Source organism: Ensifer aridi (assembly GCF_002078505.1).
Taxonomy (GTDB): domain Bacteria; phylum Pseudomonadota; class Alphaproteobacteria; order Rhizobiales; family Rhizobiaceae; genus Sinorhizobium; species Sinorhizobium aridi.
The window spans coordinates 2,402-57,926 of record NZ_LUAV01000014.1 but is presented as its reverse complement, the minus strand read 5'-3'; the positions used below and the strand labels follow the sequence as shown (position 1 = coordinate 57,926).

The 55,525-nt window shown below is 62.8% G+C and carries 53 protein-coding genes and 1 tRNA gene; 29 read left to right on the top strand and 25 right to left on the bottom strand.

The features are described from left to right. Positions 1-64 precede the first annotated feature (64 nt). Positions 65-1,171: a histidinol-phosphate transaminase gene (gene hisC / locus AYK65_RS13520; protein ID WP_081158875.1), complete on the top strand. Its 1,107-nt coding sequence runs from the start codon at positions 65-67 to the stop codon at positions 1,169-1,171. Continuing rightward, entirely contained in the window at positions 1,168-2,091 is a 924-nt protein-coding gene (locus AYK65_RS13515; protein WP_026616323.1) for a prephenate/arogenate dehydrogenase family protein, read from the top strand. Before hisC ends, AYK65_RS13515 begins: the two co-directional genes overlap by 4 nt. 24 nt (positions 2,092-2,115) lie before the next feature. On the opposite strand, the gene AYK65_RS13510 is transcribed toward AYK65_RS13515, so the two are convergent. Beyond that, positions 2,116-3,129 (bottom strand): DUF2125 domain-containing protein, encoded by a 1,014-nt coding sequence (locus AYK65_RS13510; RefSeq protein ID WP_046116446.1) that lies wholly within the window; start codon positions 3,127-3,129, stop codon positions 2,116-2,118. Positions 3,130-3,381: 252 nt separating this feature from the next. On the opposite strand from AYK65_RS13510, the gene AYK65_RS13505 reads away from it, so the two are divergent. Continuing rightward, positions 3,382-3,945: a gamma-glutamylcyclotransferase gene (locus tag AYK65_RS13505; protein WP_046116445.1), complete on the top strand. Its 564-nt coding sequence runs from the start codon at positions 3,382-3,384 to the stop codon at positions 3,943-3,945. 52 nt (positions 3,946-3,997) lie between these two features. Here AYK65_RS13505 and AYK65_RS13500 read toward each other — a convergent pair whose 3' ends face one another. From AYK65_RS13500 to ftsE, 4 genes are all read right to left on the bottom strand, one after another. Next, a complete protein-coding gene (locus tag AYK65_RS13500) occupies positions 3,998-4,786 on the bottom strand; it encodes a lysophospholipid acyltransferase family protein (protein WP_046116444.1) in 789 nt (262 codons plus the stop codon). Between the two features lie 162 nt (positions 4,787-4,948). Beyond that, the gene (locus AYK65_RS13495; RefSeq protein ID WP_046116613.1) at positions 4,949-5,647 is read right to left on the bottom strand and encodes a YdcF family protein; all 699 of its coding nucleotides are present in this window, start codon (positions 5,645-5,647) and stop codon (positions 4,949-4,951) included. A gap of 119 nt (positions 5,648-5,766) precedes the next feature. Then, positions 5,767-6,777: a cell division protein FtsX gene (locus AYK65_RS13490; protein ID WP_046116443.1), complete on the bottom strand. Its 1,011-nt coding sequence runs from the start codon at positions 6,775-6,777 to the stop codon at positions 5,767-5,769. Then, positions 6,770-7,393 carry a cell division ATP-binding protein FtsE gene (gene ftsE / locus AYK65_RS13485; RefSeq protein ID WP_234706515.1) on the bottom strand — a complete coding sequence of 208 codons (624 nt, stop codon included), beginning with the start codon at positions 7,391-7,393 and terminating at the stop codon, positions 6,770-6,772. Before ftsE ends, AYK65_RS13490 begins: the two co-directional genes overlap by 8 nt. A gap of 447 nt (positions 7,394-7,840) precedes the next feature. On the opposite strand from ftsE, the gene AYK65_RS13480 reads away from it, so the two are divergent. The 3 genes from AYK65_RS13480 to AYK65_RS13470 all read left to right on the top strand — a co-directional run bounded on the left by AYK65_RS13480 (position 7,841) and on the right by AYK65_RS13470 (position 9,758). Next, a complete protein-coding gene (locus tag AYK65_RS13480) occupies positions 7,841-8,497 on the top strand; it encodes a hypothetical protein (RefSeq protein ID WP_081158738.1) in 657 nt (218 codons plus the stop codon). Between the two features lie 103 nt (positions 8,498-8,600). Further along, on the top strand, positions 8,601-9,146 hold the full coding sequence (hpt, locus tag AYK65_RS13475; protein WP_026616315.1) for a hypoxanthine phosphoribosyltransferase: 546 nt from the start codon (positions 8,601-8,603) through the stop codon (positions 9,144-9,146). A gap of 252 nt (positions 9,147-9,398) precedes the next feature. Then, entirely contained in the window at positions 9,399-9,758 is a 360-nt protein-coding gene (locus AYK65_RS13470) for a response regulator (protein WP_046116441.1), read from the top strand. Positions 9,759-9,968: 210 nt separating this feature from the next. Here AYK65_RS13470 and AYK65_RS13465 read toward each other — a convergent pair whose 3' ends face one another. The 4 genes from AYK65_RS13465 to argH all read right to left on the bottom strand — a co-directional run bounded on the left by AYK65_RS13465 (position 9,969) and on the right by argH (position 15,835). Next, positions 9,969-12,578 carry a TIGR02302 family protein gene (locus AYK65_RS13465; RefSeq protein WP_081158736.1) on the bottom strand — a complete coding sequence of 870 codons (2,610 nt, stop codon included), beginning with the start codon at positions 12,576-12,578 and terminating at the stop codon, positions 9,969-9,971. A gap of 225 nt (positions 12,579-12,803) precedes the next feature. Then, positions 12,804-14,072, bottom strand: a complete 1,269-nt coding sequence (gene lysA, locus AYK65_RS13460) for a diaminopimelate decarboxylase (RefSeq protein WP_081158734.1) — start codon at positions 14,070-14,072, stop codon at positions 12,804-12,806. Between the two features lie 9 nt (positions 14,073-14,081). Continuing rightward, positions 14,082-14,276, bottom strand: a complete 195-nt coding sequence (gene lptM / locus AYK65_RS13455) for an LPS translocon maturation chaperone LptM (protein ID WP_081158873.1) — start codon at positions 14,274-14,276, stop codon at positions 14,082-14,084. Between the two features lie 155 nt (positions 14,277-14,431). Further along, positions 14,432-15,835: an argininosuccinate lyase gene (gene argH, locus AYK65_RS13450; RefSeq protein WP_081158732.1), complete on the bottom strand. Its 1,404-nt coding sequence runs from the start codon at positions 15,833-15,835 to the stop codon at positions 14,432-14,434. 25 nt (positions 15,836-15,860) lie between these two features. On the opposite strand from argH, the gene tlpA reads away from it, so the two are divergent. After that, positions 15,861-16,535, top strand: a complete 675-nt coding sequence (tlpA, locus tag AYK65_RS13445) for a thiol:disulfide interchange protein TlpA (RefSeq protein ID WP_081158872.1) — start codon at positions 15,861-15,863, stop codon at positions 16,533-16,535. A gap of 20 nt (positions 16,536-16,555) precedes the next feature. Here the strand turns inward: tlpA and AYK65_RS13440 are convergent, their stop codons facing one another. The 7 genes from AYK65_RS13440 to AYK65_RS13410 all read right to left on the bottom strand — a co-directional run bounded on the left by AYK65_RS13440 (position 16,556) and on the right by AYK65_RS13410 (position 22,056). Beyond that, complete coding sequence (locus tag AYK65_RS13440; RefSeq protein ID WP_026616308.1) at positions 16,556-17,428, bottom strand: 3-hydroxybutyryl-CoA dehydrogenase; 873 nt, start codon at positions 17,426-17,428, stop codon at positions 16,556-16,558. A 145-nt stretch (positions 17,429-17,573) separates the two neighbouring features. Further along, a complete protein-coding gene (locus AYK65_RS13435; RefSeq protein WP_026616307.1) occupies positions 17,574-18,503 on the bottom strand; it encodes an electron transfer flavoprotein subunit alpha/FixB family protein in 930 nt (309 codons plus the stop codon). 25 nt (positions 18,504-18,528) lie between these two features. Next, complete coding sequence (locus AYK65_RS13430) at positions 18,529-19,278, bottom strand: electron transfer flavoprotein subunit beta/FixA family protein (protein WP_046116438.1); 750 nt, start codon at positions 19,276-19,278, stop codon at positions 18,529-18,531. A gap of 303 nt (positions 19,279-19,581) precedes the next feature. Next, a complete protein-coding gene (locus tag AYK65_RS13425; protein ID WP_026616305.1) occupies positions 19,582-20,373 on the bottom strand; it encodes a rhomboid family intramembrane serine protease in 792 nt (263 codons plus the stop codon). A 27-nt stretch (positions 20,374-20,400) separates the two neighbouring features. Then, positions 20,401-20,979, bottom strand: a complete 579-nt coding sequence (locus AYK65_RS13420; protein WP_026616304.1) for a cob(I)yrinic acid a,c-diamide adenosyltransferase — start codon at positions 20,977-20,979, stop codon at positions 20,401-20,403. A gap of 16 nt (positions 20,980-20,995) precedes the next feature. After that, a complete protein-coding gene (locus AYK65_RS13415; protein WP_026616303.1) occupies positions 20,996-21,199 on the bottom strand; it encodes a twin transmembrane helix small protein in 204 nt (67 codons plus the stop codon). A 23-nt stretch (positions 21,200-21,222) separates the two neighbouring features. Next, on the bottom strand, positions 21,223-22,056 hold the full coding sequence (locus AYK65_RS13410) for an SDR family oxidoreductase (RefSeq protein WP_026616302.1): 834 nt from the start codon (positions 22,054-22,056) through the stop codon (positions 21,223-21,225). A gap of 169 nt (positions 22,057-22,225) precedes the next feature. Between AYK65_RS13410 and AYK65_RS13405 the strand changes: the two genes are divergently transcribed. Next, positions 22,226-23,101, top strand: coding sequence for a YihY/virulence factor BrkB family protein (locus AYK65_RS13405; protein WP_026616301.1), 876 nt, complete (start codon positions 22,226-22,228; stop codon positions 23,099-23,101). 37 nt (positions 23,102-23,138) lie between these two features. On the opposite strand, the gene gluQRS is transcribed toward AYK65_RS13405, so the two are convergent. After that, a complete protein-coding gene (gluQRS, locus tag AYK65_RS13400) occupies positions 23,139-24,023 on the bottom strand; it encodes a tRNA glutamyl-Q(34) synthetase GluQRS (RefSeq protein WP_026616300.1) in 885 nt (294 codons plus the stop codon). 145 nt (positions 24,024-24,168) lie between these two features. Here gluQRS and AYK65_RS13395 point away from each other — a divergent pair, with 145 nt between their 5' ends. Next, complete coding sequence (locus AYK65_RS13395; protein ID WP_046116436.1) at positions 24,169-24,816, top strand: DNA-3-methyladenine glycosylase family protein; 648 nt, start codon at positions 24,169-24,171, stop codon at positions 24,814-24,816. A 106-nt stretch (positions 24,817-24,922) separates the two neighbouring features. Beyond that, the gene (locus AYK65_RS13390; protein ID WP_026616298.1) at positions 24,923-25,480 is read left to right on the top strand and encodes an HNH endonuclease; all 558 of its coding nucleotides are present in this window, start codon (positions 24,923-24,925) and stop codon (positions 25,478-25,480) included. Positions 25,481-25,527: 47 nt separating this feature from the next. Here AYK65_RS13390 and AYK65_RS13385 read toward each other — a convergent pair whose 3' ends face one another. Beyond that, a complete protein-coding gene (locus AYK65_RS13385; RefSeq protein ID WP_026616297.1) occupies positions 25,528-26,037 on the bottom strand; it encodes a disulfide bond formation protein B in 510 nt (169 codons plus the stop codon). 213 nt (positions 26,038-26,250) lie between these two features. On the opposite strand from AYK65_RS13385, the gene AYK65_RS13380 reads away from it, so the two are divergent. Then, positions 26,251-26,336, top strand: a tRNA-Leu gene (locus AYK65_RS13380). A gap of 159 nt (positions 26,337-26,495) precedes the next feature. Here the strand turns inward: AYK65_RS13380 and AYK65_RS13375 are convergent. After that, a complete protein-coding gene (locus AYK65_RS13375; protein WP_046116435.1) occupies positions 26,496-27,209 on the bottom strand; it encodes a DUF1236 domain-containing protein in 714 nt (237 codons plus the stop codon). Positions 27,210-27,421: 212 nt separating this feature from the next. On the opposite strand from AYK65_RS13375, the gene AYK65_RS13370 reads away from it, so the two are divergent. Beyond that, the gene (locus AYK65_RS13370; RefSeq protein ID WP_046116434.1) at positions 27,422-29,071 is read left to right on the top strand and encodes an AMP-binding protein; all 1,650 of its coding nucleotides are present in this window, start codon (positions 27,422-27,424) and stop codon (positions 29,069-29,071) included. A gap of 12 nt (positions 29,072-29,083) precedes the next feature. On the opposite strand, the gene AYK65_RS13365 is transcribed toward AYK65_RS13370, so the two are convergent. From AYK65_RS13365 to secA, 3 genes are all read right to left on the bottom strand, one after another. Beyond that, positions 29,084-30,358 carry a GNAT family N-acetyltransferase gene (locus AYK65_RS13365; protein ID WP_081158730.1) on the bottom strand — a complete coding sequence of 425 codons (1,275 nt, stop codon included), beginning with the start codon at positions 30,356-30,358 and terminating at the stop codon, positions 29,084-29,086. Between the two features lie 3 nt (positions 30,359-30,361). After that, entirely contained in the window at positions 30,362-31,750 is a 1,389-nt protein-coding gene (locus AYK65_RS13360) for a lipopolysaccharide biosynthesis protein (RefSeq protein WP_026616293.1), read from the bottom strand. Positions 31,751-32,016: 266 nt separating this feature from the next. Beyond that, positions 32,017-34,725 (bottom strand): preprotein translocase subunit SecA, encoded by a 2,709-nt coding sequence (gene secA, locus AYK65_RS13355; RefSeq protein WP_081158728.1) that lies wholly within the window; start codon positions 34,723-34,725, stop codon positions 32,017-32,019. A gap of 245 nt (positions 34,726-34,970) precedes the next feature. Between secA and AYK65_RS13350 the strand changes: the two genes are divergently transcribed. From AYK65_RS13350 to AYK65_RS13325, 6 genes are all read left to right on the top strand, one after another. Then, positions 34,971-35,828, top strand: coding sequence for a peptidylprolyl isomerase (locus AYK65_RS13350; protein ID WP_026616291.1), 858 nt, complete (start codon positions 34,971-34,973; stop codon positions 35,826-35,828). 169 nt (positions 35,829-35,997) lie between these two features. Next, positions 35,998-37,239, top strand: coding sequence for a bifunctional glutamate N-acetyltransferase/amino-acid acetyltransferase ArgJ (argJ, locus tag AYK65_RS13345; protein WP_046116432.1), 1,242 nt, complete (start codon positions 35,998-36,000; stop codon positions 37,237-37,239). A gap of 81 nt (positions 37,240-37,320) precedes the next feature. Next, entirely contained in the window at positions 37,321-38,139 is an 819-nt protein-coding gene (locus AYK65_RS13340) for a GNAT family N-acetyltransferase (RefSeq protein ID WP_026616289.1), read from the top strand. Further along, complete coding sequence (gene mutT / locus AYK65_RS13335; protein WP_026616288.1) at positions 38,139-38,552, top strand: 8-oxo-dGTP diphosphatase MutT; 414 nt, start codon at positions 38,139-38,141, stop codon at positions 38,550-38,552. Before AYK65_RS13340 ends, mutT begins: the two co-directional genes overlap by 1 nt. A 277-nt stretch (positions 38,553-38,829) precedes the next feature. Continuing rightward, positions 38,830-39,150 carry a hypothetical protein gene (locus tag AYK65_RS13330; protein ID WP_026616287.1) on the top strand — a complete coding sequence of 107 codons (321 nt, stop codon included), beginning with the start codon at positions 38,830-38,832 and terminating at the stop codon, positions 39,148-39,150. Positions 39,151-39,191: 41 nt separating this feature from the next. Then, on the top strand, positions 39,192-39,365 hold the full coding sequence (locus AYK65_RS13325; RefSeq protein ID WP_026616286.1) for a Flp family type IVb pilin: 174 nt from the start codon (positions 39,192-39,194) through the stop codon (positions 39,363-39,365). A gap of 67 nt (positions 39,366-39,432) precedes the next feature. On the opposite strand, the gene AYK65_RS13320 is transcribed toward AYK65_RS13325, so the two are convergent. Then, positions 39,433-40,332, bottom strand: coding sequence for a methyltransferase domain-containing protein (locus AYK65_RS13320; RefSeq protein ID WP_081158726.1), 900 nt, complete (start codon positions 40,330-40,332; stop codon positions 39,433-39,435). Positions 40,333-40,391: 59 nt separating this feature from the next. On the opposite strand from AYK65_RS13320, the gene AYK65_RS13315 reads away from it, so the two are divergent. From AYK65_RS13315 to AYK65_RS13300, 4 genes are all read left to right on the top strand, one after another. Further along, on the top strand, positions 40,392-41,168 hold the full coding sequence (locus AYK65_RS13315) for a ComF family protein (RefSeq protein WP_052728197.1): 777 nt from the start codon (positions 40,392-40,394) through the stop codon (positions 41,166-41,168). 20 nt (positions 41,169-41,188) lie between these two features. Beyond that, positions 41,189-41,473 carry a glutaredoxin 3 gene (gene grxC, locus AYK65_RS13310; protein ID WP_172401996.1) on the top strand — a complete coding sequence of 95 codons (285 nt, stop codon included), beginning with the start codon at positions 41,189-41,191 and terminating at the stop codon, positions 41,471-41,473. 110 nt (positions 41,474-41,583) lie between these two features. Beyond that, complete coding sequence (locus AYK65_RS13305; RefSeq protein ID WP_046116426.1) at positions 41,584-42,441, top strand: carbon-nitrogen hydrolase family protein; 858 nt, start codon at positions 41,584-41,586, stop codon at positions 42,439-42,441. Then, positions 42,438-42,866, top strand: coding sequence for a DUF1178 family protein (locus AYK65_RS13300; protein WP_046116425.1), 429 nt, complete (start codon positions 42,438-42,440; stop codon positions 42,864-42,866). Before AYK65_RS13305 ends, AYK65_RS13300 begins: the two co-directional genes overlap by 4 nt. 25 nt (positions 42,867-42,891) lie before the next feature. On the opposite strand, the gene ubiG is transcribed toward AYK65_RS13300, so the two are convergent. Both ubiG and AYK65_RS13290 read right to left on the bottom strand, forming a co-directional pair. After that, positions 42,892-43,638 (bottom strand): bifunctional 2-polyprenyl-6-hydroxyphenol methylase/3-demethylubiquinol 3-O-methyltransferase UbiG, encoded by a 747-nt coding sequence (gene ubiG, locus AYK65_RS13295; RefSeq protein ID WP_081158724.1) that lies wholly within the window; start codon positions 43,636-43,638, stop codon positions 42,892-42,894. 121 nt (positions 43,639-43,759) lie between these two features. Then, positions 43,760-44,305: a dihydrofolate reductase family protein gene (locus AYK65_RS13290; RefSeq protein ID WP_081158722.1), complete on the bottom strand. Its 546-nt coding sequence runs from the start codon at positions 44,303-44,305 to the stop codon at positions 43,760-43,762. A gap of 212 nt (positions 44,306-44,517) precedes the next feature. On the opposite strand from AYK65_RS13290, the gene AYK65_RS13285 reads away from it, so the two are divergent. The 7 genes from AYK65_RS13285 (at position 44,518) to clpB (ending at position 55,379) form a co-directional block, all read left to right on the top strand. Further along, positions 44,518-45,534 carry a methyltransferase gene (locus AYK65_RS13285; protein ID WP_081158720.1) on the top strand — a complete coding sequence of 339 codons (1,017 nt, stop codon included), beginning with the start codon at positions 44,518-44,520 and terminating at the stop codon, positions 45,532-45,534. Positions 45,535-45,725: 191 nt separating this feature from the next. Next, positions 45,726-47,000, top strand: coding sequence for an aspartate kinase (locus AYK65_RS13280; RefSeq protein WP_026616277.1), 1,275 nt, complete (start codon positions 45,726-45,728; stop codon positions 46,998-47,000). A gap of 94 nt (positions 47,001-47,094) precedes the next feature. Beyond that, entirely contained in the window at positions 47,095-49,362 is a 2,268-nt protein-coding gene (gene ptsP / locus AYK65_RS13275; RefSeq protein WP_046116423.1) for a phosphoenolpyruvate--protein phosphotransferase, read from the top strand. Between the two features lie 70 nt (positions 49,363-49,432). Continuing rightward, entirely contained in the window at positions 49,433-50,515 is a 1,083-nt protein-coding gene (gene prfA, locus AYK65_RS13270; RefSeq protein WP_026616275.1) for a peptide chain release factor 1, read from the top strand. A gap of 6 nt (positions 50,516-50,521) precedes the next feature. Further along, positions 50,522-51,403: a peptide chain release factor N(5)-glutamine methyltransferase gene (gene prmC, locus AYK65_RS13265; RefSeq protein WP_026616274.1), complete on the top strand. Its 882-nt coding sequence runs from the start codon at positions 50,522-50,524 to the stop codon at positions 51,401-51,403. Between the two features lie 332 nt (positions 51,404-51,735). Next, positions 51,736-52,371, top strand: a complete 636-nt coding sequence (locus tag AYK65_RS13255) for a DUF4167 domain-containing protein (RefSeq protein WP_026616273.1) — start codon at positions 51,736-51,738, stop codon at positions 52,369-52,371. A 401-nt stretch (positions 52,372-52,772) separates the two neighbouring features. Further along, entirely contained in the window at positions 52,773-55,379 is a 2,607-nt protein-coding gene (gene clpB, locus AYK65_RS13250) for an ATP-dependent chaperone ClpB (RefSeq protein WP_081158718.1), read from the top strand. Positions 55,380-55,525 lie beyond the last annotated feature (146 nt).

Genomic DNA, 55,525 nt, shown 5'->3' with positions numbered 1-55,525 from the left:
ACTCGACAAATATCGCCGGCCCCGGTATTGGCTGGACCGCATTCCTCCCGCGAAAGCTGAGCCGATGAACCTTGTCTCGAAGAGCCCTGAGCCGCGTCCCGGCATATTGGATATCGCCGCCTATGTGCCGGGCAAGGAACATGCGCCGGGCGTCGCCAACGTGCACAAGCTGTCGTCGAACGAAACGCCGCTCGGGCCGAGCCCGCGCGCGATCGACGCGTTCCAGCAAGCCGTGTTCACTCTCGAGCGCTATCCGGACGGCCAGGCGCATGCGTTGAAGGACGCGATCGCCGCCGTTCACGGCTTGAACCCCGCCAATATCCTCTGCGGCAATGGTTCCGACGAGTTGCTCGGCCTTCTTTGCCACACTTATCTCGCACCCGGCGACGAGGGAATCGTCACCGAGCACGGCTTCCTTGTCTACAAGATTCAGATCATGGCGGCCGGCGGCACGCCCGTGACGGTCAAGGAGCGGGATCAGCGCATCGATGTCGATGCGATCCTCGCGGCCGTGACGGAGCGGACGAAGATCGTATTCATCGCCAATCCGGCGAACCCGACGGGCACCTATATTCCGCTGGACGAGGTCCGTCGCCTGCATGCGGGGCTTCCGGCCGGCGTGCTGCTGGTGCTTGATGCGGCTTACGCGGAATATGTCCGGCGCAACGACTACGAAGCCGGGCTTGAACTTGTGTCCGGCAATCGTAACGTCGTAATGACGCGAACCTTCTCGAAGATCTACGGGCTTGCAGGCTTGCGTATCGGCTGGATGTATACGCCGCGCCACGTGGTGGAGGCGGTGGATCGTGTGCGCGGCCCCTTCAATCTCAACGCGCCGGCGATCGCGGCCGGTGCGGCGGCGATCCGCGACCAGGCCTTCGTCGCCGCGGCCGTCGATCACAATCTCACCTGGCTCGCAAGGGTCAGCGAGGCGCTTACGGCGGTCGGTCTTCGCGTCACCCCGTCGGTGACCAACTTCGTGCTGGTCCACTTCCCTGATGAAGCGGATAAGTCGGCCGAGGAGGCTGATGCGTTCCTGACGAGCCGCGGCTTCATCCTGCGTGCGGTCGGCGCTTACGGCTTTCCCAATGCGCTGCGCATGACCATCGGCTCGCAGGAGGCGAACGAAGGCGTGATCGCGGCGCTCAAAGAATTCATGGGACGTAAATGATGGCTCAGCAATTCGAAACCATCGCCCTTATCGGCATCGGCCTGATCGGTTCGTCGATCGCCCGGGAAATCCGCGAGAAGCAGCTTGCCGGAACGATCGTCGTCTCGACGCGCAGCGAAGCAACGCTGAAGCGCGCTGGCGAGCTCGGCCTCGGCGACCGCTACACGCTTTCGGCTGCCGAGGCGGTGAAGGACGCGGATCTCGTCATCGTCTCCGTGCCCGTCGGGGCCTCGGGCGCCGTGGCGGCGGACATCGCCGCGCATCTGAAACCCGGAGCGATCGTCACCGACGTCGGCTCGACGAAGGGTTCGGTCATCGCTCAGATGGCGCCGCACCTGCCCAAGAGCGTCCATTTCGTGCCCGGCCACCCGATCGCCGGCACGGAGCATTCCGGACCGGACGCCGGCTTCGTCGGGCTGTTCCGCGGACGCTGGTGCATCCTGACGCCGCCGCCCGGCACTGACGAGGAGGCGGTCGCCAGGCTGCGGCTCTTCTGGGAAACGCTCGGCTCGATGGTCGACGAGATGGATCCCGAACATCACGACAAGGTGCTGGCGATTGTTTCGCACCTTCCGCACATCATCGCCTACAACATCGTCGGGACGGCCGACGATCTGGAGACGGTAACCGAGTCGGAGGTGATCAAATATTCGGCGTCGGGCTTCCGCGACTTCACTCGTTTGGCGGCTTCGGACCCGACCATGTGGCGCGACGTCTGCCTGCACAACAAGGACGCGATCCTGGAAATGCTCGCCCGCTTCTCGGAGGATCTGGCTTCCCTGCAGCGCGCGATCCGCTGGGGCGACGGCGACAAGCTGTTCGACCTCTTCACCCGCACGCGAGCGATCCGCCGGTCGATCATCCAGGCCGGCCAGGATACGGCCATGCCGGACTTCGGCCGGCACGCCATGGACCAATAATAGGACCGCTTCATCAGTTGCCGCTCACAGCGCCGGCAGTACGCCCACCGGAATGAAGGCGAGAAAAGCGGTGCCGTCGCGCACGTTGAGCTTGACTGTCGCCTCGTTCCTGCCGCCTGCAAGCGCGTTCAGCATGTTGGCGATGTTGTTGACGAGATCGGTCTCGTCGGGAGCAATCTTAACGAGGTTTTCCCGCCAGGCATCGATATTCGCGATGGTCAGCGAAAACTCCCCGGAGATCAGCCCCTGATCGTCGACCGAGAAGGGTCCGGAGAGCTTGGCGGTCATTCCCGAGCCGGCGTCGAGCGTCAATTGACGCAGTTCCCCGCTGGCGCCGCGAAGCATATCAGACGAAAAGGCGCCGGCCTGCAGCCACTCGGCCTTGCCGGCGACCGTCAGATCCATCGCGATATCGGCGGGCGGGGCGAGGCTCGGTCCCTGGTCCGGGCGCAGGTCGAGCTTGTCGATGCTGAGTGCCGCGTCGAGATCGCCACCGTTCTGGCGCAGATGCACCTCGCCGTGGCTTGCGCCGAAGCCGAGGCCTTTGCCTGTCAGGGGCGAACGCGCGGTGCCCGTCAGGTTGTCATAGGCAAGCGAAGTTCGGTCGATACCCGAAAGGGTCGCCGCAAGGCTTGCGTGCAGCAGCGTCCAGTCGGCCGACACCGTTACGCCCGGCGAGACGCGGATTTCGGCGGGGCCGTCGAGTTCGATGACGGCCCGCCCGGGCTGGTAGACCTGCGCAGCCGATCTCAGGGCGCCGAAGGATGCGGAGGCGCCGCGGCGCGTATCGTCGAGGCGCACCTCGTTGCAGAAGAGACCGATGCGGAACGGAAATCCCCGTACCTCCATGTCTGTGCATTCGCCGCCGAGGCCGCTCGCCGGCCTTTCGGTAAGATAGGCCGTCAACCGTTTCTCGATTTGGTCCGCGGCAAGGAACCAGCCGGCGGAATAGAGGCCGCCGACGAGCACGACGCCCGCCGTGAGCCAGAGAAACTTCCTGGCGACGGGCGAGCGGTTGGCGACTGCGGTTAGCGTCATGATATCGACTACTCCATTTATAGTCGGGAGCGGCCTTTCGGGTGGCCGGTCCCGATGCGGCGAACTAGCGTAGGTCGCGTTCGTGACTTGGACTGCTTCAGCCAGAGCCATAAACGGGGTCGCTGTAGCACCTTGAATCGCTAAATGTTTTTTCCTTAAATCGGGTCGATTTAAGGAAACATGCAGTAGAAAATTCGGCTGAGCCGCAGGAGGCCGACACGTGATTCGGCGCCCGACAGGCAGCAAGGTTAGATGGCAGCGGATATGGACGAATTTTGGGTCTTTGGCTACGGGTCGTTGATGTGGAATCCGGGGTTTCGCTTCGAGGAGAAGTGGACGGCGCGCGCCTTCGGCTACCGCCGTTCGCTTTGCGTGCATTCCTGGGTGCATCGGGGAACGGAGCGCCGCCCGGGCCTCGTGCTCGGGCTCGACCATGGCGGCTCCTGTATCGGCACGGCTTTCCGCGTGGCATCCGCGGAAAAGGCTGACGTGCTCGATTATCTGCGCGAGCGCGAACTGGTCACACGCGTCTACAAGGAACGGACGATGCCGGTACAGCTTGCCAACGGACGTCGCGTGCCGGCGCTTGCCTATGTGATTGACCGCAACCACGTCCAGTACGCCGGCGCGCTGACGGCTGCGGAAGCGGCGGCGACGGTCGCGGTCGCGGTAGGCAAGTCCGGTCCGAATAGTGAGTATGTCCTCAACACGCTCGCGCATCTCAGGGAAATGGGCATCCGCGACCACTGGCTCGAGGAAGTCGCGACGAGCCTGAACGCCGGCGCGGCCGCTTCGGCACAGGTCCAGATCCGCTGATCCCGGCCGAAGCACGGCCGAAGGATCACAAACGATCGGCACCCTTTCCCTGTTATTCCGCTTTGGCTCTAAGTTCGCGCAGCCGTTGTTCCGCGCTAGGCGGCAGCGGCAGGTGCGGATTAGCGTTTACGGTTTCGATCAGAAGTTCATCGCTTGCGGCCTCGGTCACCTCCACCAGCTTCGCGAGAAATTCGTCCGGGTCCATGCCGGCCTCGATCGGCGGCAGGATACGCACCCTGAAATGGCCCGGGAAGCGCAGGAACTTGCGCCGCGGCCAGAACAATCCCGGATGCATGGCAACAGGGACGACCCGCACCTCCAGGTCTCGATAGAGCCGGGCAATGCCGTATTTATATTCCGGCGGCGCGCCGGGCGGCCGACGCGTGCCCTCCGGATAGATAATTAATTGCCGCCCCGCCGCCATTTCCCGCTTGGTGCGCTCCATCACCTCAGTCATCGCCTTGCCACGGGCGGCACGGTTCACCGGCACCATGCGCTGCTTGATAATGTACCAGCCGAACAGCGGTATCCAGGTGAGCTCGCGCTTGAGAATATAGAAGGGGTCTTCGAGCCAGGGCAGAAGTGCGTAGGCGTCCCAGAAGGACTGATGCTTGGGCGCGAAAATATAGGAGCCCCTCGGAATGTTCTCGACGCCTTCGACCTCGAAGGTCGTGCCGACGATCTTGGCGAGCAGCCAGTGATTGCTTCGCACCCAGTTCTTTGGCACGAACCAGGCCGCCTTGCGCGGCAGCAGGAAGTAGATCGGCGTCAGCACGATCATCTGGACGATCAGGTTGGCATAGAAGACCAGATTAAAGAGGATCGAACGCAGGATGATCATCTGGCAGGCTCTCGATGGGGTGCGAAAACTTCGGCCGATCAGCCGATTGCTTCGCTGCCTACACGAATATGCGATCGAGGAAAACAGTCTCGCGCCAGAGCGCATGAGAAGAGTGGGAGCTTCGCTCATCGGCCACGCCGATCGCCTTCTCCCGCGGAACCATTACTCTTCGGCGGGAGTCACCCGCGAGGGCTCGGTCCTGAGCCCGTTCGCCGAACGCCCGCCCACCATCTCGCGAATGGAGGCGATCGAGTATTTGCCGTATTCGAGCAGAATGGCCTTCAGCACGAGCGGATTGCGCAGCCAATTGGTCGTCTTGAGATCGGAATTGACGACGGGATAGGCGATGAACTTCGCTTCCGGTCTCGCGCGACGCAATTCGAGCAGGCTGCGCGGCATATGATAGTTGTTGGTGACGACGAGGATGGTCCTGTAGCCCCGGTCATGAATCCACTGCGAAGCTTCGGTTGCATTGCCGATCGTATCGACCGCTTCGTGGCCGATGTCGACGCAGCATTTGAAGAGGTCGGCCGAGCTCTGGGTATTGCGGCGGATCTGGCTTCTGGTCGTCGTCGGATGTACCCCGGAGATCAGCAGCCGCTCGCCGGCTCCGGCCTTGAGCAGGTCCACCGCCTGGTTGATCCGCTGAAAACCGCCTGTGAGGACGACGATGGCATCCGCCTTGGGGGTGGCCGGCGGCTGCAGCGAGGCAACCGTGTCGGCGAACTGCAGGAAGCCGGCAGTGAAAATGGCGAGGAAGGCGAGAAGCACGAAAAAGCCGCGGCGGAGAATCTTGCGCAGGAGGCTGCGGGACCGACGGCGGCGCGCGGCCCGCTCCAGCCATTTGCCCCTTTCGATCATTCCGCTCTCGCGTAGCTCTTGCGCCATCATGATTCTCTTCACATAGCCGCAGATTGCGGCAGGGAATAGATCGATTGCGGGCGATTCATGGCATTAGGCCTTCCCGGTCATGAAAGGCCCTAGCCCTGATAAGTATCCGTTCGGCCCGGGTCCGACCGGATGAGGTCGATCTCGTAGATGGTCCGCATGACGGTCAGGCGCGCCGTCAACGTCGTCAGCAGCGCGATGACGACGATGATCGCGAGAATGCCGAGATACCCCGTATAGCCGATGGCAAAGGTGCCGAACAGCGCCGTCGCCTGGTCGGTTTCCGGGGTCGCGAGCGTTTGCGATTGCCAGAAGCTGGCCATGGCAAAGCACAAGGCTGCAAGAAGCCCGCCGGCGCCGGCGCCCTTCAAGCTGATTCGGAGGAAATGCTTTTGAAATTCGGAAGCGACGAAGCCCGCCTCCGCGCCGACGAAGTGCAGCACCTCGACGATGTGACGGTTGCCGGAGAGCGCGCCGCGGGTCGCGAAGACGACCGTGAGCACCATGGCGGAGAAGACCAGCACCAGGACGCCGGTTCCGATCATCGTGGTCGTGTCCGCCATTGCGACCAGGCGATCGACCCAGGTGCGGTGGTCGTCGAGAAAAGCCTGCGGAATGGTCTCCGTCAGCGCTTGGCGCATCGCCACGAAATCGGGAGGGTTGTTCTCGTCGATCGTTATGACGACAAGTCGCGGCACGGGCAGTTCGTTGAGGTCCAATCCACCCCCGAGCCAAGGTTCCAGGAGGCGCGCCGTCGCCGCGCGGTCGATGATGGTGCCGCCCGTCGTGCCGCTGAAGGTCAGCGCCAGGTCGCGCGCATCCGCGAGCGCCTTCTCCATATCGAGGTTGTCGTCGGGCTTGATCTGGATGGTGATCTCCCGCGAGATCTGCGACTGCCAGCTTTGCGCCGTCGCCCGCACCATGCTGACGCCGCCGAGCGTCAGGCAAGCGAGGAAGGACATGATGGCGATGACGCACATCAGTGCGTTGCCGGACACGTTGGCCGACGGCACGATCGGCCCGGTCGGGCGTACGCGCATCTCGGTGCGGCGCTGCTGCGGCGGCGGGGCAGGGTCGCGGCGGGGGACGCGATTCTCATTCATAGATGTCAAGCCGCCCCTGTGACAGGATCATCCGGCGCGCCTCGACCTGATCCATGAGCGACAGGTCGTGTGTGGCGATCACCACGGCTGTTCCAAGCCGGTTCAATTCCAGGAAAAGATTGAGAAGGCGGCGCGCCATCGGCGGGTCGACGTTGCCAGTAGGCTCGTCGGCAAGCAGAATTTCCGGCCGGTCGATGAGCGCCCGCGCGATTGCGGCGCGCTGCTTTTCTCCGCCCGACAGGACCGGCGGGAGCACGTTGATGCGCTCGCCGAGCCCGACCCACTTCAGAAGTTCGAGCACATCCGAGCGATAGCTCGCCTCTTCCTTGCCACGGACCCGAAGCGGCAGCGCGACGTTTTCATAGGTCGTCAGATGGTCGAGTAGGCGGAAGTCCTGGAAGACGATGCCGACGCGGCGGCGCAGCATCGGGAATTCCTCGCGCGGGATGGAGGAAATGTTGCGATCGAACATTCGGATCAGTCCGCGTGTCGGCCTGAGCGACAGGAAAAGCAGCCTCAGCAGTGTCGTCTTGCCGGCGCCCGACGGACCGGTGAGGAACTGGAAGGAACGCCGCGGGATGTCGAACGTCAGGTCCCGGAGGATTTCCGGTCCCATGCCATAGCGCAATCCGACATTCTCAAAGTGGATCAATGGGACAGCCCTAGTCTCTCGTCACGCCCTCGACATCTGCCGCAAGCCGATCACCGCATACAGCGCCGCGTTCTTATCAGACGCGCAAAGATCGCTGCAGCACTTGGAGCCGCTGCGCGCTCTTATCCTTAAATCGGCGCCGATTTAAGGATACATGCAGTAGGGCAGCGCGCTTGCCAATGCAAAGCCGCGCGGCACTATGGTTAAGCAAGGGTTAATTTTCAATGAAAAGACGCCGCTTTCGCGGCCCCTTTCCGAAACATTAACCATTTTGGTTTACGTGTCGTCAGGATTTGATGCAATGCCCTGTTTCTTGCAGGGGTGGGGCGCGGCATTGCAGGAAAGCAGAAGTGCCATGGCGAGCTTGCATGTGGGCAAAAGAACTCGCACGGCCGCGACGGGAGACCGCCCATGCAGGCTTTTCGCGCAAGAACCAGGGGCATCGACCTCATTCCGCCGGAGCGGCGGCCGCGTTCCAACGCCGCCGCGGTTAGACCTCTCGACTATATCGACGTCGAGTTCGAGACCATCGCCGCTACTGTCCGCCGCAGCCCTTATCCGGTCTTCAACGACAATCGGCGATCCGCCGGCAGGCCAGTCCTGCGCCCCACGACGGTGCGCGGGAACGAGGGCGTGGCCGAGCGGGTCCTCGCGGCAGTCGAGGCGAGACTCAGCGTCATGCCGTCGCGGCGTTTCGCCGGTTTGGTCGCGGGCCTTGCGCTCTCCGCCTTCCCACTCGTCGCCGGATTCAGCGGTGAGGGGCAGGCCGACATGCATCCGCTCGCGATCGAAGGCATCAGCGCGTCGATGGATTATTCCGGCGGGATGCGGGTTCTCGCCGTCTACGGCAGGATCGACAACCGTTCAGCGACCGACCAACGTCTGCCGCCGGTCGTCGTCGACGTGACCAGCAATGGACGCAAGGTGACATCGACGCGGTTGACGCTTGAGGGGGCGCCGATCGCGCCCGGCGAGAGCCGCCATTTCGTGACGCGGCTTCCTTATGCGGGTGGAAAAGAGCCGGACGCAGCGGTTTCCTTCGCCGAAAACAGTGTTTCCGATCACTGATTGTGCTACTGCATGATTTTATTCCTGAATCGGTTCTGATCGAAGGAATCGTGCAGTGCGAAGGGAGGGCCGGCGTTCTTCCTGGCGAGATGGAGAAACCCGCATGCCTGTCGTCCGCGGCAAGAATATCGAAGTCCTTTACAGCGCCGAAACGATCGCTGCGCGAAATCGGAAAATGGCCGAGGAGATCGTTCGTGGGCCGCACAAGGACCTTCTCGTCATCTCGATCCTGAAAGGCTCCTTCATCTTCGCAGCCGATCTGATCCGCGCCATGCATGCGGCGGGACTGGCACCGGAGGTCGAGTTCATCACCCTGTCGAGCTACGGCAAGGGCACCGAATCCATGGGCGTCAGGATTACCAAGGATATCGATAGCGACGTGCACGATCGCGACGTGCTGCTGATCGACGACATTCTCGAATCCGGCCGGACGCTGCGCTTTGCCAAGGATCTGCTCCTGGAACGCGGCGCGCGACACGTCACGATCGCGGTGTTGCTCGACAAGCGAGAAAAGCGCCGTGTCGATCTGGAAGCGGACTATGTCGGCTTCGAATGCCCGGACCATTTCGTCGTGGGCTACGGGATGGATGTCGCCTATGCCTTCCGGGAACTGCCGTTCGTGGGTGTGGTGACGGGCGACGCGGAATAGCGCCTCTCGGCGGTCGTCCCGATCTGCGCAAGTCAGCCGTAACGACCCGCCCTGTGCGGGCATCCTCTGTCGAATACAACTCCATCCGTAAAATGCTTCCGATCGTGTTTACCGAAAGCAAACGAAAAGCTGTTTGTTTGAAGAGGCATCGCGACCAGGTAGATCATTGGTCCGGCGCTTAGGTTCAATGAAGGAGCGTCCTTGATATGCAGGGACGCTAGCGCTCCGTGAGAGCGAGCACGGGAGGCCATCATGGCGAGAATCCTGATTACTGAGGATGAGGATGCCCTGCGCTCATTTGTGGCGCGGGCGTTGCGACTCGATGGGCATGAAACCGTGGAAGCCGGCGATGGAGCTGACGGGCTCGCCTGCCTTCGCGATCAGTCGTTCGATCTGCTATTGTCCGATATTCGCATGCCGGTCATGGACGGCATCGAGCTTGTGCATCAGGCATCGGCCGCATTTCCGGCGTTGAAGATCCTGCTGATGACCGGCTATGCCGAGCAGCGCGAGCGTGCCGACGACCTCTCCGGCAAAGTTGTCGACGTGATCGCCAAACCCTTTTCGCTGCCGGACATCCGCAAGGCCGTTGCCTTGGCGCTCGCCGCCTGACGGCGCTTTCGCGCGAATTTAACGCGCAAAGCGGCGCTTTGCCCTCACTCTAACTTCCCGCACGCGGGGAGAGGGGGACTAGGCGGCGCCACGGTTCTCGCGGCGCCACGGTTCTCCTCGTCCCGTTTTGGGGGGAAGGTGGCCGGCAGGCCGGATGAGGGGCGCTTCACCAACGGAAGGCGCATCCCCAACTCGCATCCGCCAAGGTCATCACCGCATGTCGAGCAATCGTTCGAGATATTGCCGCTCCGCCTCCGGCGACAGGTTGTCGCCGAGCTTGCGGCGGATCTGTTCGAGGATCTGACGCGCCCGTTGCGTGTCGATCTCGTCCGGCACTTTCACACTCTGTCCGAAGTCGGGGCCGATATTCTGCTGGCGCCGTCCGAGCGGGTCGCGCCCGTTCTGGCCGTATTGCGGAACACCTTGCCCGGGGCCCTGTCCCTGCTGCGCCTGCATCTGGTTCATCATCTCCTGCGCGCCTTCGCGCAGTGCCTGCAGTGCGCGGCCCTGGTTGCCGACGGCCTGCTCGCCCTGGCCCTTGCCGAGAGCATCGGCTGCGCCTTCCATTTCGCGCTGAGCCTGGCCGAAGCCCTTGCCGGGCTGAACGCCGAACTCCTGAAGGCCCTTTTGCAACTCGCCCAATTGCTTGCCGAGTGCCTCCTGCTGCTGCTTGAGCTGCTTCAAGGCTTCCTTCAACTGTTCGGCGGTCATGTCGTCGAGCGGGTTGGGCTCGCCGTTTGGATCGCCCTGCTGTCCGGGGTCCTGAGGCATGTCCTGGCCGAAGAGCTCGTTGTCCTCGCCGTCGAGCGGGTCGCCGCGCTGCATCCGATCGCGCAGTGCCTGGTCCAGTTTGAAGGTCTCGTCCATGAGCTGCTGTTGCTGCTGCATCAGCTGGCCGAGCTTATCCATCTGCTGGCGCATGGCGCTGTTCTGCTCACCCATCTGCTGCATGCGGCCGGCCTGGAGATTGTTCATCATCCGCTGCAGCTCGGAGAGCATTTGCCGCGCCTGGTCGCGCGCGCCGGAGCGTGCGAGATTCTCGATCTGGTCCATCATCTTTTCCAGATCCTGCTGGCGCAGCACATTGTTCATATCGGGATTCGCGGCCATCGCGGGGTTTTTCGCAGCCTGTTCCGCGAGTGCCTGCATGTATTCCTGCATGGCCTGGCGCAGTTCCTGCATCAGTTTCGCGATTTCCTCATCCGAGGCATTGCGCTCGAGAGCGTCGGAGAGCGCCTGCTGCGCATCGCGCAACCGGCGTTCGGCGAGCGACAGGTCGCCATCCTCGATGCCGAGCGCGATCTCCCACAGATGGTCGGCGGCATCGCGCAGCATGTCGTCGTTGTGGGCGAGCTGCATGCGCGAGCGGGCCGATTTCAGCAAAAGGAAATGCGTGAGGTTGGGGATGGTCTGCTCGGGATAGAGCGTCAACGCGTCATTGAGGTCGATCGCGTGTGGCAACTGGTTGGCATCGAGCGAGAAGACCTGCCGCTCCTCGGCAACGGCGGCGGCGAGCGGTTCGAAGAACCGGCGCGCCGGAAGGGCCATTTCCTGCGGCACGCTTCGGCCTTCCTGCCCGGCGGCATCGCGGGCGACGAGCGTGATGCGCACGCGCTTTCCGGAAAGCGGATGCTCGCTCAAATTCCGGCTCGTCGTGGCCTTGGCTTCGCGGGCGTTGCGGCGCGGAAGATCGAGGCGGTATTCGGGAGGGGCATAGAGCGGCCGTGCATTCTTCGCCGGCTCTTCGAGCGGCTTGATCTCGGCCCAGGCCTGGGCGATGCCGTAATCGTCCTGGGCGAGGAAACTGATCTCAAGCGAGGAATTGGCTGTAGGCCGCGGTGCACCGTCGAAGGCGATCGCCGGGACGCTGTCCGGGGTGATCTTGAAGGTCCAGCTCTGGCCGCCGACGGAGAGCGTTCCGTCCTTGGTGATCCGATAGAGATGGTTGCGCGCGGCGTTCGGCGCTGCCTCCGCCGTTTCCGTCTTCGGTGACGCTCCTGCCTTGGCCTCCGACGTCGGGATGATCGCCGGCTCGGCGCTGCCCGACTCAGCATAGCTGACCGTCTCCTCGGCGCCGCCACCGGTTATCCGCACCGTGAGATCGCTGAACTGCGGTATCGTGATCGGCCCCTTGTCTTCCTCCGCTGCCGCCGTGTCCGGTCGGCCAGTCAGGAAAATCGGCGCGCGTCCGGTATAAGCGGGCGGCGTTACCCAGGCGTCGATGCGGATATCGGACGCAAGCGTCTGCTGCTCGGGCAGACGGAGCGCATCCGTCACCAGTCCCGCGCGGTTCGAGTAGGAATAGGCGAAGGCGATGAAGGCAATGAGGACGGGGACCGCCCGCAGCGCGAACCGATCGTGCCGCGCGATGTCGGGACGCGGCAGGCCGGTATCCAGTCCGCGGACCATCCGTGCCATGCGGGCCTGATGCTCGCGCCAGAGGGCGGCACCGAATGCGCCTTCCGTCGCCGGCACGTCGTCCTGAACACGGATCGCCTGATGGGGCAGCCGGTTACGGTCTTCCAGCATCCGGTCGGCCTCGGCCGTTTCCGGCCAGCGGATGCGGGTGAGCGGCAAGAGCGAGAAGAACAGCCCGGCAATGAAGGCGAGAAGGACCCCGGCATGCAGCCAGAACGGCGCGACCCGGAAGAAGCCGAGCCAGCCGGCGGAGAGGAAGAGGAGAACGAGCGAGGCCGGGAGCAGGATGCGCGGCAGAACCTCTTCGGCCAAAAGGACCAGGCGAGCGAAGAACCGCTTGGCCGCCAGCATCCTGGCGAAGGACTGCGGTCTTGGCGTTTCATCCTGCCGGAATTGCGTCATCCGCCCAAATTCCCTTTCGATCCCGTAGACGGCTTTGGATCACAGTCGCAACCGATTCAAGGTCAGAGCGGGGTGCGGGCAGAAAAACCGCTCACACTTTTCCTTTAATGCCACTCCAGCGATCCTCGCTCAGAATAACATCCTTTGTGGCGAAGGCGAGGGCGGCGGCAAAAAACAAAACGTGATCGCCGGACTCCGGTCCGCTCCTGGAGAGCGGCAACCGGATCAGTCGAGCCAATCCGGCATCGAATCGAGATCGATCAACGCCTCGTAATCCTTGCGTGGGCGGATCACATGGAAGCGATCGCCCTTGACGAGCACTTCTGGCACCAGAAGGCGGCTGTTGTAGGTCCCCGACTGGACCGCGCCGTAGGCGCCGGCCGAGCCGATTGCGAAAAGGTCGCCCGGTTTGGGCATCGCCATCTCACGGTCGAGCGCCAGGTAGTCGCCGGTCTCGCAGACCGGACCGACGACATCCGCCCTGATGCGCGGCGCGTTCGCGGCGGAAATCCTGACCGGTCTGATCTCGTGATAGGCCTCGTAGAGCGTCGGGCGGATCAGGTCGTTCATCGCACCGTCGACGATGACGAAGGTCTTGTCGCCGCCGTCCTTCACATAGATCACTTCGGTGACCAGAATGCCGGCATTGCCGACGATCAGCCGGCCGGGCTCCGTGACGATCTTGCAGTCGAGGCCTTTGAGCTGGTTTTTGACGATGTCGGCATAGGCGTCGGGCAGGGGCGGCGGATTGTTGTCTTCCCGGTAGGGAATGCCGAGGCCGCCGCCGATATCGACGTGGTCGACGACGTGACCGTCGGAGCGCAAGGTGTCGACCAGTTCGCGCAGCAGCTTGAACGCGTCGTCGAAGGGCTGCAGCTCGGTAATCTGGCTGCCGATATGCATGTCGATGCCTGTCACCTTGATGCCGGGAAGCGTCGCGGCGTGGGCGTAGACGCCGCGGGCCCGCTCCCAGGAGATGCCGAACTTGTTTTCCTTCTTGCCGGTCGAGATCTTCGCATGCGTGCGGGCGTCGACGTCCGGGTTGATGCGGAAAGAGACATGCGCCTGCTTGCCGGCGCGCACGGCCCGCTGGTTCAGGACCTCCAGTTCCGGCTCGGATTCGACATTGAAGCAGTAGATGCCCGCTTCGATGGCAAAATCCATCTCGCGCGCGGTCTTGCCAACGCCGGAGAACATGATCCGACTCGCGGGAATGCCGGCAGCGAGCGCGCGCCGCAGTTCACCTTCGGAGACGACGTCCACGCCCGCGCCGAGCCGGCCAAGTGTCTTCAGCACCGCCTGGTTGGAATTGGCCTTCATCGCGTAGCAGACCATTGCGTCCACGTCGGCAAAGGCTTCTGCGAAAACCCGGTAATGGCGCTCGAGCGTCGCGGTGGAATAGCAGTAGAAGGGTGTGCCGACGGCACGCGCGATGTCCGTTACGGGAACGTCTTCGGCGTAAAGAATTCCATCGCGATATTGGAAATGGTTCACGGCTGTTCCTTAGAGCAGGGGATCAAGCAGGAAGGGCCGGTCCTCGACCCTCTGCCTCGGTTCGGGTGTCCCGGTGGGCGTTTTCGTGTTGATCGGCGTGTTGGCCCCCGGCCGGTCGAGATCGCCCTTGCGTCCGCAGCCGGCGAGGACCAATCCCGGAATAACCAGCAGAAGCGCGAACCCGGCGGCCTTAGAAAATGTCATCGTCATTTTTTCCTTCGCCGAAGCTGAAGCGATTGATCTCAAGAGCGTCGCCGGGGCGCAATGGAGCCTGCCCATTCCTGCTCCGCTCTGGTGCGATGTCTTATCGATTTTTCAGCAGTTTGTGCACCCTGTTTGTGCGTTGTCGGCAACCCGCGCTAGTTGCGCGCCCGCCACCAGGCGATCTGCTTCTGGACCTCGGCCGGGGCCGTGCCGCCGAAGCTGGTGCGGCTAGCCACCGAAGCCTCCACGGTCAGCACGTCGAAGACCTTATCGGTGATCGCGGGATTGATCGCTTGAAGCTCGGCAAGCGAGAGCTCGGCGAGGTCGCAGCCCTTCTGTTCGGCGAGGGCCACCGCGCGGCCGGTCACGTGATGGGCGTCGCGGAAGGGCAGCCCCACCTCGCGCACAAGCCAGTCGGCGAGGTCAGTCGCCGTAGCGTAGCCGGAACCGGCGGCCGCCTTCATACGGTCGGCGCGCACGGTCATGTCGCGGACCATGCCGGTCATCGCGGCGATCGCCAGTTCAAGGCTTTCGGCCGCATCGAAGACCTGCTCCTTGTCTTCCTGCATGTCCTTGGAATAGGCGAGCGGCAGACCCTTCATCACCGTCAGGAGTGCGATCAGCGAGCCGTTGATGCGGCCGGTCTTGGCCCGCACGAGCTCGGCAGCGTCGGGGTTTTTCTTCTGCGGCATGATCGACGAGCCGGTCGAAAAAGCATCCGACAGGCGGATAAAGCCGAATTGCGGCGTCGACCAGATGACGATCTCTTCCGCGAGCCGCGACAGGTGCGTCGCGGCGATCGCCGCGATCGACAGGAATTCGAGCGCAAAGTCTCGGTCGGAGACCGTATCGATCGAGTTGCGCGTCGGCTCGCGGAAGCCGAGCGCCTTCGCGGTCATGTGGCGGTCGATCGGGAAGCCGGTGCCGGCAAGCGCGGCGGCGCCGATCGGGCTTTCATCCATGTGCTCGATGGCGTGGCGAACGCGCGAGCGGTCGCGGCCGAACATTTCGACATAGGCCATGCAATGATGGCCGAAGGTCACCGGCTGCGCCGTTTGCAGGTGCGTGAAGCCCGGCATCACCGTGTCGGCATGTTCTTCCGCTCGATCGAGGAAAGCGGCGATCAGGGCGGTTAGCGCCTTTTCCGTCTTCTGCAGCTCTTCCTTCACCCAGAGGCGGAAATCGAGCGCGACCTGGTCATTACGCGATCGCGCCGTATGCAGGCGGCCGGCGGCGGGGCCGATCAGCGCTGCCAGCCGCGCCTCGACGTTCATGTGGATGTCTTCGAGGCGGCGCGAGAACTCGAAGGCGCCGCTTTCGATTTCTGACAGGATCGTGTCGAGGCCGTGAACGATCTTGTCTTTATCCTCGGCGGAAATGATGTCCTGATGCGCCAGCATGGTCGCATGCGCTATTGAGCCGCGGATATCCTGGGCATAGAGCTTCTTGTCGAAGTCGATCGAGGCATTTATCTCCTCCATGATCGCGTCCGGGCCCGAGGCGAAGCGCCCGCCCCACATCTGGTTGGAGGATTTCGTCTCGGAACTGCCGTCAGCCATGAGGATGCCCGCCTTGGAGAATGAAATGCTAGACCAGAAGAAACGTCCTCCGGCCGTGAAATTGTTTGCGCTCGCCGCCCTTCTCGGGGTGATCGCCGGTGCGGCTGCGGTATACGTGAAGGAGACCGGGTCTGGCAATGGCGGCGTCACGCCGGCGGCCGACGCGAGCTGCCCGCTCGCCGCGGAGAAGGTCGCTTTGCTGACGCCGCTGATGCGCGGCCAGGTCGCGGCGATGACGCCGGCGGCCAATCCGCGCCCGATAGCCGGCCTCGATTTCGCCGGCCCGGACGGCAAGCCGCTGACGCTTGCCGCCTTTGCCGGGAAGACCGTCCTCGTCAATCTCTGGGCGACCTGGTGCGTGCCGTGCCGGGAGGAGATGCCGGCGCTCAACAGCCTGCAGAAGGCGCTCGGGGGCGATCGCTTCGAGGTGGTCGCGATCAACATCGATACCGGCGGTGACGACAAGCCCAAGACCTTTCTCGATGAGGTCGGGGTACACGAGCTCGGCTACTATCGCGATGCCTCGATGGGCGTCTTCAACACGCTGAAGAAGGAGGGCCTCGCCTTCGGCCTTCCCGCTACGTTGCTTCTCGACGAAAAGGGCTGCCTGATCGGCTCGATGAACGGCCCGGCCGCTTGGGACAGCGAAGATGCCAAGAGCCTGATCCGGGCGGCGCTGCCTCCGCATGCAGGCAGTTGAAAGGAGAAACGCGAGGCAGATCAGCGCGTCGGGACGGGGACGTCGCCGCGGTAGTCATAGAAGCCGCGGCCGGATTTGCGGCCGAGCCAGCCGGCCTCGACATATTTGACGAGCAGCGGGCAGGGCCGGTACTTCGAATCCGCCAAGCCGTCGTGCAACACCTGCATGATCGACAGGCAGGTGTCGAGACCGATGAAGTCAGCAAGCTGCAGCGGCCCCATCGGATGGTTGGCGCCGAGCCGCATCGCCGTATCGATGGCATCGACCGTGCCGACGCCTTCGTAAAGCGTGTAGATCGCCTCGTTGATCATCGGCAGCAGGATGCGGTTGACGATGAAGGCGGGGAAATCTTCCGCAACCGTGACGGTCTTGTCGAGACGCGCGACGAATTCCTTGGCCGTCCGGAACGTCTCCTCGTCGGTGGCAATGCCGCGCACCAACTCGACGAGCTTCATCACCGGAACCGGGTTCATGAAGTGGATGCCCATGAAGTGTTCGGGGCGATCGGTCGCGGAGGCGAGCCTGGTAATCGAGAGCGACGATGTGTTCGTCGCCAGAATCGCATCCGGCTTCATGATCGGACACACCTGGCCGTAGATCTTGCGCTTGACGGTTTCGTCTTCGGTGACCGCCTCTATGACGAGGTCGGCCTGCGAGAGGTCGTTGATGTCTACGGAACCCTTGATCAGGGAAAGCGCCCGCTTGCGGTCCTCGTCGCTCATCTTGCCGGAGGAGACCTGACGGGCGAGATTGCCGTTGATGGTGGCGAGCCCCGCCTCGATGCGATCCGCAGCGATATCGTAGAGCTGCACCTTATAGCCGGCGGATGCCGAAACATGCGCAATGCCGCAGCCCATCTGCCCTGCGCCGATAATTCCGACCGTCTTGATCATTGAAGTGAACACCCATGTTCAACAGGTTGCGCCAGCGATGCTGGCCGCAGATGCGAAAATACCGGATCGGCAAGGCCGACCCGGTACGATTGTTAATGCCATGCCGGCGTTTTTTCCAGCCTTTTTCGTATCAGCGGCCGACCCTTCAAAGCGCCTTCTCGAGCTCCGGCAACACGTCGAAAAGATCGGCGACGAGGCCGTAGTCGGCGACCTGAAAGATCGGCGCCTCCTCATCCTTGTTGATGGCGACGATCACCTTCGAATCCTTCATGCCGGCGAGATGCTGGATGGCACCGGAGATGCCGCAGGCGATGTAGAGATCGGGCGCCACCACCTTGCCGGTCTGGCCGACCTGCCAATCGTTCGGCGCGTAGCCGGCATCGACGGCGGCACGCGATGCGCCGACAGCGGCGCCGAGCTTGTCGGCGACCGGCAGTATGACTTCCTTGAACTTCTCGGAAGAGCCGAGCGCGCGGCCGCCGGAGATGATGATCTTCGCCGAGGTCAGCTCCGGCCGGTCGGAGGAGGAAAGCGCGTCGGAAACGTGGCTCGAAAGCCCCGGATCAGCGGCGGCCGCAACCGTCTCGATTGCTGCGGAACCGCCTTCAGGAGCCGCGGCAAAAGAGGCGGTGCGCACGGTGATCACGCGCTTCGGCTCCGTCGTCTGCACCGTCTGAATGGCGTTGCCGGCATAGATCGGCCGCTTGAAGGTGTCGGAAGAAACGACCTCGATGATCTCGGAGACCTGGGCGACGTCGATGAGCGCGGCAACCCGCGGCATGACGTTCTTGCCGACCGAGGTGGCGGCGGCGACAATCGTATCATAGTTGCCGGCGAGCGAGACGATGAGGGCCGCCAGCGGCTCGGCGAGATTGTGGGCGAGCGAGGCATCCTCGGCGACGAGCACCTTGGCGACGCCAGAGAGCTTCGCCGCCTGCTGGGCGACGGCCTCGACGCCGGAACCCGCAACGAGCACATGCACGTCGCCGCCGATCTTGGTGGCCGCCGTCAGCGCCTTCGCCGTCTGGTCGGAAAGGTGGGTGTTGTCGTGGTCAGCCAGAAGCAGAATGGCCATGATGGAATCTCCCTTTCCTTGAACCTTAGAGGACGCCGGCTTCGGTCTTGAGCTTCTCGACGAGCTCGGCGACCGACTTGACCTTGATGCCGGCCTTGCGGCCCGACGGCTCTTCCGTCTTCAGCACCTTGATCCGTGCCGCGGTGTCGACGCCGAAATCGGCCGGCGTCTTTTTGTCGAGCGGCTTCTTCTTGGCCTTCATGATGTTCGGCAGCGAGGCGTAGCGCGGCTCGTTCAGGCGCAGGTCGGTGGTGACCACCGCCGGCAGCTTCAGTTCCACCGTCTGCAGGCCGCCGTCGACCTCGCGGGTGACGTTCACCTTGCCGTCACCGATCTCGACCTTGGAAGCGAAGGTGCCCTGCGGCCAGCCCAAGAGCGCCGAGAGCATCTGGCCGGTCTGGTTAGAATCGTCGTCGATCGCCTGCTTGCCGACGATGATCAGGCCCGGCTGTTCGGCCTCGGCCACACCCTTGACGATCTTGGCGACGGCGAGCGGCTCGACCTGGTCCTCGGTCTCGACGAGGATCGCCCGGTCGGCACCCATGGCGAGCGCAGTGCGGAGCGTCTCTTCCGCCTTAGCCGGTCCGATCGAGACGACGACGACTTCGCTCGCCTTACCGGCTTCCTTGAGCCTGAGCGCCTCTTCGACCGAGATCTCGTCGAACGGGTTCATCGACATCTTCACGTTGGCAAGCTCGACGCCCGTGCCGTCCGCCTTCACGCGGATCTTCACGTTGAAGTCGACGACCCGCTTCACCGTCACAAGTATTTTCATGGATTCATTCCCTCCAAGAGCGTTCGCAGGAAAATGCGCCTTAACAGGGCGGCCTGATTGTCGGTTGGCGACATCGATACGCGTTTTTGCTCCATACACAAGCCGTTCTTGAGGTTAAATCGAGATGACCTGAGGCCAAATCGAGATGACCGCGCGCTATGATATTTACGTTTACGTACAGGTAATAAAAAGCTCTGGCAAGATGGGAGCGTTCCGGAGGGTCGGTGGGGCCATCGTCGCACGGGCAATCCCTTGAAATTCAAACGTTATCGCGTAGGAAGCGGGACGGCCGCGACCAACGGTTCAGCTCGGGCGACCCCAGTGCGGGGAGGGTTTCGCGGCGCCGGGAGCGGGCGGAGCCGTCTCCTCCGGCGTCCTCGTCCGATGTTCCACGGCACGTGGAGTGACAATCGTGCGATCGAAAAGCGGCACTTCGCGGCGTCGCAAAACGACGACAAGCAGAAGCCCGGCAACGATGCCGCCGACATGTGCGCTCCAGGAAACACTGCCCCCGGAATCGACTACGAACATGAAGAATTGCTGGCCGATCCAGAAGGCGAGCGGGATGGCGGCGGGCAGCGGCAGGGGGATGCGGAAGAGTACGAGCACCCAGACCCTGACCTTAGGATGCAGCAGGAAATAGGCGGCGACGACGCCGGAGATCGCGCCGGAGGCGCCGATCAGGGGCGCTTCCGAGGCAGGATCGAGCAGCCCATGCGCCAGCGCGCCGGCCGCCGCGCAGAGGAGGTAGAAGACCAGAAAGCGGAAGTGCCCGAGCGCATCCTCGACATTGTCGCCGAAGACCCAGAGGAACAGCATGTTCATCGCCAGGTGCGTGAAGTCGCCATGCAGAAAGGAATAGGTGACGAAGGTGAACTCGTCGGGAACGACTACCAGAGAGGGATCGAGTTCGGCGTAATCGAAGACAAGCGCTGGAATGTAACCGAGCCCGAGCACGGTGGCGTTGGCGAATTCCTCCGTCGCGACAGGTCCGGTGACGAGCCACACGGCGATGTTGATGACGATCAGCGTGATCGTCACATATTGCATGTCTATGTGCTTCAGATCGTTTCTGTCGTGCAGCGGTATGAACATGCGATCCCCAAGGTCGACGCCTGAAACTTATCTGTTCTTGCCGGGAACCCAGAGGACGTCGGCATGGCCCTTTTCGTTTGCCCAGCGGGCCGCGACGAAGAGGAAGTCGGAAAGCCGGTTGATGTAGGCGAGCGCCTCGCGGCTGACGATTTCGCTCTCGGTGTCGTTAAGCGCGACCATCTGCCGTTCGGCGCGCCGGGCGACGGTGCGGGCGACGTGGAGGGCCGCGGAAGCGGCGCTGCCGGCCGGCAGGACGAAGGAGCGCAAAGGTTCGAGGTCGGCATTCAGCCGGTCGATCTCGCCCTCCAGGCGCTCGACCTGGGCGGAAACAATCCGTAGCGGCTCGTATTCCGGCTTCTCGCCCATGTCCGGCGTCGCAAGGTCGGCACCGAGATCGAAGAGATCGTTCTGAACGCGCATGAGCATCGCGTCGAGCTCGGGAATATCAGACGTGTGCTGGCGTGCGAGGCCCACAAAAGCGTTCGCCTCGTCTACGGCGCCGTAGGCTTCGACCCTGAGATCGTTCTTCAGGCGGCGCGGACCGGAGACGAGGCCGGTCGTGCCGTTGTCGCCGGTCCGGGTATAAATCTTGTTCAATCTGACCATCGTGCTGTCGCTATCCTCAGGTCGGCCGGCCGCCACCGGTAACCCACAGCGTCAGCATGATCAGCACGAGAGCGATCGCCTGGAACAATATGCGCGCCTGCATCAGCTTGTTGGAAGTATTGCCGCTGCCGCGCCGCGCCATGTTCAACAGGCCGCGGACAAGCACGATCGCGACCAGGCCCATGGCAATCAGGGTCAGGCCGGTTAAGAAACTGGGCATGGCGTAATTCCCTTGTGGTTCGGTCAGCCGAGCCGACCGATGATGCGATAGAACAATGCCGCCGGCAGGAGCTTCTTCAGAAGCGCGCCCTGCTTGGCCGCCGTTGTCACTATATAATGCGGCCTTGGCCTACGTGCCGTCAAAGCGTGTTTCAAAACGGCGTAAACAGCATCCGGGCCGAGCTTGCCGGGGGCCGGCCTGTTCTCGCCGCGCAGGCGTTTCATCTGGCGCTCGTATTCCACCCGATGGACGGAGTTCTTGAGATCGATGAACCGCTCGATATAGGCGACGGCATTAGTCGTGAATTTCGATGCGATGGGGCCCGGCTCGATCAGGCTCACCTCGATGCCGCTGCCGGCGAGTTCCATCCGCAACGTGAGCGAGAGCGCCTCGAGCGCGAATTTCGAGGCGTTGTAGGCGCCGCGCCAGCGATAGGGCACGATGCCGAGAATGGACGAGCACTGGACGATGCGGCCGTGTCCCCGGGCGCGCATCGCCGGTATGACGCGCCGCGTCAAGTCGTGCCAGCCGATGACGTTGGTTTCGAGCTGCAGCCGCAAGGCTTCGGTCGGCAGATCCTCGACCGCACCCGCCTGACCATAGGCGCCGTTGTTGAAAAGCGCATCGATCCGCCCGCCGGTCAACGCCATCACGGCCTCGACGAGCGCGGCGATCGTCTCGGGCCGGGTGTAATCCATGATGAAGGTCTCGATGCCCTCGGCCGCCAAGACCGCCTGATCTTCGGGCCGGCGCACCGTTGCGAACACGCGCCAGCCGTCGTTCTTCAGCGCCCGGGCGCAATAGGCTCCGATGCCGGACGAGCAGCCGGTGACGATGATGGTTGGACGATCGGACATCCGCGCGATTCCTGTGGAAATTCAAGCACCGTTTCCCATATTCATCGTTGGGTTACAATGGAATTGCATGTGCGACGGCCGGGACCGGAATCGAGGTCACGAGCCGCCGCAGGCGCCACGCCGGCTGGTCCTGGCGAAAAGCGGGACAGGTGGAGGAATCGGAGACGGAATGCCGGCATTCGTTCGCATCATCTGGAAGGTCGTGTTCGATGCGCTCTGGCATTTCAGCGAGGACGATGGCTGGGCGATGGCGAGCCATGTGGCGCTATCGTCTCTGATGGCCGTCTTTCCATTCCTGATCTTCGGCACCGCGCTTGCCAGCTTTCTCGGTGCTGACCGCTTCGCCGAGACGGCGGTCCACCTGATCTTCGATACCTGGCCGGAATCGATCGCAAAGCCGGTGGCGGACGAGGTCGTCCGCGTATTGACCATTCCGCGCGGAAGTTTGCTGACGATTTCCGTTCTCGCGGCTGCCTATTTCGCTTCGAACGGTGTCGAAGCGCTGAGGATCGCGCTCAATCGAGCCTACAGGGTCGCCGAAAGCCGCTCCTGGTATGTGACCCGGCTAGCTAGCCTCGGTTTCGTGCTGGCTGCAGTGCTCATTCTCGCCGCCCTCAGCATTCTCCTGGTCGCTGTACCGCTTGCCGTGCGCAATGCGGACGAGTGGCTTCCCTGGCTCGATGCGCTGCTGGCAGCGGTCGAAAGCTGGGGACTGACACTCACCCTGGTAATGCTCACGGCAGGATTGCTCGTCTCGCATCTGTGGTTGCCGGCCGGCCACCGCAAAGTGATGGACGTCCTGCCCGGCATCATGATTACGCTCGTGCTGTGGTCCGTTGGCGCTTACGCCTTCGCCACCTATATTGCGAACTTCTCCAACTATGTCGCAACCTATGCCGGGCTCGCTTCGATCATGATCGTGCTGGTTTTCCTCTATATGCTCGGCGCAATTTTCATCATAGGTGCCGAGATCAATGCGGCGATCCTGAAATACAGGGTGAAGCGCATGGTCATGCGCAGCTTCCAGCCGACGCGGGACGATTGAGCGGCATTTGGGGTGCAGTGCTGCACACGTCGTGCCGTCAAAGGATCATGGCCCGGACATCCGCCGGCGTGTATCCCGCGGCGCGGAAGGCGGCGATCCCTGTGTCCTCGCTGCTCTTAGACAACTTCCGGCCGTCCGGACCGAGAATCAGACGGTGGTGGTGATAGATCGGCTCCGGCAGGGAGAGAAGCCTCTGCAGCAACCGGTGAACGGATGTCGCATGGTAGAGGTCACGGCCCCGTACGACATGGGTAACACCTTGCTCGGCATCGTCGACCACAACAGATAGATGGTAACTCGAGGGTGCGTCCGAGCGCGACAGGATGACATCGCCCCAGGCGGCCGGATCGGCGGCGACGAGGCTAGTTTCGCTCGCTGGACTCGGCCCCATTTCCCGCCATGCGAGCGAAGCGTCGGCATGCTTTACCGCCTTTTCCATGTCGAGACGCCAGGCATACGGTCGTCCGCTTGCAATGATTGCCACTTGCTGGTCGGGCGACAGATCACGCTCGCGACCGGGATAGAGCGGCGTTCCATCCGGATCGCGGGGCCAGGGCTCGCCTTCCGCCTCCGCTGCGACCACCGCCGCCTTGATCTCGCCGCGGGTCATTACGGAAGGATAGACGAGACCCATCGCCTTGAGGCGCTCGAGCGCCGCCGCATAGACGTCAAGATGCTCAGATTGGCGCCGCACGGGCTCTTCCCAGCGGAGGCCGAGCCAGGCGAGATCCTCGAAGATCGCTCTCTCGAATTCCGGTCGGCAGCGCGTCTGGTCGATGTCCTCGATCCGCAGCAGAAAGCGGCCGCCTTCCGCCGTCGCCATTTCGTAATTGATGATCGCGGAGAGGGCATGGCCGAGATGCAACAGACCGTTGGGACTCGGCGCGAAGCGGAAAACGGGTTGTGCTGACGGTGACGGCATCGTTTTCCTTTGGCATGGAAGCGATATAAGGTCATCCGCTTTCTACGGCGCCATGCGTCTTTGCAGATGCACAAAGGATGCTGTAGCACTTTGGGTTGCTGCATGTTTTTGTCGGCTGCGATTTAACGAATCCAGTGGAGGGCGCATGCGGATCATCCGGACACACGAGGATATCGAGGCTGGCCTTGCCGGTCTGATCATGCTCGACGCGCGCCTCGAGCACGTCATCGACAAGGCGGGCCCAGTGCCCCTGAGACGCACCGACCCGGGTTATCGCGGCCTTGCCAACATCATCGTCTCGCAGATGGTCTCAAAAGCGAGTGCGGCGGCAATCTGGGAACGGATGGAGACGTCGCTCGGTGAGATCACCGTCGACACGGTGCTTTCGCTCGGCGACGACGATTGCCGACGCTTCGGTCTTTCGCGTGCCAAGGCGGATACGCTTAGGCGGGTTGCCGCGGCGGCGGCCGCGGGCGAGATCGATCTCGATGCCATCTGCAATGTCGAGGCGACGGCGGCGATCCACGAACTGACGGCGATCAAAGGCATCGGCCGCTGGACCGCGGAGGTCTATCTGCTCTTCTGCGCCGGTAATCCGGACGTGTTTCCGGCAGGCGACGTCGCCCTGCAGAACGCAGTCGGCCATGCGCTCGCTCTCGAGATCCGCCCGACGGCAAGCGAAATCGATTCGCTCGCGGCCTCGTGGTCGCCCTGGCGCAGCGTTGCTGCGCGGCTCTTCTGGGCCTATTACGCACAGGAAATGCGACGCGACGCGCTGCCTGTGACGCCTTGAAGAAAAAAGCGAAACCTTTGTTCCGTTTTTCTTTGTGGCTTCACAATCCTGTCGCAACGCGCCTAATATAGAAGATGCAGATGCCGAATCGCTCAGGAGAGTACGCTTGACGATTGCAGTCTCACCTCAGGCCCTGCCGGCGCTTGTATTGAACGCCGACTATCGGCCGCTGAGTTATTATCCCTTGTCGCTCTGGTCCTGGCAGGACGCGATCAAGGCGGTCTTTCTCGACCGGGTGACAATCCTTGCCGAATACGAACATTCCGTCTCGTCGCCAAGCTTCTCCATGCGGCTGCCGAGCGTCGTTTGCCTGAAGAGCTACGTTCAACCGTCGCGCCACCCGGCCTTCACCCGGTTCAACGTGTTCCTGCGCGACAAATTCGAGTGCCAGTATTGCGGATCGCCGGATGATCTGACCTTCGATCACGTCATCCCGCGTGCCCATGGCGGTCAGACCACCTGGCAAAATGTCGTCGCCGCCTGCTCGCCATGCAACCTGCGCAAGGGCAGCAAGCTGCCGAAGCAGGCGGGCATGTTCCCGCACCAGAAGCCTTACCAGCCGACGGTACAGGATCTCCACAACAACGGCCGGCTTTTCCCGCCGAACCACCTGCATGAAAGCTGGATGGACTATCTCTACTGGGACGTCGAGCTGCAGCCGTAACGCTACGCACCCGTTTGAACTTGCGGCGACGCCGTCGCTTTCATCGATTACGCCTTCGTGGCTCCGCGCAGGGCGATTGCCGCGAGGATGAGGCTCGCGATCACGTTCCAGCCGGCAAAGGACAGACCGAAGATGCGCAGCGCCGCATCGGTGCAAGAAGGAGCGTGCTTGGCGTCGAGGTCGCCGAGGAGATCGCCGACATCGGACGAAACGCCCTGTGCCGCCGTGGCGCAGGTCGAAGGGCCCTCCCAAAAGTGCCACTCGACGCCGGCGTGATAGACGCCGATGCCGGCGCCGACGAGCATCAGGATTCCGACGAGAAGAAGCAATGTGCGCGTGATCCAGGCCGGCGCCTTTAGGACGCTTGAAAGAACGGCCAGAACGCCGAGCGGAATGCCGTAGTAATAGGGATCGCGCTGCAGCAGGCAGAGCGCGCAGGGGATATAGCCGCCGATGTGCTCGAAACCAAGCGCGCCGCCGACGGTCATCGCCATGCCGAGCGTGACGAGGCCGGCGAGAAGCAACTGCTGGCGTTGTGCAACGGAAGCGTCGATCATGAATCCCTCATAGCAGGCTGCGCAAACGGCGCCGGCACCACGTGTTCAAACGGTGCCGCCTTATTATGTAGGATCGACCTCGCTGTAAATCGCCCCCTGCTTTTCCTTGTCAGCACGCTTTTGTGATTGCCGTTGCGAAAATCGCAACTTCGCGGTTGACCGCCGCGAAAACGATCGTGTAAACCCCAAACCGCTGATATCACCTAGCCTTAAGCCCCATTGGCGGAATTGGTAGACGCGCTCGACTCAAAATCGAGTTCCCAAAAGGAGTGCTGGTTCGACTCCGGCATGGGGCACCAACTACAACAGCCGTAGATTCGATTTTCTCGGCTGCTTTATCCCCTCGCAATGCCTGAGTTCGTCGACCGACATTGCCGCTTACTAATCGGCTGAGCGGCGGCAGGCTCTCATCAAAAGAGGGTCCGCCATTATTCGGGCGGACCCTGTCGCTCGTAGCTCTACGCCAGGATCAGGACGATCTTGTATGTCGACGGTTCAACGATGACGATCCGGCCATCCGCCAGCACGAAGAATAAGTAGCCTTCGTATCTCGGCACGATCTTCACTATGCGCGGCGGCAGCGGCTTCACCTTGACCCTGACTGGCTCAGGTATCACCACGCCGACCGAGACGTCGACGTCAACCTCTACCGGCTCCACCTTCTCTTCGCGGATGATCTGGGTGATCTCCGTCTTCTGCTCTGTCGTCACTTCCACACTGGTGGAGGATCCCGAGGTCTCTTCCTGTGACTGCTGCGAGTCGGTCTGAGCAGGCTGATCCTGCTGCTGCTCAGTGTCCTGCTGCTGAGTACCTTGCTGCTGAGCGTCGGGCTGCTGGTCCTGCTGCTGGCCGGCATCGGGCTGCTGCTGTGTTTCCGTACCGGTTTGTCCTTCCGGCTGGCCTTGCTGCTGGTCGCCAGTGGTTTGGTCTTGTTGCTGGCCTCCTGTTGTCTGGTCTTGCTGCTGGCCCTCCGTCGGCTGTTCCTGTTGCTGCGTTCCGCCCTGGGCGTCGGGTTGGCCTTGTTGCGTGCCCTCTTGCGGCTGCGGACATTCCTGACCGGCGGGACATTCGGTGGATTGTCCCTGGGCCGGTTGCTCCGTCTGTGCAAGCACCGGCCCGCAAGCCATTCCGAGGCCTAGAGCAATAGCGCTTTTTATGACGATACTTGTCATTAGATGTTCTCCAATAATGCATCGTCCCTTCAAGCGGCGAACCGAGCAGCTCAAGCTTTGTTCCAGAGTTCTTCAAAGCCGGTGCCGGAATAAGGAAATTTGCTGGTCTGGTGCCCGACAAGTTCCTCATGGCTGCGACCGGGCTCGCCACCCATTGAATTTCAAGGGGCAGCGATGTTAGCTGCGTTGCAACATTTCTGTTGTGACGAGTCATGCTGCCGAAGATCGACAACTACGACGAACTCTATCGCGAATTCCGCTGGCGGATACCGGAGAAGTTCAATATCGGCGTCGCCGTCAGCGACGCCTGGGCGGCGCGCGATCCAGAGCGGATCTGTCTGCAGCATTTCAGCCCGGAAGGAGCGCATCTGTCGCTCACCTACGGTGCCTTCGCGACGCGCTCTTCCGCATTCGCAGGAGGGCTCGGGGCGCAGGGGATCCGGCCCGGCGATCGCGTAGCCATTCTCCTGCCGCAGGGCTTCGAGGCGGCAATCGCCCATGCGGCGATCTACAAGCTCGGCGCCGTCGCCCTGCCGCTTGCGCTGCTCTTCGGGGTCGAGGCGCTCGCCTACCGGCTGCGGGATGCGGAGGTGAGCGCGATCGTCACCAATCGGTTCGGCTACGAGCGGATTGCGGCGATCCGGGGCGAACTGCCAGCACTTCGGCTGGTCGTCCTTGCGGAAGAGGATGAAGAGCCCGGCACTGTGCGTTTCCGCGAACTTGCGTCACGGGAGGGCCGTTTCGATGCTGCAGACACGACGCCCGATGATCCGGCACTGATGATCTATACCTCCGGCACGACGGGACCGCCGAAGGGGGCCTTTCATGGGCATCGCGTTCTGCTCGGCCATCTGCCGGGATTTCAGTTCCATCATCATTTCCTGCCGAAGCCGGGCGACCGGATGTGGACCCCGGCCGACTGGGCTTGGGCCGGCGGCCTCCTGAACGCGCTCTTGCCGTCGCTCTTCTTCGGCGTGCCTGTGGTTTCCTCGCCGGCGCAGAAATTCGACGCCCATATGGCTTTCCGGATCATGGAAGAGATGGACGTGCGCAACGCCTTTATTCCGCCGACTGCGCTCAGGCTCCTGAAATCCGTCGAGCGCCCGCGCGACCGGTACAGGCTCAACTTGCGGACGATCGGGTCGGCGGGAGAGGCGCTCGGGCGCGAGACCTTCGAATGGGCGAGAGCCGCGCTCGGCATCGAGGTGAGCGAGTTCTATGGCCAGACGGAATGCAACATCGTCATCTCCTCGTCGGCAGACCTCGGCGTATTGAAACCCGGCTCGATGGGCAAGGCCGCGCCCGGGCATCAGGTCGCGATCATCGACGGCGATGGACGCGCGCTGCCGCCCGGCACGGTGGGGCAGGTTGCGGTCAAGCGCCCCGATCCGGTGATGTTCCTCGGCTACTGGCGCAATGAGAAGGCGACCGAGGCGAAGTTCATCGGCGATTGGATGACGACCGGAGACCAGGGCGTCATGGACGAAGAGGGCTATTTCACCTTCTTCGGCCGTGACGACGACGTCATCACCTCGTCCGGATATCGGATCGGGCCCGGCGAGATCGAGGATTGCCTGGCGGGGCACCCGGACGTGCAGCTTGCGGCGGCTGTCGGCAAGCCGGACGCGGTCCGCACCGAGATCGTCAAAGCCTATGTGGTGCTGAAGCAGGGCGTCGCCGCCAGTGAAGAGACCGCGGCCGATATCCGCCACTGGGTGAAGACGAGGCTTTCCATGCATGAATATCCGCGAGAGATCGAGTTCGTCGATAGCCTGCCGCTCACCACTTCGGGAAAGGTCATCCGCCGGTTCTTGCGCGAGAGGGCGGCCGCCGAGGCGCGGGCGCAATCCGGCTGGGAATGATTGCCCGGCCGGTCACCGGCCAGCGAGCGCACGTATCTTTTCACGCAGCAGACGGGCCATGTTGCGGGTGTTGCGATAGAGGTGGAGCTGAGCCGCAACCTGGCGCACGTCCCGGTCGCGGTTCTGCTCGAGGCCGATAACGAGTGTGCCCATTTCCTCGCGCTCCTGCCACAGGCGGCTCATTACTGGATGATCGGGCACCGCGCAGGAATCGGAGCGGACGATATTGGCGTCGTCGAGGTGCCATTCGGTGAGTTCCGCCACCAGGAGTTTGCCCGGCGAGAACTTCGCGTAGCGCTCGTCATAGGCCGTCTTCCACGCATAGGCCTCGCCGGCCATCAGCAGCACGACGATCGCCGCGATCGCCCTGCCGTTGAGGTCGAGCGTGTGGATGCGCACGCTGTCCGCCTCGGCGAGATTGGTCACCGCTTCCCTTGCGAAGGCGGCGCGAAAGCGGTCCATGATCATGGCGCTGCGTTCGCGGCCCTTCCAGCCGGATGCCTCAAGCGCCAGGAACTCCTCCAATCGCAACCGGATCTCGTCCGGCCGGCGCGCGACATTGTAGGCGAGGGTTCCCTCCTTGCCGAGATTATTCCATTGCCGCCTCAGTTCCTTAAGATGCGCGGGGCTGATCGCCTTGCGCAGGTAGGTTGGGCCGTCGAGCAGGCTTTCGAGCATCGGCCGGCTGAAGGTGTCGGTCACCGTCAACGGCAGGTTCTCGCTGATAGCGACGGCGCGGGCGAGCTGTGCGAATTTGCCTTTGAGCCTCAGGTCCGGAAGCACGAGGATGGGCGGCAGGCCGGAGGAGGGGGCGGCCAGCGCCTCGTAAAGGTTGCTGATCGTTTCGGCCGCGTCCTCCGCATCCAGAAGCGGCGTGCCCAAAGGGCCGAACGGGTTGGACCAGGCGCGAATGATGGTCGCACCGATCGAGAAGCCCGGCTTCTCGATGGAAAACGGCATAAGGAATCGGATGCGGCTGCGCTCTTCGATGTTGTCGCGGATCACGGCGAGCCGGATGACCCGGTCCTCGAGCCGCGGCATTGCCGGGGCGAGGAAACGACCGGTGAAGAAGACGTTCGGCTCGATCGCGCGGTTGGAGAGGAAGTCGAGTTCCCGCTGCAGCTCGTAGCCGGCTCTCGCCGGATAGACCGCCAGGTGCCGTCCGGGACGCCCTACCGTCAAGGTCCTTTCGGCCTGCGAAGTGTCGAAGCCGGGATGCGCCAGACCGCCGAGCAGCCGGGTCGCACTGCTGTTTACGTCTCCGGGAAGATGGACATTGCCGCTCATGGCTCAAATCGCCTCGTTCTTGTCGTTGCCGCTCATCGCGCCCGCAAGCGCCAGCAGCGCGAAGCCGAAGGTGTGTCTGACGGCGACGTGCAGGATCGCCGCCTCCGCAAACATGGCACCGGCCGTCGCAGCGGCCGCGCCGGTCAGACCGAAAAGCGGGATAAGCGTTACATTCAGTGCGATATTCGCGGCGAGTGCGCCTGCATAGAGGATCACGCAGAGCTTCTGACGCCCGGCCATGGTGAGCAGCGTTTCGGCGGGGCCGACGAAGGCCTTGGCAAGAATGCCGGCAAGCAGGATCGCCATCAAAGGGGTGCCTGCGGTGAAGGCCGGGCCGAAGAGCGAAAGCAGGAAGTCGCCGGCCGCGAGCACGGTGCCGCCGATCGCGAGCGACGGCCAGAAGGACCAGCGCGCGCTCTCGACGGCGATCTCCGCCAATTGCTTGCGGTCACGCAGAGCCATCGCCGCGGAAAAACGCGGGCCTGCCGCCGCCTTCACCGCGAACATGACGAAATGAACGAGCGCCATGGTCTTCGCTGCCGCGAAGTAGATCGCCACATCGCCCGGTTTGAGATAGAGCCCGACGATCACGACATCGGAATTGGTGAGCAGGAAACCGAAGCCGTCGACGAGAAAGATGGGCACCGAAACACGCAGCCAGCGCCAGAGCTCGACCTTCTTAGGCCCGCGAACGTAATGCTTGCCGAGCCGCCATATCATGGCAAGGAACTGTCCAAGCGTTGTCACATAGGTGGCCGCCAATGCGGCGGCCACGGCCGTCGTCGCGTCGTGGGGCATCCCGGCCGAACTTGCGAGCAGCATGAAAGCGAGAATGAGCAGTGGGCGCGCGATGTAGGTCGGGCCCATGGCGGCGATCGCCCAGCTATGGGCGCGCGCGGTGCCTTCCATCACGTCGCCGAGGGCGATCATCGGCAGGGTGATGAGGCCAAGATAGAGCGGAATGATGTAATAGCCTTCGATCATGGAGCCGAAGAGCCAGAGGCCGGCCCCGCCGACCATAGCGAGTGCCGTCGCCGAGAGCATCGCGAAGATGCGTGCCGTCATCGTGAGACCGCGGATTTCGGCAAGGGCGGCGGCCGTGTTGTATTCCGGCAGGAAGCGGATGATCGCGGCATGGAAACCAAGGCACGACAGATTGCCGAAGAGCACCGCCAGCACCCAGACGAAGATGAAGATGCCGTATTCGAATTCACCCATCAGGCGTGCGAGGACGATCTGTGAAACGAAGGCGATGGCTGCGCTGAGAATGCGGATGGCAAAGGCGGTGAGGGCCATTCGCTGCGCCCGGCTGCGGGGATCGGCGCCGGACAGAACGGGCACGAGCCGCCGCAGCAAGGAGTACAGGCGGTGCCTCAGCGCCGACGGCAACATTCGTCCGGCTGATTGACATGCCGCCATGAACACGAGGACACCCTGAGATTACGCAATACAGGGCTTCACTTCTGCCAGATCAGCGTTAACAAACGGTTCAGTCCGGTCGTATGTCGAAGACGTCGCGGCCGCAGCCGAGTTCGCGCCGCGCAAACCGAACGCTGATCCAGCAGACATGAAAATGCCGCCCGGGGGCGGCATCCAAAATGAGGGAAATGCGGAGCGGTTCTTGCCCGCATCCCGATCTCAGCGATCAGCTCCCGAAATCATGCCTCGTACATGCCGTGGCAATGCTTGTATTTCTTCCCGGAGCCGCAGGGGCAGGGCTCGTTGCGGGCGATCTTGCCCCAGGTCGAAGGATCGGCCGGATTGCGATCCGCCTGAGCGGCAGCCAGCATGGGTGCCGCCGGCGCAAAGTCGTCCTCGCCGGTCAGCGGATCGATGTGATGTGCTTCCATCGGCGGCAGTTGCTGCGGCGGTTCGGGCGCCTCGCGCACCAGTTCGACGCGCATCATCTGCGCCGTGACAGCCTGCCGGAGGTTCGAGAGTAGGGCCTGGAAAAGTTCGAAGGCCTCGGACTTGTATTCCTGCAGCGGATCACGCTGGGCATAACCGCGGAAGCCGATGACCGAACGCAGATGGTCGAGATTGACGATGTGCTCGCGCCAGAGGTGGTCGAGCGTCTGGAGAACGACCGAGCGCTCGACATATTGCATGATGTCGGGCCCGAAACGATCGGCGCGTTCGGCGGCCGCCTTGTCCGCCGCGGCGGTAATGCGCTCGCGGATATCGTCCTCGGCGATGCCGTCTTCCGCCGCCCATTCGGCGATCGGCAAGTCGAGATTGAGGTATTGCTGGACGTCCGCCTTGAGCCCCTCGACATCCCATTGCTCGGCATAGGCGCGCTCGGGGATACGCTTCGAGACGATATCCTGGATCACTTCATTGCGCATGTCGGTGACCGTCTCGGTGACGTTCTCCGCGTCCATAAGCTCGATGCGTTGCTCGAAGATGACCTTGCGCTGATCATTGAGCACGTCGTCATATTTCAAGAGGTTCTTGCGGATATCGAAGTTGCGCGCCTCGACCTTCTTCTGGGCGCGTTCGAGCGCCTTGTTGATCCAGGGGTGGACGATCGCTTCGCCTTCCTTCAGGCCTAGCTTCTGCAGCATGCCGTCCATGCGGTCGGAGCCGAAGATGCGCATCAGGTCGTCCTGTATCGACAGGAAGAATTTCGAGCGGCCGGGGTCACCCTGGCGGCCCGAACGGCCGCGCAGCTGGTTGTCGATGCGGCGGCTCTCGTGCCGTTCGGTGGCGAGGACATAGAGGCCGCCGGCGGCGAGCGCCTTGTCCTTGAGCTTCTGGACTTCTTCGCGGATCGCCTTTTCGCGCGCTTCGCGCTCCGGTCCCGGCTCGACATCGGCCAGTTCCTGCTGGATGCGCATGTCCGGGTTGCCGCCGAGCTGGATGTCGGTGCCGCGGCCGGCCATGTTGGTGGCGATCGTAACCGCGCCCGGAACGCCGGCCTGGGCGACGATATAGGCTTCCTGCTCGTGATAGCGGGCGTTCAGCACCTGGAATTTCGAGAAACCGCTCTTCTTCAGCATCTCGGCGAGCAGCTCGGACTTTTCGATCGAAGTCGTGCCGACGAGCATCGGCTGGCCGCGCTCGTGCGCCGCCTTGATCTCTTCGATGATCGCCTTGTACTTTTCCCCGGCCGTCCGATAGACCTCGTCGTCCTCGTCGAGGCGCTTGATAGGCAGGTTCGTCGGAACTTCCACCACTTCGAGACCGTAGATATTGCCGAATTCCTCGGCTTCCGTCGCCGCGGTGCCGGTCATGCCCGCAAGCTTCTCGTACATGCGGAAATAGTTCTGGAAGGTGATCGACGCGAGTGTCTGGTTTTCAGGCTGGATCTGCACCTTTTCCTTGGCTTCGAGCGCCTGGTGCTGGCCTTCGGAATAGCGGCGACCCGGCATCATGCGGCCGGTGAACTCGTCGATGATGACGATTTCGCCGTTGCGCACGATGTAGTCCTTGTCGCGCTGGAAGAGCTTGTGGGCCTTCAGGGCGTTGTTGACGTGGTGGACGATCGCCACGTTCTCGATGTCGTAAAGCGACTCGCCCTTCAGGAGGCCGGCCTCGCGCAGCAAGTTCTCGATCTTCTCGGTGCCTTCCTCCGAGAAATTGGCCGAGCGCTGCTTTTCGTCGATCTCGTAATCTTCCGGCGACAGGAGCGGAATGAAGTCGTTGATGGTGTTGTAAAGATCGGAGCGGTCGTCGAGCGGGCCGGAGATGATCAGCGGCGTGCGCGCTTCGTCGACCAGAATCGAATCCACTTCGTCGACGATCGCGAAGAAGTGACCGCGCTGCACCATCTGTGCGCGTTCGTACTTCATGTTGTCGCGCAGATAATCGAAGCCGAGTTCGTTGTTGGTCGCGTAGGTCACGTCGCAGGCATAGGCGTCGCGGCGCTGTTCGTCGGACAGCCCGTGGATGATGACGCCCGTCGTCAGACCGAGAAAGCCGTAGATGCGACCCATCATGCTCGCGTCGCGCTGGGCGAGATAGTCGTTGACGGTGACGACATGCACGCCCTTGCCGGCGAGCGCGTTGAGATAGACGGGTAGCGTCGCGACGAGCGTCTTGCCTTCGCCAGTCTTCATTTCGGAGATGGCGCGCTCGTGCAGGATCATGCCGCCGATGAGCTGGACGTCGAAGGGGCGCAGCCCGAGAACGCGGTGCGCGGCCTCCCGCACGACGGCAAAGGCCGGCACGAGGATGTCGTCCAACGTCTTGCCTTCGGCGAGCTGCTGACGGAATTCCACCGTTTTTGCCGCCAGCGCTTCATCGCTCAGCGCTTTCATTTCGGATTCGAGAGCGTTGATGGCATCCACCCGGCCCTTGTAGCCGCGGACGCGGCGATCGTTGGCCGAACCAAACAACTTGCGGGCAAAGCCGCCGAGACTGACCATACGAATGGTCCTTTCCTTATGTGTCGCCCTGGGGTTCCAGCTTCCCGGTCACAAAACCGCGCAATGCCGTGAAACCCCGGAAACTGTTCTGGACGCGAGGTTGCGTGACAGATAAGAGGGGGGTCGGATTATGTCAACGCACTTGCACGGCTGGATGGCTGCAGAACCGCCACATTCTGGTGTTGTGCAGCCGCTCGAAGGCCGAGGACAATCGCGCTGGCGGTCAATGGTGAAAGGTTAATATCATGCCTAAATACAAGACTCTGGCAGCCGCGGCGCTGGTCGCGATTATCGCCGCAAGCGGTGCTGCGCGCGCCGAAGGGACCGATCCCGTGATTGCGAAGGTGGGCGATCAGGAGATCCACCAGTCGGAGCTTGATCTCGCCATCATGAGCCTCGATCCGCAGCTTCAGCGGATGCCCGATGAACAGAAGCGCGCAGCAGCACTTTCCGCGGTCATCGATGTCAAGCTCCTGGTAAAGGACGCGGAAAAGGAAGGGCTCCAGAACGACGAGACGTTCAAGCAGCGCGTCGCCTTCCTGACCGAGCGCGAGCTTCACAACGTCTTCTTCAAGAAGCATGTCGTCGACGCGGTAACGCAGGAAGAGGTGAAGGCACGGTACGACAAGGAAATTGCCGCCATCCCGCCGCAGGAAGAGGTGAAGGCGCGTCATATCCTCGTCAAGACCGAGGACGAGGCCAAGGAGGTCATCAAGGAGCTCGATGCGGGCAAGAGCTTCGTCGAGCTCGCCAAGGCCAAGTCCACCGATCCCAACAAGGAAGAAGGCGGCGACCTCGGCTATTTCACCAAGGGCCGCATGGTGCCGGAATTCGAGACGGCCGCTTTCGCGCTGGAAAAGGGGGCCTATACAAAGACGCCGGTCAAGACGCAGTTCGGCTTCCATGTGATCCTCGTCGAGGACAAGCGTCCGCAGGCTCCGCCGACGCTCGAGCAGGTCGAGCCGCAGGTTCGTCAGCTTGTCATGCGCGACAAATATCTTGAGCTTCTCGCTTCCGCGAAGAAGGCGACCGCGGTCGAGATCTCCGACCCAGCGCTGAAGAAGGCCTATGACGAGGCCGGTAAGGCGCAGGAGAGCAAATAGTTTTCCGGCTGCGCGATTTCCTTCGGAAGAGGCATCGCGCCGAGCAGGAAGGGCAAGCTTGACTTGCCCGCATTCCGCTCTGCCCTCAACAGATCAGAATGCCCGACGGCTGAATGCCGTTCGGGCATTTGTCGCACCATCCGAGGCTTCTCAAAAGCAGGTTTCTCCCATGTCCGGCTCCGTTTCCCCGCTTGCTCCGAAAACCTTTGCTGAAATGCCGGCCCTCCGCGGCGTACGCATGGCCACCGCCGCTGCCGGGATCAAGTACAAGAACCGCACGGATGTGCTGATGATGGTCTTTGACCAGCCGGCGGCGGTCGCCGGTGTTTTCACGCGGTCGAAGTGCCCCTCCGCCCCGGTCGATTTCTGCCGTAAGAATCTGCCCGGCGGCATTGCGCGCGCCGTCGTCGTCAATTCCGGCAACGCCAACGCCTTCACCGGCAAGAAGGGCAGAGAGGCGACGGAGCTTACCGCCGAGGCCGCGGCTAAGGCTGTCGGCTGCAGCGAAGGCGAAGTCTTCCTGGCATCGACCGGCGTGATCGGCGAACCGCTGGACGCCACCAAGTTTGCCGGCGTGCTCGATCGTCTCGCTGCGTCGGGCACCGAGGATTTCTGGTTCGAGGCGGCTAAGGCGATCATGACGACGGACACCTATCCGAAGGTCGCCACCCGCAGCGCCGAGATCGGCGGCGTCAAGGTCGTGATCAACGGCATCGCCAAAGGCGCCGGCATGATCGCGCCCGACATGGCGACCATGCTCTCCTTTGTCGTCACCGATGCGGATATTGCGCCGGATGCGCTACAGGCGTTGCTTTCGGCCGGCGTCGGTCCGAGCTTCAATTCGGTGACGGTCGACAGCGACACCTCCACCTCCGACACGCTGATGCTCTTTGCGACGGGTGCTGCGGCGAAGGACGGCCAGGCAAAGGTCGAAGACGCGGGCGACCCGCGTCTCGGCGGTTTCCGCGCCGCCCTCAACGACCTGCTGCGCGACCTCGCCCTTCAGGTGGTGCGCGACGGCGAAGGCGCACGCAAGATGGTGGAAGTGACCGTGGAGGGAGCCGAGAACGACGCCGCGGCCAAGCGCATCGCGCTGTCGATCGCCAATTCGCCGCTCGTCAAGACGGCGATCGCCGGCGAGGACGCCAACTGGGGTCGCGTGGTCATGGCCGTCGGCAAGTCCGGAGAGATGGCGGAGCGCGACCGGCTGGCAATCTGGTTCGGTGATGTGCGCGTTGCCGTCGAGGGCGAGCGCGATCCTTCCTATTCGGAAGCGGCCGCGACGGCGGTCATGAAGGGCGAGACCATTCCGATCCGTGTCGATATCGGCCTCGGTTCCGGTCGTGCCACGGTCTATACATGCGATCTCACCAAGGAATATGTCGAGATCAACGGCGACTACAGAAGCTGATGCGTTTGGAGATTGCGTCGATGTGCGGCATGGCGGCGCAATCGTTGCTCCTCGTTCCGCCAACGCGCAGCATTCAAGGCGATGGACATGACATCGAACGACAGAAAGCCCCCGACTGAGACGGCGACGGACGGGTATCCCGTAACGGTCGATCTTCCGAGCGTGCGGCGGCTGGAGGCTGTGGGCTTCCGGGCCTGGCCGGCGGCCTCGGTACAATATGACGGCAGCTGGCTCATCCGGCTTACCGCCGGGCACCCGTCCAAGCGCCTGAATTCCGTCAATCCGCTCGATCCGTCCGACTATCGTGACATCGCCGTCCGACTCGAAAAGGCGGGCAGGCGCTTCGCGGAGCTCGACCGTCCGCTCACGGTCCGTCAGACGCCGCTGACGCCGCCGCAGATGATTGCCTATATGGACGAGCAAGGCTGGACATCGTTCGCCCACAGTCTGGTGTTGGCGCTCGACCTCGCCGAACGGGATTTCGGGGAAGGCATCGACCATCTGCCGATCAAGGATGTCGGCCGTTTTGTGGATGCCCGTATCCTGATCGGCGGGGAGGCTGCGGAGACCAAGCCGGCGCTGAGCGAAATCATCAACGCCATCAAGCCCGAATGCGGCCTGTTCCTGTTCGAGGACCGGAAGATCGGTCCGACGGCGGTGTCGCTCGTCGTGCATGACAACGATCTTGCCGGCATCATGCAGTTCGCGGTGGCCGAGGCGGTGCGCCGGCAGGGTGTCGGCAGGGCGCTTTTGGATGCTTCGCTGCGCTGGGCGCGGCTCAAGGGCGCGAAGAAGGCGTGGCTGCAGGTGGAGGCGGCAAACGAGCCGGCGGTTGCGCTTTATCGTGATGCCGGCTTCACAGAGGTCTATCGTTATCTTTATCGAGCGCCGAAGGTCTGATGGCAATGCAGGGGAAGAAGATCGTGCTCGTTGCCGCCTGCGCTCTGGTCGATGCCGATGGGCGCATCCTTTTGGCGCAACGCCCGGAGGGAAAACCGCTGGCTGGCCTGTGGGAGTTCCCCGGCGGCAAGGTCGAGCCCGGTGAAACGCCCGAGGACACACTGATCCGCGAGCTCGATGAAGAGCTCGGCATCCGCACCAAGGTGGCCTGCCTCGCTCCGCTGACCTTTGCGAGCCACAGCTATGACGAGTTCCACCTCCTGATGCCGCTCTATATATGCCGTCGCTATGAGGGTTTTGCTGAAGGTCGCGAAGGCCAGGCGATCAAATGGGTGCGGCCAAAGGCACTGCGCGACTATCCCATGCCGCCGGCGGATGAACCGCTGATTCCGTTCCTGATGGATCTGCTTTAGCGCGGGAAGAGGAAAAGTGTGCGGTTTTCCGCCTGGATTCCGCTATCTTTTTGTTCCGTCTTCTGCGTTGCAGCGAGAAAACGGCCATGGCCGAATTTCAATTCCCCTTAAATTCCAAAATTCATTAATCGAAAGTTTATCACCCGCGGGCAAAATCGAACCTATCAGTTTCGGTGCCTGTCGAGTTCGACGGCGCCGTTTTTCGAGCAGGTGTGGTCGGGTCGAGGCTTGGGAAGGGTGCTTTTGCCCGCCGCTCTTCGTGTTTCATGAGGCTGGCATGGTGGACGAGGATTTCTGGAGGACGGTTCAGGACAAGGATCTGGCGACGAGCCAGTCCCGCCGGACAGGTGTGCTCAATCTGTCGCTGCTGTTCGGAACAGCGGTGATCGCATTGACGCTGATCCTGACGCCGATGCTGTCGTCCAAGAACGACAAGCGGATGCTCGCGAACACGCCGATCGGCTACGACAATATCTCGACCGGTTCGATTCCCTCCGGCGGCACGGCCAAGCGCTACACGGTCCGCCGCAGCGTGCTCCAGGAAATGCCGGGCGCCGTCTGCATCATCGATGCCGATGGCAGCAAGAGCGGATGCTGAGCGCGGCACAGGTGATAGATGCGTGGCGGACTGGAGGACGAATGCGCATGCTAAGATGCCTGGTTCGCAGCCGTGATGGCGCCACCGTCGTCGAATACGGCCTCCTCGCCGCACTGATTTCCGTCGGACTCCTCATCGGGCTTCAGAATTTCTCTGGTGCGCTGCTCGACATGCTGACTTTCATCACCGATACGCTCGAGGGAGCCTGGGCGTAGGCCCGAGCGGCCGGCGCGCCTCAGCAGCGACGCTATCGGACGCGCAAAGGTCGCTGAGGCGGCCGAATCACGCGTCGTCTCCGCGATCTTTGAGCTTGTGCTCTCTGGCCCCCAGCGCATCGGACAGCCGCTGTTTCGCCGAACCGGGCTTCAGCGGTTTCTGCTGACTCTCGTGCGGCGCCCAGCCGGAGACATAGATGATCGAGAAGGTGGCGCGGACGCGGCCGTCCGGGTCGGAGAAACGTTCCGCGTAGATCTCGGCCGCCTTGAGAAAAAAGCGTTTCGGCATGGGCTTGCGGTTGCGCGAGGCGAGCGGGTTGTTCATGCCCATCGCCCGCAGGTCCCTGATCAAATCGAAGAGCGAATCATAGCGGACCGTGTAGGTTTCGGCATCGGCCACTGGCAAGGCGAAGCCGGCCCGCTGCAGAAGGGCGCCGATGTCGCGCACGTCGGCAAAAGGGATAACCCTGGGGCTCGCTCCGCCCGTGAGTTCCGCTTCCGCGGCGAGGAGCGCTTCGCGAAGTTCTTGCAGCGTGCCGCTGCCGGGAATGGCGGCGAGGAACAGGCCATCGGGCTTCAAGACACGGCGTGCTTGAATGAAGACACCGGGCGTGTCGTTCGTGAGGTGCAGCGACAGCGGCGAGACCAGCAGATTGAGAGAGTCCGGTTCTGCGGGGATGCGTTCCAGAGGCGCGATCGTGACCGGCGCGTCGGCAGAGCCGAAGGCGCGATCCGTCTCCACCCGCTCGACGGTTCCGACCTTGCCGGTCTCGGCAAGACAGCGCGCGGTAATCCCGGTATAGCCGTGCAGTTCCATAGCCTTGTCGAATTGCCGTTCGACCACGCTCACGCGGTCAGCCAGTTCCTGTCCGACGATATCGAGAAGGAACGTCGCCTTCTGATCGCCCTGGCGAAGCGCACGGCGGCGATGCGCCTCGACGAGGCTCTGGTCAAAGATGATTTCCACGATACTCTCTCCGCAATTCCGGATGCGAGAGAAACCCTGACGCGGACAAAGTCAACCTCATGGAACAGGACGAATGGAGAAATCGAGCCAGGGGCTGGGCGGCACTGCTCCGCCGGCTCGCAGCGGACGCGATCGATCTCGTCTTTCCGCCGGTCTGCTGCGGCTGCGGCCGTCTGACCGGCGACGCGCGTGCTGTTTGCCCCTCCTGTTGGGGCGGCATGCGGCTGATCGAACGGCCCTATTGCGAGGTCCTGGGACTGCCTTTCGCCTTCGACCCGGGGGCGGGCGTGGTTTCACCCGAGGCGATCGCGAATCCGCCTGTTTTCGATAGGCTGCGCTCCGTCGCTGTTCACGACGGCATCGTGCGCGATCTGGTGCACGGCTTGAAATACCGCGACCGCACGGATCTTGCGCCGATGATGGCCGAATGGATGATCCGAGCCAGCGACGGCGCCGTTGCTGCGGCCGACATGATCGTGCCGGTGCCCCTCCACGAATTCCGTTTATGGACACGAAAGTTCAACCAGGCTGCGGAGCTTGCGCGCTCCGTCGCCCAAGGCTCGGCAAAGCCCTATCGGCCGGATGCGCTGCGCCGCGTCAAGCGCACGAGCCGGCAGGTGGGCCTTGCTGCGCGAGCGCGCGAGGAGAATGTACGCGGCGCCTTCGCTGTCCCGGAAGGCGTCAGGCAGGGCCTCGTGGGCAAACGTATCGTGCTTATCGACGATGTCTACACGACCGGCGCAACCGTTTCCGCTGCGACGCGCGCGTTGAAGCGGGCAGGGGTCGGAGACGTTACGGTTTTGACCTTTGCAAGAGCCATGCCCGGTCCTATATGACAAAAAGATGTCCGGCATCGATGTCGGTAAAGGAGCAGTTGGAGAGAATGGCTTCGGTCGTCATTTATACGCGTCAGTTCTGCGGCTATTGCACGCGAGCGAAGAAACTTCTGGAAAGCAAGGGCGTCGATTTCATCGAGCACGATGCAACCTTTGATCCGGGGCTTCGCCAGGAGATGATCGAAAAGTCCAAAGGCGGCAGGACATTCCCACAAATCATCATCAACGACGTCCCTGTCGGCGGTTGCGACGACCTGCATGCGCTCGATCGCACCGGCAGGCTCGACGAGATGCTCGCGGCCTGAGGTGGAATGAAGAGGCGGACGCGCAGCCGCGGCCCGCCCGTCCGAAGAGAGTTGGGTTGTGAGGGTTTCGGATCGCCTGATCCAAAGCTTCTGCCCGGGAGAAAGAGGCGATGACATTCAAGGCTGCTGCCATCCAGATGTGCTCCGGCGTCGATCCCGCAAGAAATGCGGAAATGATGGCGACGCTGGTGCGCGAGGCTGCGTCGCAGGGGGCAACCTATATCCAGACGCCGGAGATGACCGGCGCGATCCAGCGCGATCGGGCGGGGCTGCGCATGGTGTTGAAAGACGAGGCGAACGATCTCATCGTCGAGGAGGCCGCGCGTCTTGCCGGCGAACTCGGCATCTATCTTCACGTGGGCTCGACGCCGATCGCCCGTCCCGACGGCAAGATCGCCAATCGCGGCTTCCTGTTCGGACCCGACGGCGCCAAGATCTGCGATTATGACAAGATCCATATGTTCGACGTGGATCTGGAGAATGGCGAAAGCTGGCGCGAGAGCGCCGCCTATCACCCGGGTGCCACCGCCCGCATTGCCGATCTTCCCTTCGGCAAGCTCGGCTTCGCCATCTGCTACGATGTCCGCTTCCCCGAACTCTTCCGCCAGCAGGCGGTAGCCGGGGCCGAGATCATGTCGGTGCCCGCAGCGTTCACGCGCCAGACGGGCGAGGCGCATTGGGAGATCCTGCTGCGCGCCCGCGCCATCGAAAACGGCCTGTTCGTCATCGCTGCCGCCCAAGGAGGCAAGCACGAGGACGGCAGGGAGACGTTCGGCCACTCGATGATCATCGATCCCTGGGGCAGGGTGCTGGCTGAAGCCGGCTCCGCCGGCGAAGAGGTTATTCTGGCCGAAATCGACGTGGCCGCGACGCATGGTGCGCGGGCGCGGATTCCCAATCTCAGGAACGCGCGGAATTTTGTGCTGGATGAAGTGGTCCCGGAGGGGAAAGGAGGCGTTGCGGCTTGATCCATTACAATCTTTCCTGTGACAATGGTCACGGTTTCGACGGCTGGTTCGCGTCGAGCGACGACTTCGACCGCCAGGCCGCAGGCCAGCTCATCAGCTGTCCCACCTGCGGTTCAGCCTCCGTCAGCAAGCAATTGATGGCACCCGCCGTCGCGACCGCGCGAAAGAAGGAAGCGCATCAGGCACTGGTGATGGACAAGGCGCAGAAGGAGACGATCGCCAAACTCCGGGAAATCGTAAATTCGATCCGTGCAAACGCCGAAGACGTCGGCGAGCGCTTCCCGGAAGAGGCGCGCAAGATCCATTATGGCGAGGCCGATCAGCGCGGCCTGATCGGCAAGGCGAGCGCCGACGAAGCGATCGCGCTGCTCGAAGAGGGCATCGAGATCGCACCGCTGCCGGTGATACCGGACGAGGCGAACTGAATCGGGGCTTTTCGCTTGCTCCGCCTCAGACCGGTCGCTTGGCGACGATCATGTAGTTGACGTCCATGTCCCTCGACAGATTCCACTGATTGGCGAGAGGATTGAAGAAGACGCCGGTGCGGTCGGTGATCTGCATGCCGCTCGCCTCAAGCGGCTTTTCCAGTTCTTCCGGCCGAACCAGCTTGTCGTATTGGTGCGTGCCGCGCGGCAGCCAGCGCAGCACGTTCTCGGCGGCGAAGATGGCGAGTGCCGCGGCCTTCAGCGTGCGGTTGATGGTGGCGACGAACATCAGCCCGCCGGGCCTGACCATGTGCGCACAGGTCGTCATGAAGAAGTCGACATCGGCGACGTGCTCGACGACCTCCATGTTGAGGACCACGTCGAAGCTTTCGTCGGCTTCGGCGAGCGCCTCGGCCGTCACCGCGCGATAGTCGACGGCAACGCCGCTTCCCGCCGCATGCGCCTTGGCGATGCCGATGTTCTTTTCCGAAGCGTCGGCCCCCACAACCTCGGCTCCCATCCGGGCCATCGGTTCGGACAGAAGCCCGCCGCCGCAGCCGATGTCGAGAAGACGCAGGCCCTTGAGCGGTTGCGGGCCCTTAGGGTCGCGTCCGAGATGCTCCGAAACCTTGTCGCGGATATAGGCAAGCCGCACCGGATTGAACTTGTGCAGCGGGCGGAACTTGCCGGTCGGGTCCCACCATTCGGCTGCCATGGCAGAAAAGCGGTCCACTTCGCCCTGGTCGATCGTCGTGCGTGCCGTCTCGCTCATCAGAGCCTCCTCGGGTTCTCGGGTCCGGGCGGAACTGGCCGTTGATCGACCGATCGCCGTCCTTTCTCTCGTGGAGTCGGACGATCGACGGGCGATGTCAAGGGGCGGGCGCCCGAAGCCCTCAATCCGCGACAGGCTGGTAGTGCAGGATGACCACGCCGGATTTGAGCGGCCGGACATGCGTAAGTTCCAGCTTCGTCCGCTCAGGGATATTCTGAAAGAGCGGCGTCCCCTTGCCGAGCAGCACCGGATTGATACCGAGGCGGTATTCGTCGACCAGTCCCCTGGCCGTCAGCGTCGCGGCGAAGTCGGCGCTGCCGAAGACGAAGATCGAGCCGCCTTCGAACCGCTTTAGCCGCTCGACCTCCGCGGCGGCATCACCCGTAACGAGCGTCGTGTTGTTCCAGTCGGCGCTCGCGAGCGTCCTCGAGAAGACGTATTTCTCGATACCGTTCATGAAAGTCGCGATCTCGCCCTCGGCCGAGGGCCAGTAGGCTGCCATCATCTCATAGGTCACGCGCCCGAAGAGCAGCGTACCGGCGTCGCGTTGGGTCTCGCCGATATAGGCCGCCAACTCGTCCTCGAAGACGAACCAACTGATGTCGTGGCCGGGCGCTTCGAAGAAACCGTCGACGCTGACCATGTCCCACATGATGATCTTGCGCATTGTCTTCCTCCCGCTGGGCAGCCGCTGCGGCCGCCGCCTTGTCTATGGCATGAGGTTGCCATTGCTGGTTTTAAATTGCAAGCGGTTCTGTTCCTAGACCATTTGTCGGATCGGTGACACGGGCAGGCGGAGGCGTTTCGCCGCCGTGGCTTTTGCTGCCGAGTTGCCTTATCCTCGCCCGTTGCCGGCATTTCAGGAGGGGCGCGACAGAGATGTCAGGTGGCGATGACGACGACCAGCTGGGGCTCGACCTTCTCATTCGCGGCTTTCAGGTGTCGCGGATCATTCGTCTTGTCGCCGATCTCGAGATCGCCGATCGGATAGATCCAGAGAGACCGACGAATATTGCAGGGCTTGCAGATGCGTGTGGCGTCCTTGCCGAACCGCTATTGCGCGCCCTGCGTGCGCTTGCGGCCTTCGGGATATTTCGGGTCGACGCGGAAGGAACGGTTAGCCATACGCCTCGCTCGTTGCTTTTGCGCACCGACACGCCAGACAGCCTTCACCATAGTGCGCGCTTCTGGACCACGAGGGGTTCGTGGCGTGCATGGGAGTTTCTGGAAGCAGCTCTCCACGGCAAGGTGCCGCATGAAGAGGCCTGGGGAACGGATCGCTTCGGCTATCTCAGCGACAATCCGGCGGAAGGCCGCCTGTTCGATGCCTTCATGGCCAACTTTCCCGACGATCGGCACAATGCTCTCGCTGCCGCCTATGACTTCTCCAATGTGGGCCTCATCGTGGATGTCGGTGGCGGCAATGGCGAATCTCTGCGCCGCATCATCGCGCGACATGCCGGCGTGCGTGGTATCGTCTTCGATCGCCCCGAAGTTATCGCAGCCATTCCTTCCGAGATGCTTGCGGGCGGCCGAATAACCACGCAGGCCGGCAGTTTTTTCGATGGCCTTCCGCCGGGAGCGGACCGCTACATGCTGATCCGGGTCCTGCACGACTGGCCGGACGAGGACGCGCGCCGAATTCTTCAGTCCTGTCGCGCCGCAATGTCGGATGACAGCCGCCTGCTGATCGTCGAGGCTCTGATGGAGCCGGATCCGTCGGTCGGGTCAAGAACGGAATATCTGATCGACATGCAGATGATGGCGATGTTCGGCCGGGCGCGTGAACGGACGCAGAGCGAATACGGCGGATTGCTTGCCGAGGCGGGCTTCGACCTGGTGAAGGTCAGCCCGACCGCATCATCGGTCTCCATTATGGAGGCGGCGCCGCGTTGATAAGTCATGGGTTCCTTCCCATTGCACGCTGCCCCCTGATCCGCTAAGAGACGCCGCGACTTTCCGCTCTCGCGGAAGCGGTGACTGGCCGATGTCCGAGAAGTCTCTCCAAGCTTTTTGATCGTCAGGCGCCGATGGGGAGCGCTGTTCCCGCGTACGCGCGGAAAACATGTTGGTACGGTAGAGGCGAAATGGCACGCATCGTGATGAAATTCGGCGGAACCTCCGTCGCAGATTTGAACCGCATCCACAATGTCGCGCGCCATGTGAAACGCGAAGTCCATGCCGGCCACGAGGTTGCCGTCGTCGTCTCCGCCATGTCCGGCAAGACCAACGAGCTGGTCGGCTGGGTCGAGAACATGCCGAAGGTCGCTGGCTCGAATGCGCCTTTCTACGATGCGCGCGAATATGACGCCGTCGTCGCTTCCGGCGAACAGGTGACCTCCGGCTTGCTCGCGATCGCGCTGCAGTCGATGGGCATCAACGCACGGTCGTGGCAGGGCTGGCAGCTTCCGGTCAAGACCGACAACGCCCATGGAGCGGCCCGCATCCTCGACATCGACGGCGCCGATATCATCCGCCGCATGGGCGAGGGCCAGGTAGCCGTCGTCGCCGGCTTCCAGGGTCTTGGCCCGGACAATCGCGTGGCGACACTCGGCCGCGGCGGTTCGGATACGTCGGCGGTCGCGATCGCCGCCGCCGTCAAGGCCGACCGCTGCGACATCTACACGGACGTCGATGGCGTCTACACGACCGACCCACGCATCGAGCCGAAGGCGCGGCGGCTGAAGAAGATCGCCTTCGAGGAAATGCTGGAAATGGCCTCCCTCGGCGCGAAGGTGCTGCAGGTGCGCTCGGTCGAGCTCGCCATGGTGCACAAGGTGCGTACCTTCGTGCGCTCGTCTTTCGAGGATCCCGATGCGCCGGGCATGGGTGACCTTCTGAACCCGCCCGGAACGCTGATTTGTGATGAGGATGAGATCGTGGAACAGGAAGTCGTAACCGGCATTGCCTATGCCAAGGATGAAGCCCAGATCTCGCTGCGCCGCCTGGCCGACCGGCCCGGCGTTTCCGCCGCGATCTTCGGGCCGCTCGCCGAGGCTCATATCAACGTCGACATGATCGTGCAGAACATTTCGGAGGACGGCTCCAAGACCGACATGACCTTCACCGTGCCGTCCGGCGACGTCAACAAGGCACTGAAGGTGCTTTCGGAAAACAAGGAGAAGATCGGCTACGACGTCGCCCAGTCGGAATCCGGCCTCGTCAAGGTCTCGGTCATCGGCATCGGCATGCGCAGCCATGCGGGCGTTGCCGCTTCCGCTTTCCGGGCGCTCGCCGAGAAGGGCATCAACATCAAGGCGATCACCACCTCCGAGATCAAGATTTCCATCCTGATCGACGGACCATATGCCGAATTGGCGGTTCGCACTTTGCATTCCGCTTACGGTCTGGATAAGAGTTAAACAGCAGGCGTTCGATTTGGGATTCGCGGCTGGTCACGGCCGCGATATCCTGTCACATGCCGTGGTTTATTCTTGATTCTGGAGACCCTACGCGATGAGAGACCTTTCCGCGGGTCCGCGCGTTCTCCTCAAGCGGTTGCGCGAGCTCATGGCGGAACCGCTCGAGCCGCAGGAGCGCCTTGACCGGATCGTGCGCCAGATCGCGCAGAACATGGTCGCGGAAGTGTGCTCCGTCTATGTGCTGCGCTCCGACGGCGTGCTCGAACTCTACGCCACCGAAGGTCTGAACAAGACCGCCGTGCACCTGGCGCAATTGAAGATGGGGCAGGGCCTCGTCGGCACGATCGCCGCTTCGGCGCGGCCGCTCAATCTCTCCGATGCGCAGTCGCATCCGGCCTTCACTTACCTGCCGGAAACGGGCGAAGAGATATACCACTCGTTCCTCGGCGTGCCGATTCTCCGCACCGGCCGCGCGCTCGGCGTGCTCGTCGTGCAGAACAAGGCGATGCGCAACTATCGCGAGGACGAGGTCGAGGCTCTCGAGACGACCGCGATGGTGCTCGCCGAAATGGTGGCGACGGGCGAGCTCAAGAAGATCACAAAGCCTGGCTTGGAACTCGATCTCTCGCGGCCCGTGACCATAGAGGGCAACAGTTACGGCGAGGGAATCGGGCTGGGCTACGTCGTGCTGCACGAGCCGAGAATCGTCGTCACCAATCTGCTCAACGAGGATACCGACCAAGAGCTGCAGCGGCTTGCCGAGGCACTCGGGTCGCTCCGCATCTCGATCGACGACATGCTGTCACGCCGTGACGTGTCGATGGAGGGCGAGCACCGCGCCGTGCTCGAGACCTATCGCATGTTCGCCCATGACCGCGGCTGGGTGAGAAAGCTGGAGGAAGCAATTCGCAACGGCCTCACGGCCGAAGCGGCGGTGGAGCGGGTGCAGAGCGAGACCAAGGCGCGGATGATGCGCCTCACGGACCCTTACCTGCGCGAGCGCATGCACGATTTCGACGATCTCGCCAACCGGCTCTTGCGCCAGCTTTCCGGCTATGGCGCCAAACTGTCGGCGGCCGATTTCCCGAACGACGCGATCATCGTCGCGCGCGCCATGGGTGCCGCCGAACTGCTCGATTACCCGCGCGAGAACGTGCGCGGCCTGGTCCTTGAGGAGGGGGCGGTCACCAGTCACGTGGTGATCGTCGCCCGCGCGATGGGCATTCCGGTGGTCGGGCAGGCGGCAGGAGCGGTGGCGCTTGCCGAAAACCGTGACGCCATCATCGTCGACGGTGACGATGCGAAGGTGCATCTGCGCCCGTTGGCCGACCTGCAGCGCGCCTACGAGGAAAAGGTTCGTTTCCGCGCCCGCCGCCAGGCACAGTTCCGTGCACTGAAGGACGTCGAGCCGCTGACGAAGGACGGCAAGCGCATCACATTGCAGATGAATGCCGGTCTGCTCGTCGACCTACCGCATTTGAACGAGGCGGGAGCGGAGGGCATCGGCCTCTTCCGCACCGAACTGCAATTCATGATCGCCTCCACCATGCCCAAGGCGGAGGAACAGGAAGACTTTTATCGCAATGTCATGAAGCAGACGGGAGGCAAGCCGGTGACCTTCCGCACGCTCGATATTGGCGGAGACAAGGTCGTACCCTATTTCCGTGCCGCCGAGGAGGAGAACCCAGCGCTCGGCTGGCGCGCCCTTCGGCTGTCGCTCGACCGGCCCGGTTTGCTGCGAACCCAGTTCAGGGCAATGCTCAGAGCGACGGCCGGCGCCGAACTCAAGCTGATGCTGCCGATGGTGACGGAGGTGGCGGAGCTTAGAGCCGCGCGCGAACTCCTGCAGAAGGAAATCGAGCGCCAATCGAAGATAGGCGAGCAATTGCCGCGCAAGCTGCAATTCGGGGCGATGCTGGAAGTGCCGGCTCTGCTCTGGCAGCTCGACGAACTGATGGCGGAAGTGGATTTCGTCTCGGTCGGTTCGAACGATCTCTTCCAGTTCGCCATGGCGGTCGACCGCGGCAATGCCCGCGTCTCCGATCGCTTCGATGCGCTCGGGCGGCCGTTCCTGCGCCTTCTCCGTGACATCGTGCGCGCGGGCGAACGCAATAGCACGCCAGTGACGCTCTGCGGCGAAATGGCGAGCAAACCGCTTTCGGCCATGGCACTGCTCGGGCTCGGCTTCCGGTCGGTTTCGATGTCGCCGACGGCCGTCGGCCCGGTCAAGGCCATGCTCTTGGCGCTCGACGCCGGCAAGCTGGCCGAGGTGCTCGATGCTGCACTCGACGACGTCAAGGCCGAGACGTCGGTCCGGCAGCTCCTGGTCGATTTCGCGGCCGCAAACGGCATACCGGTATAGGCTGAATCAGAGCGCTGTTGTCTTCGTCCGGACAGCATTCGGGCGGGGCCAAACGCATTTGGAGTGAAACTTGGCAAAGCTTCCCGTTGAAAAGATGCTCGAACTGGAAAGGCGGTTCGGCGAGATCGAGGCTCGCATGTCCGCCGGCCCCTCTGCCGACGTCTATGTGAAACTCGCGTCGGAATATTCCGAGCTGCAGCCGGTGGTGACGAAGATCCGCGCCTACCAACAGGCTGAGCGCGAGCTTGCCGATATCGAGACGATGCTTTCCGACCGCGCGACGGACAAGGAGATGCGCGACCTCGCCGAGATGGAAAAGCCCGAGGTCGAGGAGCGAATAGAAGCGCTTGAGCAGGAGATCCAGATCCTGCTCCTGCCGAAGGACGCGGCCGACGAAAAGAGCGCCATACTCGAAATCCGTGCCGGCACGGGCGGTTCGGAAGCCGCACTCTTTGCCGGTGACCTCTTCCGCATGTACGAACGCTATGCCTCCACCAAGGGCTGGCGCGTCGAAGTGCTTTCGGCGAGCGAAGGCGAGGCCGGAGGCTACAAGGAAATCATCGCGACCGTTTCGGGACGCGGCGTGTTCTCGCGGCTGAAGTTCGAGTCCGGCGTCCACCGGGTGCAGCGTGTTCCGGAAACGGAGGCGAGCGGCCGCATCCACACGTCGGCGGCGACCGTCGCCGTCCTGCCGGAAGCCGAAGAGATCGACGTCGAGGTCCGGCCCGAGGACATCCGCATCGACACCATGCGCTCCTCCGGCGCCGGCGGTCAGCACGTCAACACGACCGATTCGGCCGTGCGCATCACCCATATCCCGACCGGCATCGTTGTCACCAGCTCGGAGAAGTCGCAGCATCAGAACCGTGCCAAGGCGATGCAGGTGCTGCGCTCGCGGCTTTTCGACATGGAGCGCCAGCGCGCCGACAGCGAGCGTTCGGCGGACCGCAAGAGCCAGGTGGGATCCGGCGACCGCTCGGAGCGCATTCGCACCTATAACTTCCCGCAGGGGCGCATCACCGACCATCGCATCAACCTTACCCTCTATAAGCTCGACCGCATGATGGAGGGGGAAATCGACGAGGTGGTGGATGCGCTGCTGGCCGACCATCAGGCGAGCCAGCTCGCCCTCCTCGGCGAAAGGCAGAACTGAACGACGATGGCCGAGACACTCGACAGCCTTCTTGCCGAAAGCCGCGACAAGCTGAAGGCCGCCGGCATCGAGGCGGCAGCACTCGATGCCCGGCATCTGGTTTCCGGCCTGCTCGGCCTTTCGCGCGCCGCGCTGGTGACGCGGGGAGGGGAACCCGTCGGTGAGGCGGATGCGGCGCGGATACGGGCCGCCATCGAACGTCGTGCGGCCCATGAGCCCGTCCATCGAATCCTCGGCGAGCGCGAGTTTTTCGGTCTGAACCTGAAGCTCTCGAAGGACACGCTGGAACCTCGGCCCGATACCGAAACGCTGGTCGGCTGCCTGATACCCCATGTGCGGCGGATCGCCGCAAGAAAGGGAAGCTGCCGAATCATCGATCTCGGGACAGGAACCGGGGCAATCTGTCTCGCTCTTCTCAACGCGGTACTTGACGCACGGGGTCTCGGTACCGATATATCGGACAACGCCTTGCAGACGGCACGAGAAAACGCTCGCAGGAATGGCTTGGCAGAACGCTTCGAAACCTTGCGCAGCAACTGGTTCGAGGCTGTGGAAGGGCGGTTCGACGTCATCGTCTCAAATCCGCCGTATATCCGGTCCAGTGTCATTGCAGAGCTTGATCCGGAGGTGAAATACCACGATCCGGTTGCCGCACTTGACGGCGGAGACGAAGGGCTGGATGCCTATCGTGCCATTGCTCTTCACGCCAGTCGCCATCTTGAAACGGACGGCCTACTTGGCTTGGAAATCGGTTTCGACCAAAAGCAGGCGGTGACTGCGCTTTTCGAAGCGCAAGGATTTCGCTTGCTCAGCGGTGTGAAGGATCTCGGCGGTAACGACCGGGTTCTCGTGTTCGAGCAGGACGTTGAACGCAGCAAAGACCGTTGAAAAAATGCTGCACTAGCGCCTCTCTTTTCTGGAAGAGCAAAGAAAGGGCTTGGAATCCCAAAGGAAGCGGGCTAGTTTCACCCCGCGCACTGGGCAGAAGGTCATGGACCAAAGATTCGTTCCAGTATGACCTGGCCACGGGGATTGCTCTCAAGAAAGAGTTGCTAGGGTTCGACAGTGCCTTGTGCGGGTACCTGTTAATTTGACGTCAGTCGGCGCCGAGATCGTGAACGAGCGGTCTGCCGTGGCGCGTGTTTACTCGGGCGCGGAGAGTCGTGCCGAGAGCGGAATCACATGATCATCATTATCAAGAAAATTCGGGTGAATGGACTATGAGGCCTGGACAGCAAAACAAGCGCGGCCGTGGGCGGAATAACAACAACGGAAATGGAAACAACCGCAAGGGATCCAATCCCTTGACGCGGACTTACGATAGCTCCGGCCCCGACGTTAAGATTCGCGGCACCGCCCAGCACATCGCTGAGAAATACGCTGCGCTTGCCCGCGACGCCCAGAGCTCCGGCGACCGCGTCATGGCGGAAAACTACTTGCAGCACGCCGAGCACTACAACCGCATCATCGCGGCAGCGCAGGCGCAGATGCAGGATCGTTTCCAGCGTGAAGAACGCCAGGACTACCAGGATCGCGATCTTGTCGACCGCGACCAGGACGATCTGGATCAGGTCTACGCCGATGAAGCACCCGGCGTCGCAGCCGCGGCACCCGTCAGCGAACCCCAACCGGTCATCGACGGTTCCGGCCCGCAGCCGGTGATCGAGGGCACGCCGGCCGAGGTCGCAATGGAAGAGGAAACGCCGGCGGTTTCGTCCGGTCGCGGGAACTCCCGCCGCCGCAGCGCAAACCGGCCCCGCCGCCAGCCGCGTCGCGGCGCGCAGGAGGAGGCGGCCGGCGAACAGCCGGCGACCGACGCCGGCGGCACCACGCCGGTGCTTGCCGCCTCCGAATAACGCTTCGGCGCCTCGGACCTGCCTCAAGAGTAAACGAAGCCCAGCCCCTCAACGGCTGGGCTTTTTTGTTGCCGCGGCACCCGTGCGAAAAGTCGATTTTTCCTGGCTGCATTTTCGCCGCTATGCCTACAGCGCCGCGCGTCTGATTAGACTCGCAAAGGTCGCTGTAGCCCTTTTGTATTGCTGCATGTTTTATTCTTAAATCGGATACGCCTTTAGGAAACATGCAGTAGCGGCGACCCTTTAATTTCGCAGAGCGCCGTCCCATATTCGCCCTGAACGCTTGATCCCCGCGCAAGGCGAGAACGAGAGATAATGACAGGCTTGCCGAATGCGGGAGCCTGATCCTGAAACACCGGCCAGTGCCACGATGATGGGCTCGCCGGTTTATGGAGGTAAGAATGAATATCGAAAAATATTCCGAACGCGTTCGCGGCTTTCTTCAATCGGCACAGACCTATGCCTTGGCAGAGGGCCACCAGCAGTTCACGCCGGAACACGTCCTCAAGATATTGCTCGACGACGACCAGGGCATGGCCGCTTCGCTCATCGAGCGCGCCGGGGGCGACGCGCGTGAGGCCCGCGCCGGCACGGCTGCGGCGCTGGCAAAGCTCCCGAAGGTCACTGGCGGCAGCGGGTCCGTCTATCTCTCCCAGCCGCTCGCCAAGGTTTTCACGACTGCCGAGGAGGCGGCCAAGAAGGCCGGCGACAGTTTCGTGACCGTCGAACGCCTGCTTCTGGCGCTGGCGATCGAAAGCTCTGCCGCAACCGCTTCGATCCTTTCCAAGGCCGGTGTGACGCCGACGAAGCTCAACCAGGTCATCAACGAGATCCGCAAGGGCCGCACCGCCGATAGCGCGAACGCCGAGCAGGGCTTCGATTCGCTCAAGAAATACGCACGCGATCTGACTGCTGAAGCGCGGGAAGGCAAGCTCGATCCGGTGATCGGCCGCGACGAGGAAATCCGCCGCACCATCCAGGTGCTGTCCCGCCGGACGAAGAACAATCCGGTGCTGATCGGCGAGCCGGGCGTCGGCAAGACGGCGATCGCCGAAGGCCTGGCGCTGAGGATCGTCAACGGCGACGTGCCGGAGAGCCTGAAGGACAAGCGCCTGATGGCGCTCGACATGGGCGCGCTGATCGCCGGCGCGAAATATCGCGGTGAATTCGAGGAGCGCTTGAAGGCCGTACTCAACGAGGTGCGCTCCGAAGAAGGCGAGATCATCCTGTTCATTGACGAGATGCACACGCTGGTCGGCGCCGGCAAGGCGGACGGGGCGATGGATGCCTCGAACCTCTTGAAGCCGGCGCTTGCGCGCGGCGAGCTGCACTGCGTCGGTGCGACGACGCTCGATGAATACCGCAAACATGTCGAGAAGGACGCAGCACTTGCTCGCCGGTTCCAGCCGGTGTTCATCGATGAACCGACGGTCGAGGACACGATCTCGATCCTGCGCGGCTTGAAGGAAAAATATGAGCAGCATCACAAGGTGCGGATCTCCGATTCCGCGCTGGTCACGGCTGCGACGCTTTCCAATCGCTACATCACCGACCGCTTCCTGCCGGACAAGGCGATCGACCTCATGGACGAGGCGGCTTCGCGACTCAGGATGCAGGTCGACTCCAAGCCCGAGGAACTCGACGAGCTCGACCGTCGCGTCATTCAGCTCAAGATCGAGCGCGAAGCGCTTAAGAAAGAAACCGACGCTTCCTCCAAGGATCGTCTTGCGAAGCTGGAACTCGACCTCTCGGCGCTGGAGGAGCAGGCCGCTGCCCTGACGGCGCGCTGGCAGGCGGAAAAGCACAAGCTCGGGCGGGCCGCCGATCTCAAGAAGCAGCTCGATGAGGCGCGCAACGAGCTTCAGATCGTCCAGCGTAAGGGTGAATTCCAGCGGGCAGGGGAGCTTGCCTATGGCGTGATCCCGAAGCTCGAGAAGGAGCTTGCTGAGGCGGAAAGCCAGGACGGCGCGAACGCAAACCCGATGGTGCAGGAGGTTGTGACCCCGGACAACATCGCGCATGTCGTTTCGCGCTGGACCGGTATCCCGGTCGACAAGATGCTGGAAGGCGAGCGTGAAAAGCTGCTCCGGATGGAAGACGAACTGGCGAAATGGGTGGTCGGCCAGGGCGATGCCGTGCAGGCGGTCTCACGGGCCGTTCGCCGCGCGCGCGCCGGACTGCAGGATCCGAACCGGCCGATCGGGTCGTTCATCTTCCTCGGCCCCACCGGGGTCGGCAAGACGGAGCTTACCAAGGCGCTTGCCCGGTTCCTGTTCGATGACGAGACCGCGTTGATGCGGATCGACATGTCGGAATATATGGAGAAGCACTCGGTCGCCCGGCTGATCGGCGCGCCTCCCGGCTATGTCGGCTATGAAGAAGGCGGGGCGCTGACCGAATCCGTTCGCCGCCGGCCTTACCAGGTCGTGCTGTTCGACGAGATCGAGAAAGCGCATCCGGATGTCTTCAACGTGCTTCTGCAGGTGCTCGACGATGGGCGTTTGACCGATGGTCAAGGGCGCACCGTCGACTTCAAGAACACGATGATCATCATGACCTCGAATCTTGGTGCGGAATACCTGACCGCACTTGGTGAGGACGAGGACAGCGACGCGGTTCGCGATCAGGTCATGGAAGTGGTGAGAGCCGCTTTCCGTCCGGAATTCCTGAACCGTGTCGACGAGATCATCCTGTTCCACCGGCTGCACCGGGCACAGATGGGCGCGATCGTGGACATTCAGCTCGAAAGGCTGCGCAAGCTCCTTGCCGAGCGCAAGATCACGCTCGAACTCGAGGACGAAGCGCGGAGCTTCCTCGCGGAAAGAGGCTACGATCCGGCTTACGGTGCCCGGCCGTTGAAGCGCGCGATCCAGAAATATGTCCAGGATCCGCTGGCGGAGAAAATGCTACAGGGCGAGTTCCCGGACGGCTCGGTGATCAAGGTGCTGGCCGGGTCCGACCGGTTGAACTTCAAACGCGGTGCATCCGCCGCGCAGGAAGCCGCCTAATTGCATGTCGCCCAAAAGTGCGCAGCGGTTTTGGGCGACATGCACAAAAACACGGGACCTAAAGCGCGTCGCATGAATTCGATTGAACGCGCCGCGCTTTACAGCGCCGTGCGTCTTTTCAGATGCACAAAGGACGCTGTAGCACT

Excerpts from the sequence above, each read along its gene's own strand:
- hisC (WP_081158875.1), top strand. The coding sequence starts at position 65 with ATGAACCTTGTCTCGAAGAGCCCTGAGCCGCGTCCCGGCATATTGGAT.
- AYK65_RS13515 (WP_026616323.1), top strand. The coding sequence starts at position 1,168 with ATGATGGCTCAGCAATTCGAAACCATCGCCCTTATCGGCATCGGCCTG.
- AYK65_RS13510 (WP_046116446.1), bottom strand. The coding sequence starts at position 3,129 with ATGACGCTAACCGCAGTCGCCAACCGCTCGCCCGTCGCCAGGAAGTTT.
- AYK65_RS13505 (WP_046116445.1), top strand. The coding sequence starts at position 3,382 with ATGGCAGCGGATATGGACGAATTTTGGGTCTTTGGCTACGGGTCGTTG.
- AYK65_RS13500 (WP_046116444.1), bottom strand. The coding sequence starts at position 4,786 with ATGATCATCCTGCGTTCGATCCTCTTTAATCTGGTCTTCTATGCCAAC.
- AYK65_RS13495 (WP_046116613.1), bottom strand. The coding sequence starts at position 5,647 with ATGATCGAAAGGGGCAAATGGCTGGAGCGGGCCGCGCGCCGCCGTCGG.
- AYK65_RS13490 (WP_046116443.1), bottom strand. The coding sequence starts at position 6,777 with ATGAATGAGAATCGCGTCCCCCGCCGCGACCCTGCCCCGCCGCCGCAG.
- ftsE (WP_234706515.1), bottom strand. The coding sequence starts at position 7,393 with ATGGGACCGGAAATCCTCCGGGACCTGACGTTCGACATCCCGCGGCGT.
- AYK65_RS13480 (WP_081158738.1), top strand. The coding sequence starts at position 7,841 with ATGCAGGCTTTTCGCGCAAGAACCAGGGGCATCGACCTCATTCCGCCG.
- hpt (WP_026616315.1), top strand. The coding sequence starts at position 8,601 with ATGCCTGTCGTCCGCGGCAAGAATATCGAAGTCCTTTACAGCGCCGAA.
- AYK65_RS13470 (WP_046116441.1), top strand. The coding sequence starts at position 9,399 with ATGGCGAGAATCCTGATTACTGAGGATGAGGATGCCCTGCGCTCATTT.
- AYK65_RS13465 (WP_081158736.1), bottom strand. The coding sequence starts at position 12,578 with ATGACGCAATTCCGGCAGGATGAAACGCCAAGACCGCAGTCCTTCGCC.
- lptM (WP_081158873.1), bottom strand. The coding sequence starts at position 14,276 with ATGACATTTTCTAAGGCCGCCGGGTTCGCGCTTCTGCTGGTTATTCCG.
- argH (WP_081158732.1), bottom strand. The coding sequence starts at position 15,835 with ATGGCTGACGGCAGTTCCGAGACGAAATCCTCCAACCAGATGTGGGGC.
- tlpA (WP_081158872.1), top strand. The coding sequence starts at position 15,861 with ATGCTAGACCAGAAGAAACGTCCTCCGGCCGTGAAATTGTTTGCGCTC.
- AYK65_RS13440 (WP_026616308.1), bottom strand. The coding sequence starts at position 17,428 with ATGATCAAGACGGTCGGAATTATCGGCGCAGGGCAGATGGGCTGCGGC.
- AYK65_RS13435 (WP_026616307.1), bottom strand. The coding sequence starts at position 18,503 with ATGGCCATTCTGCTTCTGGCTGACCACGACAACACCCACCTTTCCGAC.
- AYK65_RS13430 (WP_046116438.1), bottom strand. The coding sequence starts at position 19,278 with ATGAAAATACTTGTGACGGTGAAGCGGGTCGTCGACTTCAACGTGAAG.
- AYK65_RS13425 (WP_026616305.1), bottom strand. The coding sequence starts at position 20,373 with ATGTTCATACCGCTGCACGACAGAAACGATCTGAAGCACATAGACATG.
- AYK65_RS13420 (WP_026616304.1), bottom strand. The coding sequence starts at position 20,979 with ATGGTCAGATTGAACAAGATTTATACCCGGACCGGCGACAACGGCACG.
- AYK65_RS13415 (WP_026616303.1), bottom strand. The coding sequence starts at position 21,199 with ATGCCCAGTTTCTTAACCGGCCTGACCCTGATTGCCATGGGCCTGGTC.
- AYK65_RS13410 (WP_026616302.1), bottom strand. The coding sequence starts at position 22,056 with ATGTCCGATCGTCCAACCATCATCGTCACCGGCTGCTCGTCCGGCATC.
- AYK65_RS13405 (WP_026616301.1), top strand. The coding sequence starts at position 22,226 with ATGCCGGCATTCGTTCGCATCATCTGGAAGGTCGTGTTCGATGCGCTC.
- gluQRS (WP_026616300.1), bottom strand. The coding sequence starts at position 24,023 with ATGCCGTCACCGTCAGCACAACCCGTTTTCCGCTTCGCGCCGAGTCCC.
- AYK65_RS13395 (WP_046116436.1), top strand. The coding sequence starts at position 24,169 with ATGCGGATCATCCGGACACACGAGGATATCGAGGCTGGCCTTGCCGGT.
- AYK65_RS13385 (WP_026616297.1), bottom strand. The coding sequence starts at position 26,037 with ATGATCGACGCTTCCGTTGCACAACGCCAGCAGTTGCTTCTCGCCGGC.
- AYK65_RS13375 (WP_046116435.1), bottom strand. The coding sequence starts at position 27,209 with ATGACAAGTATCGTCATAAAAAGCGCTATTGCTCTAGGCCTCGGAATG.
- AYK65_RS13370 (WP_046116434.1), top strand. The coding sequence starts at position 27,422 with ATGCTGCCGAAGATCGACAACTACGACGAACTCTATCGCGAATTCCGC.
- AYK65_RS13365 (WP_081158730.1), bottom strand. The coding sequence starts at position 30,358 with ATGAGCGGCAATGTCCATCTTCCCGGAGACGTAAACAGCAGTGCGACC.
- AYK65_RS13360 (WP_026616293.1), bottom strand. The coding sequence starts at position 31,750 with ATGTTGCCGTCGGCGCTGAGGCACCGCCTGTACTCCTTGCTGCGGCGG.
- secA (WP_081158728.1), bottom strand. The coding sequence starts at position 34,725 with ATGGTCAGTCTCGGCGGCTTTGCCCGCAAGTTGTTTGGTTCGGCCAAC.
- AYK65_RS13350 (WP_026616291.1), top strand. The coding sequence starts at position 34,971 with ATGCCTAAATACAAGACTCTGGCAGCCGCGGCGCTGGTCGCGATTATC.
- argJ (WP_046116432.1), top strand. The coding sequence starts at position 35,998 with ATGTCCGGCTCCGTTTCCCCGCTTGCTCCGAAAACCTTTGCTGAAATG.
- AYK65_RS13340 (WP_026616289.1), top strand. The coding sequence starts at position 37,321 with ATGGACATGACATCGAACGACAGAAAGCCCCCGACTGAGACGGCGACG.
- mutT (WP_026616288.1), top strand. The coding sequence starts at position 38,139 with ATGGCAATGCAGGGGAAGAAGATCGTGCTCGTTGCCGCCTGCGCTCTG.
- AYK65_RS13330 (WP_026616287.1), top strand. The coding sequence starts at position 38,830 with ATGGTGGACGAGGATTTCTGGAGGACGGTTCAGGACAAGGATCTGGCG.
- AYK65_RS13325 (WP_026616286.1), top strand. The coding sequence starts at position 39,192 with ATGCGCATGCTAAGATGCCTGGTTCGCAGCCGTGATGGCGCCACCGTC.
- AYK65_RS13315 (WP_052728197.1), top strand. The coding sequence starts at position 40,392 with ATGGAACAGGACGAATGGAGAAATCGAGCCAGGGGCTGGGCGGCACTG.
- grxC (WP_172401996.1), top strand. The coding sequence starts at position 41,189 with ATGTCGGTAAAGGAGCAGTTGGAGAGAATGGCTTCGGTCGTCATTTAT.
- AYK65_RS13305 (WP_046116426.1), top strand. The coding sequence starts at position 41,584 with ATGACATTCAAGGCTGCTGCCATCCAGATGTGCTCCGGCGTCGATCCC.
- ubiG (WP_081158724.1), bottom strand. The coding sequence starts at position 43,638 with ATGAGCGAGACGGCACGCACGACGATCGACCAGGGCGAAGTGGACCGC.
- AYK65_RS13290 (WP_081158722.1), bottom strand. The coding sequence starts at position 44,305 with ATGCGCAAGATCATCATGTGGGACATGGTCAGCGTCGACGGTTTCTTC.
- AYK65_RS13285 (WP_081158720.1), top strand. The coding sequence starts at position 44,518 with ATGTCAGGTGGCGATGACGACGACCAGCTGGGGCTCGACCTTCTCATT.
- AYK65_RS13280 (WP_026616277.1), top strand. The coding sequence starts at position 45,726 with ATGGCACGCATCGTGATGAAATTCGGCGGAACCTCCGTCGCAGATTTG.
- ptsP (WP_046116423.1), top strand. The coding sequence starts at position 47,095 with ATGAGAGACCTTTCCGCGGGTCCGCGCGTTCTCCTCAAGCGGTTGCGC.
- prmC (WP_026616274.1), top strand. The coding sequence starts at position 50,522 with ATGGCCGAGACACTCGACAGCCTTCTTGCCGAAAGCCGCGACAAGCTG.
- AYK65_RS13255 (WP_026616273.1), top strand. The coding sequence starts at position 51,736 with ATGAGGCCTGGACAGCAAAACAAGCGCGGCCGTGGGCGGAATAACAAC.
- clpB (WP_081158718.1), top strand. The coding sequence starts at position 52,773 with ATGAATATCGAAAAATATTCCGAACGCGTTCGCGGCTTTCTTCAATCG.